At 27.0% G+C, this 57,671-nt stretch carries 62 protein-coding genes (2 of these 62 only partly in view); 19 read left to right on the forward strand and 43 right to left on the reverse strand.

Annotation, left to right across the window (positions count from 1 at the left end; translation table 11 throughout):
- Positions 1 to 455, forward strand: the end of a protein-coding gene (locus NJU99_RS08620) for a C40 family peptidase (RefSeq protein ID WP_254575511.1). Its footprint begins 817 nt before the window's first position; 455 of the gene's 1,272 nt are visible here — the last part of the coding sequence; the start codon falls outside the window, past its left edge; its stop codon occupies positions 453 to 455.
- A gap of 23 nt (positions 456 to 478) precedes the next feature.
- On the opposite strand, the gene NJU99_RS08625 is transcribed toward NJU99_RS08620, so the two are convergent.
- From NJU99_RS08625 to NJU99_RS08640, 4 genes are all read right to left on the reverse strand, one after another.
- Positions 479 to 1,195, reverse strand: a complete 717-nt coding sequence (locus NJU99_RS08625; RefSeq protein WP_254575512.1) for a hypothetical protein — start codon at positions 1,193 to 1,195, stop codon at positions 479 to 481.
- Position 1,196: 1 nt separating this feature from the next.
- Positions 1,197 to 1,796: a hypothetical protein gene (locus tag NJU99_RS08630; RefSeq protein ID WP_254575513.1), complete on the reverse strand. Its 600-nt coding sequence runs from the start codon at positions 1,794 to 1,796 to the stop codon at positions 1,197 to 1,199.
- A 49-nt stretch (positions 1,797 to 1,845) separates the two neighbouring features.
- Positions 1,846 to 2,229 carry a hypothetical protein gene (locus NJU99_RS08635; protein WP_254575514.1) on the reverse strand — a complete coding sequence of 128 codons (384 nt, stop codon included), beginning with the start codon at positions 2,227 to 2,229 and terminating at the stop codon, positions 1,846 to 1,848.
- Between the two features lie 218 nt (positions 2,230 to 2,447).
- Positions 2,448 to 3,044, reverse strand: coding sequence for a hypothetical protein (locus NJU99_RS08640; protein ID WP_254575515.1), 597 nt, complete (start codon positions 3,042 to 3,044; stop codon positions 2,448 to 2,450).
- A 162-nt stretch (positions 3,045 to 3,206) separates the two neighbouring features.
- On the opposite strand from NJU99_RS08640, the gene NJU99_RS08645 reads away from it, so the two are divergent.
- Together NJU99_RS08645 and sigJ are read left to right on the forward strand one after the other, a co-directional pair.
- Positions 3,207 to 3,725 (forward strand): hypothetical protein, encoded by a 519-nt coding sequence (locus NJU99_RS08645; protein WP_254575516.1) that lies wholly within the window; start codon positions 3,207 to 3,209, stop codon positions 3,723 to 3,725.
- Positions 3,726 to 3,732: 7 nt separating this feature from the next.
- Positions 3,733 to 4,620, forward strand: a complete 888-nt coding sequence (sigJ, locus tag NJU99_RS08650; protein WP_254575517.1) for an RNA polymerase sigma factor SigJ — start codon at positions 3,733 to 3,735, stop codon at positions 4,618 to 4,620.
- Here the strand turns inward: sigJ and NJU99_RS08655 are convergent.
- From NJU99_RS08655 to rsmH, 4 genes are read right to left on the reverse strand one after another with little or no spacing between them, the layout of a single operon-like run.
- Positions 4,594 to 5,364 (reverse strand): hypothetical protein, encoded by a 771-nt coding sequence (locus NJU99_RS08655; protein ID WP_254575518.1) that lies wholly within the window; start codon positions 5,362 to 5,364, stop codon positions 4,594 to 4,596. The genes sigJ and NJU99_RS08655 overlap by 27 nt on opposite strands.
- Positions 5,354 to 8,443 (reverse strand): efflux RND transporter permease subunit, encoded by a 3,090-nt coding sequence (locus NJU99_RS08660; RefSeq protein WP_254575519.1) that lies wholly within the window; start codon positions 8,441 to 8,443, stop codon positions 5,354 to 5,356. Before NJU99_RS08660 ends, NJU99_RS08655 begins: the two co-directional genes overlap by 11 nt.
- Positions 8,433 to 8,693 (reverse strand): hypothetical protein, encoded by a 261-nt coding sequence (locus tag NJU99_RS08665; RefSeq protein WP_254575520.1) that lies wholly within the window; start codon positions 8,691 to 8,693, stop codon positions 8,433 to 8,435. The genes NJU99_RS08660 and NJU99_RS08665 overlap by 11 nt, the downstream gene beginning before the upstream one ends.
- Positions 8,686 to 9,588: a 16S rRNA (cytosine(1402)-N(4))-methyltransferase RsmH gene (gene rsmH, locus NJU99_RS08670; protein ID WP_254575521.1), complete on the reverse strand. Its 903-nt coding sequence runs from the start codon at positions 9,586 to 9,588 to the stop codon at positions 8,686 to 8,688. The genes NJU99_RS08665 and rsmH overlap by 8 nt, the downstream gene beginning before the upstream one ends.
- Positions 9,589 to 9,649: 61 nt before the next feature.
- Between rsmH and NJU99_RS08675 the strand changes: the two genes are divergently transcribed.
- The 3 genes from NJU99_RS08675 to NJU99_RS08685 all read left to right on the forward strand — a co-directional run bounded on the left by NJU99_RS08675 (position 9,650) and on the right by NJU99_RS08685 (position 12,739).
- Positions 9,650 to 10,228, forward strand: coding sequence for a class II aldolase and adducin N-terminal domain-containing protein (locus NJU99_RS08675; protein WP_254575522.1), 579 nt, complete (start codon positions 9,650 to 9,652; stop codon positions 10,226 to 10,228).
- Positions 10,229 to 10,351: 123 nt separating this feature from the next.
- On the forward strand, positions 10,352 to 10,627 hold the full coding sequence (locus NJU99_RS08680) for an HU family DNA-binding protein (protein WP_254575523.1): 276 nt from the start codon (positions 10,352 to 10,354) through the stop codon (positions 10,625 to 10,627).
- Positions 10,628 to 10,795: 168 nt separating this feature from the next.
- Positions 10,796 to 12,739 carry a sensor histidine kinase gene (locus NJU99_RS08685; protein ID WP_254575524.1) on the forward strand — a complete coding sequence of 648 codons (1,944 nt, stop codon included), beginning with the start codon at positions 10,796 to 10,798 and terminating at the stop codon, positions 12,737 to 12,739.
- A 13-nt stretch (positions 12,740 to 12,752) separates the two neighbouring features.
- Here NJU99_RS08685 and NJU99_RS08690 read toward each other — a convergent pair whose 3' ends face one another.
- The 10 genes from NJU99_RS08690 to NJU99_RS08735 all read right to left on the reverse strand — a co-directional run bounded on the left by NJU99_RS08690 (position 12,753) and on the right by NJU99_RS08735 (position 24,958).
- Complete coding sequence (locus NJU99_RS08690; RefSeq protein ID WP_254575525.1) at positions 12,753 to 14,375, reverse strand: GGDEF domain-containing response regulator; 1,623 nt, start codon at positions 14,373 to 14,375, stop codon at positions 12,753 to 12,755.
- Positions 14,376 to 14,470: 95 nt separating this feature from the next.
- On the reverse strand, positions 14,471 to 14,929 hold the full coding sequence (locus tag NJU99_RS08695) for an SRPBCC family protein (RefSeq protein WP_254575526.1): 459 nt from the start codon (positions 14,927 to 14,929) through the stop codon (positions 14,471 to 14,473).
- A gap of 67 nt (positions 14,930 to 14,996) precedes the next feature.
- Complete coding sequence (locus NJU99_RS08700) at positions 14,997 to 15,713, reverse strand: LytR/AlgR family response regulator transcription factor (RefSeq protein ID WP_254575527.1); 717 nt, start codon at positions 15,711 to 15,713, stop codon at positions 14,997 to 14,999.
- Positions 15,694 to 16,695 carry a sensor histidine kinase gene (locus NJU99_RS08705; protein WP_254575528.1) on the reverse strand — a complete coding sequence of 334 codons (1,002 nt, stop codon included), beginning with the start codon at positions 16,693 to 16,695 and terminating at the stop codon, positions 15,694 to 15,696. Before NJU99_RS08705 ends, NJU99_RS08700 begins: the two co-directional genes overlap by 20 nt.
- Entirely contained in the window at positions 16,682 to 18,103 is a 1,422-nt protein-coding gene (locus tag NJU99_RS08710) for a phytoene desaturase family protein (RefSeq protein ID WP_254575529.1), read from the reverse strand. Before NJU99_RS08710 ends, NJU99_RS08705 begins: the two co-directional genes overlap by 14 nt.
- A complete protein-coding gene (locus NJU99_RS08715) occupies positions 18,090 to 19,436 on the reverse strand; it encodes a cryptochrome/photolyase family protein (RefSeq protein WP_254575530.1) in 1,347 nt (448 codons plus the stop codon). Before NJU99_RS08715 ends, NJU99_RS08710 begins: the two co-directional genes overlap by 14 nt.
- Positions 19,436 to 20,386, reverse strand: coding sequence for a YbgA family protein (locus NJU99_RS08720; RefSeq protein ID WP_254575531.1), 951 nt, complete (start codon positions 20,384 to 20,386; stop codon positions 19,436 to 19,438). The genes NJU99_RS08715 and NJU99_RS08720 overlap by 1 nt, the downstream gene beginning before the upstream one ends.
- Positions 20,387 to 20,457: 71 nt before the next feature.
- Entirely contained in the window at positions 20,458 to 22,956 is a 2,499-nt protein-coding gene (gene hrpB / locus NJU99_RS08725) for an ATP-dependent helicase HrpB (protein ID WP_254575532.1), read from the reverse strand.
- A gap of 26 nt (positions 22,957 to 22,982) precedes the next feature.
- Complete coding sequence (locus NJU99_RS08730) at positions 22,983 to 23,201, reverse strand: hypothetical protein (RefSeq protein WP_254575533.1); 219 nt, start codon at positions 23,199 to 23,201, stop codon at positions 22,983 to 22,985.
- Positions 23,198 to 24,958, reverse strand: coding sequence for a Na/Pi cotransporter family protein (locus NJU99_RS08735; protein ID WP_254575534.1), 1,761 nt, complete (start codon positions 24,956 to 24,958; stop codon positions 23,198 to 23,200). Before NJU99_RS08735 ends, NJU99_RS08730 begins: the two co-directional genes overlap by 4 nt.
- A gap of 116 nt (positions 24,959 to 25,074) precedes the next feature.
- Between NJU99_RS08735 and NJU99_RS08740 the strand changes: the two genes are divergently transcribed.
- From NJU99_RS08740 to NJU99_RS08750, 3 genes are all read left to right on the forward strand, one after another.
- Complete coding sequence (locus tag NJU99_RS08740; RefSeq protein WP_254575535.1) at positions 25,075 to 25,983, forward strand: substrate-binding domain-containing protein; 909 nt, start codon at positions 25,075 to 25,077, stop codon at positions 25,981 to 25,983.
- A gap of 9 nt (positions 25,984 to 25,992) precedes the next feature.
- Positions 25,993 to 28,677 (forward strand): EAL domain-containing protein, encoded by a 2,685-nt coding sequence (locus NJU99_RS08745; RefSeq protein ID WP_254575536.1) that lies wholly within the window; start codon positions 25,993 to 25,995, stop codon positions 28,675 to 28,677.
- Positions 28,678 to 28,780: 103 nt separating this feature from the next.
- On the forward strand, positions 28,781 to 30,013 hold the full coding sequence (locus NJU99_RS08750; RefSeq protein WP_254575537.1) for a DEAD/DEAH box helicase: 1,233 nt from the start codon (positions 28,781 to 28,783) through the stop codon (positions 30,011 to 30,013).
- On the opposite strand, the gene NJU99_RS08755 is transcribed toward NJU99_RS08750, so the two are convergent.
- Together NJU99_RS08755 and NJU99_RS08760 are read right to left on the reverse strand one after the other, a co-directional pair.
- Positions 30,014 to 30,544 carry a 3'-5' exonuclease gene (locus NJU99_RS08755; RefSeq protein WP_254575538.1) on the reverse strand — a complete coding sequence of 177 codons (531 nt, stop codon included), beginning with the start codon at positions 30,542 to 30,544 and terminating at the stop codon, positions 30,014 to 30,016.
- Positions 30,541 to 30,867 (reverse strand): DUF309 domain-containing protein, encoded by a 327-nt coding sequence (locus NJU99_RS08760; protein ID WP_254575539.1) that lies wholly within the window; start codon positions 30,865 to 30,867, stop codon positions 30,541 to 30,543. The genes NJU99_RS08755 and NJU99_RS08760 overlap by 4 nt, the downstream gene beginning before the upstream one ends.
- 122 nt (positions 30,868 to 30,989) lie before the next feature.
- Here NJU99_RS08760 and NJU99_RS08765 point away from each other — a divergent pair, with 122 nt between their 5' ends.
- Positions 30,990 to 31,817 (forward strand): flagellin, encoded by an 828-nt coding sequence (locus NJU99_RS08765; protein ID WP_254575540.1) that lies wholly within the window; start codon positions 30,990 to 30,992, stop codon positions 31,815 to 31,817.
- On the opposite strand, the gene NJU99_RS08770 is transcribed toward NJU99_RS08765, so the two are convergent.
- The 5 genes from NJU99_RS08770 to NJU99_RS08790 all read right to left on the reverse strand — a co-directional run bounded on the left by NJU99_RS08770 (position 31,814) and on the right by NJU99_RS08790 (position 34,759).
- Entirely contained in the window at positions 31,814 to 32,338 is a 525-nt protein-coding gene (locus tag NJU99_RS08770; protein ID WP_254575541.1) for a glycine zipper 2TM domain-containing protein, read from the reverse strand. The genes NJU99_RS08765 and NJU99_RS08770 overlap by 4 nt on opposite strands.
- A gap of 64 nt (positions 32,339 to 32,402) precedes the next feature.
- On the reverse strand, positions 32,403 to 32,741 hold the full coding sequence (locus NJU99_RS08775) for a hypothetical protein (protein ID WP_254575542.1): 339 nt from the start codon (positions 32,739 to 32,741) through the stop codon (positions 32,403 to 32,405).
- Positions 32,735 to 33,778: a sensor histidine kinase gene (locus NJU99_RS08780; protein ID WP_254575543.1), complete on the reverse strand. Its 1,044-nt coding sequence runs from the start codon at positions 33,776 to 33,778 to the stop codon at positions 32,735 to 32,737. Before NJU99_RS08780 ends, NJU99_RS08775 begins: the two co-directional genes overlap by 7 nt.
- Before the next feature lie 100 nt (positions 33,779 to 33,878).
- Positions 33,879 to 34,547, reverse strand: coding sequence for a response regulator transcription factor (locus tag NJU99_RS08785; protein WP_254575544.1), 669 nt, complete (start codon positions 34,545 to 34,547; stop codon positions 33,879 to 33,881).
- Complete coding sequence (locus NJU99_RS08790) at positions 34,544 to 34,759, reverse strand: DUF1104 domain-containing protein (protein ID WP_254575545.1); 216 nt, start codon at positions 34,757 to 34,759, stop codon at positions 34,544 to 34,546. The genes NJU99_RS08785 and NJU99_RS08790 overlap by 4 nt, the downstream gene beginning before the upstream one ends.
- 247 nt (positions 34,760 to 35,006) lie before the next feature.
- On the opposite strand from NJU99_RS08790, the gene NJU99_RS08795 reads away from it, so the two are divergent.
- The 6 genes from NJU99_RS08795 to NJU99_RS08820 all read left to right on the forward strand — a co-directional run bounded on the left by NJU99_RS08795 (position 35,007) and on the right by NJU99_RS08820 (position 42,048).
- A complete protein-coding gene (locus NJU99_RS08795) occupies positions 35,007 to 35,777 on the forward strand; it encodes a hypothetical protein (RefSeq protein ID WP_254575546.1) in 771 nt (256 codons plus the stop codon).
- Positions 35,778 to 35,827: 50 nt separating this feature from the next.
- A complete protein-coding gene (locus NJU99_RS08800; protein ID WP_254575547.1) occupies positions 35,828 to 36,133 on the forward strand; it encodes a hypothetical protein in 306 nt (101 codons plus the stop codon).
- A gap of 109 nt (positions 36,134 to 36,242) precedes the next feature.
- Entirely contained in the window at positions 36,243 to 36,896 is a 654-nt protein-coding gene (locus tag NJU99_RS08805) for a winged helix-turn-helix domain-containing protein (protein WP_254575548.1), read from the forward strand.
- Between the two features lie 276 nt (positions 36,897 to 37,172).
- Positions 37,173 to 39,101, forward strand: coding sequence for a methyl-accepting chemotaxis protein (locus NJU99_RS08810; protein WP_254575549.1), 1,929 nt, complete (start codon positions 37,173 to 37,175; stop codon positions 39,099 to 39,101).
- 105 nt (positions 39,102 to 39,206) lie between these two features.
- The gene (locus NJU99_RS08815) at positions 39,207 to 40,979 is read left to right on the forward strand and encodes an ABC transporter ATP-binding protein (protein WP_254575550.1); all 1,773 of its coding nucleotides are present in this window, start codon (positions 39,207 to 39,209) and stop codon (positions 40,977 to 40,979) included.
- 31 nt (positions 40,980 to 41,010) lie between these two features.
- The gene (locus NJU99_RS08820; RefSeq protein ID WP_254578090.1) at positions 41,011 to 42,048 is read left to right on the forward strand and encodes an AI-2E family transporter; all 1,038 of its coding nucleotides are present in this window, start codon (positions 41,011 to 41,013) and stop codon (positions 42,046 to 42,048) included.
- Here NJU99_RS08820 and NJU99_RS08825 read toward each other — a convergent pair.
- Together NJU99_RS08825 and NJU99_RS08830 are read right to left on the reverse strand one after the other, a co-directional pair.
- Positions 42,045 to 42,194: a hypothetical protein gene (locus NJU99_RS08825; protein WP_254575551.1), complete on the reverse strand. Its 150-nt coding sequence runs from the start codon at positions 42,192 to 42,194 to the stop codon at positions 42,045 to 42,047. The genes NJU99_RS08820 and NJU99_RS08825 overlap by 4 nt on opposite strands.
- Before the next feature lie 9 nt (positions 42,195 to 42,203).
- Entirely contained in the window at positions 42,204 to 42,446 is a 243-nt protein-coding gene (locus NJU99_RS08830; protein ID WP_254575552.1) for a hypothetical protein, read from the reverse strand.
- A gap of 213 nt (positions 42,447 to 42,659) precedes the next feature.
- On the opposite strand from NJU99_RS08830, the gene NJU99_RS08835 reads away from it, so the two are divergent.
- Entirely contained in the window at positions 42,660 to 43,745 is a 1,086-nt protein-coding gene (locus NJU99_RS08835) for a DUF262 domain-containing protein (protein ID WP_254575553.1), read from the forward strand.
- On the forward strand, positions 43,732 to 44,463 hold the full coding sequence (locus NJU99_RS08840) for an MAE_28990/MAE_18760 family HEPN-like nuclease (protein ID WP_254575554.1): 732 nt from the start codon (positions 43,732 to 43,734) through the stop codon (positions 44,461 to 44,463). Before NJU99_RS08835 ends, NJU99_RS08840 begins: the two co-directional genes overlap by 14 nt.
- A gap of 289 nt (positions 44,464 to 44,752) precedes the next feature.
- Here NJU99_RS08840 and NJU99_RS08845 read toward each other — a convergent pair whose 3' ends face one another.
- The 4 genes from NJU99_RS08845 to NJU99_RS08860 form a co-directional block, all read right to left on the reverse strand.
- A complete protein-coding gene (locus NJU99_RS08845; protein WP_254575555.1) occupies positions 44,753 to 45,520 on the reverse strand; it encodes a hypothetical protein in 768 nt (255 codons plus the stop codon).
- Positions 45,517 to 46,032: a hypothetical protein gene (locus NJU99_RS08850; protein WP_254575556.1), complete on the reverse strand. Its 516-nt coding sequence runs from the start codon at positions 46,030 to 46,032 to the stop codon at positions 45,517 to 45,519. The genes NJU99_RS08845 and NJU99_RS08850 overlap by 4 nt, the downstream gene beginning before the upstream one ends.
- A gap of 66 nt (positions 46,033 to 46,098) precedes the next feature.
- Positions 46,099 to 46,254, reverse strand: coding sequence for a hypothetical protein (locus NJU99_RS08855; protein WP_254575557.1), 156 nt, complete (start codon positions 46,252 to 46,254; stop codon positions 46,099 to 46,101).
- The gene (locus tag NJU99_RS08860; protein ID WP_254575558.1) at positions 46,223 to 46,534 is read right to left on the reverse strand and encodes a hypothetical protein; all 312 of its coding nucleotides are present in this window, start codon (positions 46,532 to 46,534) and stop codon (positions 46,223 to 46,225) included. The genes NJU99_RS08855 and NJU99_RS08860 overlap by 32 nt, the downstream gene beginning before the upstream one ends.
- A gap of 204 nt (positions 46,535 to 46,738) precedes the next feature.
- On the opposite strand from NJU99_RS08860, the gene NJU99_RS08865 reads away from it, so the two are divergent.
- Complete coding sequence (locus NJU99_RS08865) at positions 46,739 to 47,347, forward strand: type II toxin-antitoxin system PemK/MazF family toxin (RefSeq protein WP_254575559.1); 609 nt, start codon at positions 46,739 to 46,741, stop codon at positions 47,345 to 47,347.
- Between the two features lie 284 nt (positions 47,348 to 47,631).
- On the opposite strand, the gene NJU99_RS08870 is transcribed toward NJU99_RS08865, so the two are convergent.
- The 12 genes in view from NJU99_RS08870 to NJU99_RS08925 are tightly spaced (at most 14 nt apart) and all read right to left on the reverse strand, a layout consistent with a single transcriptional unit that may run on beyond the window.
- The gene (locus tag NJU99_RS08870; RefSeq protein WP_254575560.1) at positions 47,632 to 48,126 is read right to left on the reverse strand and encodes a hypothetical protein; all 495 of its coding nucleotides are present in this window, start codon (positions 48,124 to 48,126) and stop codon (positions 47,632 to 47,634) included.
- Entirely contained in the window at positions 48,099 to 48,626 is a 528-nt protein-coding gene (locus NJU99_RS08875) for a transglycosylase SLT domain-containing protein (RefSeq protein WP_254575561.1), read from the reverse strand. The genes NJU99_RS08870 and NJU99_RS08875 overlap by 28 nt, the downstream gene beginning before the upstream one ends.
- Positions 48,592 to 48,816, reverse strand: coding sequence for a hypothetical protein (locus NJU99_RS08880; protein WP_254575562.1), 225 nt, complete (start codon positions 48,814 to 48,816; stop codon positions 48,592 to 48,594). The genes NJU99_RS08875 and NJU99_RS08880 overlap by 35 nt, the downstream gene beginning before the upstream one ends.
- A gap of 2 nt (positions 48,817 to 48,818) precedes the next feature.
- Positions 48,819 to 49,238, reverse strand: a complete 420-nt coding sequence (locus NJU99_RS08885) for a hypothetical protein (RefSeq protein ID WP_254575563.1) — start codon at positions 49,236 to 49,238, stop codon at positions 48,819 to 48,821.
- Positions 49,235 to 49,642 (reverse strand): hypothetical protein, encoded by a 408-nt coding sequence (locus NJU99_RS08890; protein ID WP_254575564.1) that lies wholly within the window; start codon positions 49,640 to 49,642, stop codon positions 49,235 to 49,237. The genes NJU99_RS08885 and NJU99_RS08890 overlap by 4 nt, the downstream gene beginning before the upstream one ends.
- Positions 49,643 to 50,023 (reverse strand): hypothetical protein, encoded by a 381-nt coding sequence (locus NJU99_RS08895; RefSeq protein ID WP_254575565.1) that lies wholly within the window; start codon positions 50,021 to 50,023, stop codon positions 49,643 to 49,645.
- Positions 50,017 to 53,061 carry a hypothetical protein gene (locus NJU99_RS08900; RefSeq protein WP_254575566.1) on the reverse strand — a complete coding sequence of 1,015 codons (3,045 nt, stop codon included), beginning with the start codon at positions 53,059 to 53,061 and terminating at the stop codon, positions 50,017 to 50,019. Before NJU99_RS08900 ends, NJU99_RS08895 begins: the two co-directional genes overlap by 7 nt.
- Positions 53,061 to 53,972, reverse strand: a complete 912-nt coding sequence (locus NJU99_RS08905) for a hypothetical protein (protein WP_254575567.1) — start codon at positions 53,970 to 53,972, stop codon at positions 53,061 to 53,063. Before NJU99_RS08905 ends, NJU99_RS08900 begins: the two co-directional genes overlap by 1 nt.
- Positions 53,972 to 56,956: a tape measure protein gene (locus tag NJU99_RS08910; protein WP_254575568.1), complete on the reverse strand. Its 2,985-nt coding sequence runs from the start codon at positions 56,954 to 56,956 to the stop codon at positions 53,972 to 53,974. The genes NJU99_RS08905 and NJU99_RS08910 overlap by 1 nt, the downstream gene beginning before the upstream one ends.
- Positions 56,957 to 56,959: 3 nt before the next feature.
- Positions 56,960 to 57,235: a phage tail assembly protein T gene (locus NJU99_RS08915; RefSeq protein WP_429726354.1), complete on the reverse strand. Its 276-nt coding sequence runs from the start codon at positions 57,233 to 57,235 to the stop codon at positions 56,960 to 56,962.
- A gap of 14 nt (positions 57,236 to 57,249) precedes the next feature.
- The gene (locus tag NJU99_RS08920; protein WP_254575570.1) at positions 57,250 to 57,588 is read right to left on the reverse strand and encodes a hypothetical protein; all 339 of its coding nucleotides are present in this window, start codon (positions 57,586 to 57,588) and stop codon (positions 57,250 to 57,252) included.
- 9 nt (positions 57,589 to 57,597) lie between these two features.
- Positions 57,598 to 57,671, reverse strand: the 3' end of a protein-coding gene (locus tag NJU99_RS08925; protein ID WP_254575571.1) for a hypothetical protein. 349 nt of this gene lie beyond the right edge of the window; only the last 74 of its 423 coding nucleotides appear in the window; its start codon lies beyond the right edge, outside the window — the gene reads right to left on this strand; the stop codon is at positions 57,598 to 57,600.

Consider the following 57,671-nt stretch of genomic DNA (forward strand, 5'->3'; position numbering starts at 1 on the left):
GAATCAAAATAGCAAAACAGCTTCTAAATGAACCTTATGGATGGGGTGGGTTACTAAACAATAGAGATTGTTCTTCTTTTACAAAAGATTTCTTTGCACCTTTTGGAAAGTATTTAGAAAGAAACTCAAAAGGTCAAGCAAAAAATGGTTTTTACAAAGATATGTCAAAACTTTCGAATGAACAAAAAAAGCTATTTCTTATGAAATACGGAGTGCCTTTTTCAACTTTAGTATACTTAAAAGGACATATAATGCTTTATGTTGGTATCAAAGATAATGAACCACTTGTAATGCACAATGTTTGGAGTGTAAAACTAAAAGATTCAAATGGCGATGAATACAGACATATCATCGGTAAAGCCACAATTACACCCCTTGATATGGGAAGAGAACTAAAAGATTTTGATGAGGATAAAAGTATCTTAAAAAAAATTCAAGGTTTGGTTATCTTATAATTTTTAATAAACTTAATATTAACTTAATCAAAAGTCTTGAGTTCTTCTAGACTTTTAAAGTTATTTTTATTTAATATCACTTTCATATCTTGTTTTTCTTTTTCAGAAATAATATAACATGATAAACTATCTCCAGAAATATCTATTCCTATATCATAACTATAAGCCGAATTTACTCCACTTAAAAAACTACCATTACAACTTGCTTTAATATCTAGTTTGCTATTTGTGACTTGTATATATACACTATTTAAATACTCTTTGTAGTATTCATTAAAAGAAAGAGAAAAGCTATTTTCTTCTCCTTGATTATAAATTATTCCATTTAAAACTATATATGATGCTCCTGTTGGGGTTGATGTAATTGTTTTATCACTAATGACAGATACTTTATATTTTTTACTTTCATCATCTCTTTCAACTAAAGTTGAAGTTTCATCTTTGGTTTTCACTTCATGATTTTCATTAACAAAAATATTTGTAGCTTTTTTTTCAATATCTTTTTGAGTTTCTTCAATATCCTTCTTTTCAATATACTTTATAAAAGTTTTTGTAATTATCTTTTCTTTGATTATCTCTCTAGGTTCTTCTTTTTGTATAATCTGATTTTCTTCTGTCTTAATATTCTTTGTGTTTTCTTTTTTATCCTCAATAGATAAACTATTCATACTAATAATTACTAATAGTATTAAAGGGATAAAAAAGATAATAGATTTAATTCTTCCTTTATCAATTTGCATTTTACCTAGTTCCTAAAGCTTGATATTGGCTTTCTTGCTCTTTTGATTGATAGTTCTTAAAAAAGTTTACCACATCTGTTAAAAGATTTGCCATATATGATGGATCCCCACCAAACTTTCTTGCCCCTTCTATAAGCTCATTGAGTTCACTTTCAAAATAGTTTATTGTACTTCCTATTGAAGTAAACTCTTTTGAAGGGTCTTTTTCATATCTTCCAGATACTATGTTTCCATTTTCATCTTTCATTAATTGTCCTCCGAAAGATGAATTAAGTTCTCCATTTAATATTAAATAGTCTTTTGCTGACAATTCAGATAAAAAATTAATAAACTCATTTTTGGCATTTTGATCTTTTTCAAAAACTGAATTTTCAAACCATTTATTTCCTTCATATTGAAAAGTATTATATCTTTGTAATCCAAGTTCATACTTCTCATCATACTCTTCATTCTTTACATTAGTTTCTGATGTTTCTTCTGATTTATTAGATTTAAAGTTTTCTAAAGCACTTGAAAAATCCTCACTTGATTGAGTTTTAGTAGAATTATTACTTTGTATTTGATAGTTTGTATATCTTTGTTCTCTTATACCTATATTCATAATTATCCTTTGAAAATAAAAGATGGATTATTATCCATCTTTTAGCTATTTATTGTACATGTAATTCATCTACATATTTAGAATGATGTTTAACTATAATATCACCTGAACCTACATTACCAAAATACTCAAAATAATACCTACTCCCATTTATAATAGCAGGACTACTATTATAATTAACTATTTGTTTATATCCAGTTGCATTTAGAGTTTGATATTTATACATAACTGTTGGTTCATCAGCAGGTACTCCAAATACATCTACTTGAATTAGCATATAATCACCTTCAAGATTTTTATATGTTTTAGTTACATTACCATGACTTCCATTATCCCAGCCATTTATATCCGTACCAACATTTCTAATATCAAAACAAGTATTAGCTTGTGGAGATGAAGGGTGTGCCCAACTATGTCCCCAAACATAACACATACTTGTATTTGCACTTACTTACCCCAAAAGTGACGCTGCATTTAAACTTAAGCTACTAAGAGCTAACGTAATTAGTAAAACTAATTTTTTCATAAATATTTCCTTATATAATAAATTTTAAGTATTTTAATATATAAATACTTATTTAAATATTAAAAAATAATATAATTATGTTTAAAATAAATATTATATTGAATACTTTTCCTCAAGTTTGTATTTTATCTAGTTCCTAAAGCTTGATATTGGCTTTCTTGCTCTTTTGATTGATAATTCTTAAAAAAGTTTACCACATCTGTTAAAAGATTTGCCATATATGACGGATCCCCACCAAACTTTCTTGCTCCTTCTATAAGCTCATTAAGTTCACTTTCAAAATAGTTTATTGTACTTCCTATTGAAGCAAACTCTTTTGAAGGGTCTTTACGAGCTGAGCCTTCTACTACTTTCCCATCAGGACCAAGTTCCAAATCTCCAAATGAGTTAAGAAGCTTTATACTTACAGACATATATTCCTCTACTGATAACTCAGAGAGATAATTGATAAACTCATTTTTAGCATTTTGATCTTTTTCAAAAACTGAATTTTCAAACCATTTATTATCACCATCTTGAAAGGCATTATATCTTTGTAATCCAAGTTCATACTTCTCATCATACTCTTCATTCTTTATATTAGTTTTTGTTGTTTCTTCTGATTTATTAGATTTAAAGTTTTCCAAAGCACTTGAAAAATCCTCATTTGATTGAGTTTTAGTAGAATTATTACTTTGTGCTTGATAGTTTGTATATCTTTGTTCTGTTATACCTATATTCATAATTATCCTTTGAATTTAATTTTAATTAATAAATACTTATTTTAGTATTAAAAAATAATATAAATATGTTTTAAAAGGATTTATTCTGCATTTTTCATAATATATGTCACACTTTTAACTCCTATTTCGTCTTATATATACAAACCAACAAAAGGAATAGATATGTTAGACGAAAAAAAATCACTTGAAATGCTTGAAGGTTTTCATGCACACTATGACTACAATACAACTTATATGAAAGATATGTTAAAAGCCAACCCAAATGCTTTTGAAACATTTCAAAACTTTTTGCCTATGGCTAGTTTTTGTGAGAAAACTCCAAAAGATGTTATGTATACAGTAAAGCTTACCACTATGAAAAATGAAGATTGTGGAGAATGCCTACAACTAAATGTAAATATGGCTTTAGAAGCAGGAGTTGATAAACAAATCATTAAAGAAATAGTTTTTAATGAGGGCAAAAACTTACCCCAGTCATTAAAAGATATATATGATTTTACACTTGCTGTTTTAAATGAACAAACTATTGATGAAAACTTATATGATAAAATATATTTTAAATATAGTAAAGATATTATTACAGAAATTGCATTAGCAACTGCATCAGCAAAAGTATTTCCAACTATAAAAAAAGTACTAGACAACTTCCATAGTTGCTCTGTAATAAAACTAGAGGTATAAATATATCATGAATGAATTAGTAGCACAAACACAAGAGTATAGGAACTCTCTTATTTCATATGTATATAAAATAATAGGCTCACAAGAAGAGGCTAAGGATATTGTTCAAGAAACAATTATTCGCTTTATTAGTAAAAAACATGATGAAATAGAAAACACAAAAGCTTGGTTGTTTAAAGTTGCTACTAATTTAGCCTTGGATTTTTTAAGAAGTGCTAAAAGCAAAAGAGAAGTATATATAGGAACTTGGCTTCCAGAACCATATATAGAAGAAAAAGCTCATCAAAACAATGAAATGGAGCTTGATGAAAGTCTATCTATGGCGCTTTTAGTTTTGATGGAAAAGCTATCTATAAAAGAGAGAATTGCTTATATTTTACATGATTTATTTGAATTTAAACACAAAGAAATAGCCGATATTCTACAAACTTCTACTCAAAATAGTAGACAGTTAAACTCCAGAGCAAATAAAAAACTACAAACTAAAAAGAAGAAGTATACTCCTACAAAAGAAGAACATATAAAACTTACAAACTCATTTTTAAAAGCTTTGAAAGAAGGAGATTTTGAAGAGCTGAGAAATATGTTTAAAGAAGAAGTTAGCTTATATTCTGATGGTGGAGGAAAAGCAATAGCAGCAAGAAAAGTTTTATATGGTGATAATGACTATATTAGTAAGTTCTTAGTAAAAGTTACAAAACATCTATTTGAGGCTTCAAATAAAAATGATGTAGAAATTAGCACTATTTGGTTCAATGGTTCTTTAGGCGTAATCCTAAAAGAAAATGGAAAAGTTATTACATCTTACAGTTTTGAAATAAAAGATAATATGATTTTAAATATCTTCGCACTTAGAAATCCTGATAAGTTAAAGTACTTTGATAGTATCAAATAACTTCCAATGAATACTAAAAGAGTTTTCAAACTCTTTTAGTCTCTTTTCAAGAAAACTTGCTACTTCATCGCAACTACATAAAAAGAAAAATACCCTTGGAGAGTATGGCTTATGTTTTATAGCAAACACTTTTTTATACTCTTTTTCAAACTTTGATTTTAAAATCTCTATTTGTTTATCATGGCTCATGGTTCTGTTTAAATGATGATATATTATTAAACACTTGCAGTTTTTGTATAAGTGTTTAATCTCTTCATCAAAGATATATTTTCCAGCTTTGCTTTTTCTTTTAAAGTCTTCAAAGCTTTGAATTTTTATATCTTTTGTTTCATCTTTTTTGATTAGTTTTGTAGCTACTCCATTATCTGGATCAACAGCGATAAAATCACTGTTTTCACTAAACTTTAAAGCTTTTTGAAACCAAATTTTTCTATAAACTAAATCATCTTTTGCATTTTCATTTACATATAAAGAAAAGTATTTTGTATTTTTTACAAGCTTTGCTTCTTCCAAAGCTTTTACACATCTGTTTGTTTGAGTGATTTCTAAAAGTTTTTCTTCAAGTTCTAAATCAAACTCTTTTACTTTTTCAAAATAGTTTATATATAGACCATCATTATTGTGAGATTCATCTGGATACATATACCAAATCTGAGATAGATTATACTCTTGATTGTTTAGTAAAAACCTAAGTAGGTGAAATTTTCCAAAATCACCTACATCACCACTATATCTATTTTGCATTTCTTAGATATATAAGCCTATAAACCATAGGTACATAATAAAGATTAAGAATAGTAGCCCATAAAATACCAAAACCTAAAGCAACTGCCATTGGCTGAAGGATTAAAGCCTGTCCAGAAGCAAAGAAAATAAGACTACTTAATCCTAAGATTGTTGTAACAGAAGTTAATAAAATAGGTCTTAGTCTCATTTTTGCATACATTTCTAACTCAGGTAGTGTTTTTGCTTTTTTAATAAAGTCCATCATAATAATACCATCATTTACAATAACTCCAGCAAGCCCAACCATACCAATCATACTAGGCATCGTAAGGTTTATATCCATCACAATATGTCCTATTAAAACTCCAAGCATTGATAAGGGAATAGTACTTATGATAATAAAAGGTTTAATAATTGAATCAAACATCCAAACTAAAGCTATAAAAATTAAGATTATAGCTATAAGTGCTGCTTGTCCCATCTCTTTTTGAACTTTTTCATTTTCTTGTTGTTCACCTTTTATTTCAAGTTTTACTTCCTTTGTTAAAAGAGCTAATTCATCTTTTAATTTCTCAAAAACTTCTGCTGATGTGATATTATCAAGTGAAGCTGTTACACTTATAATTTGGGCATTATCTTCTTTAAAGATTTGAGAATATGCAGGTATTTTTATGAACTCTACAACTTCTTTTAAAAGTACTTTTTGATTTGTTGAAGTAGTTACTTCAAAACTATCTAAACTACTTAAAATATCTTTAGAGTTACTTTGAAATACAATCTCTACAATTCCCCTATCATCAAACATTTTTGAGTAACTTCCTTTAAAATAAAAAGGTCTTAACTCATTTAAAATACTCTGCTCTGTAACTCCTAGTTCATTTCCATAAGAGTTTACTTTTAGTTTAAGTTCATAGTTTCCTGTAAGTGCATCATCTGCTATATTTGAAACCCCTTGAATATTTCCTAAACTATTTTTTAAAGAATCTACTGCTTTTAAAACCTTTTCATTATCTCCTGATAGTGCAATCTCAACATCATTTTTTACAATACCAGCTTGAGGAACAAACACTTTTAATTCATCAAATCTACTTGAACTAATATCATCTTTTAAGACCTCTTTTAACTGTTTTACAACAGTTTGAGCATCAATAGTTCTTATCATATTTGTATCATCGTATTTTGGAGAAAGATAAGGGTTTATATATGTTTCAAATACATTTACAGGTGCTCTTTCATTTAAGTTTACAAATATATGAAAATAAAACTCTTCATTGTGTGGTTGGTTTTTACCATCTAGTTTCATACCTGTAACTGAAGTAACTGAACTTAAGGTCTTATCCATGTCCATATTTTCAAGTATTTTTTTCTCTATTTTATAAACTTCTTCTTCTGTTTGTTCTATTTTTTTACCAACACCAACAGAACCTGTTATATAAACTTGCGTTGAATCAAAAGCAGGCATAAACTCAAACTTTTGTGTTTTAAAAATAAAAATTGTTGCAAAGATAATAGATCCAAGCATTAAAAATAAAGCTATAAATCTACCTTTTAATAAAAAGTCTAAAATATTCCCATAAAGTCTGTAGTTAAAATCCCAAACCTTATGAGATTTTCTCTCATCCTTACTTACTTTTAAAAGCTCTTTTGCATGAAGTGGTAAAAAAAAGAAAGCTTCCACAAGGGAGCTTATCAATAAAATAGTAATCATAATAGGAAGTATCTGCATAAACTTGCCAACTTCACCTGTCATTAGAAGTATTGGTAAAAAAGCAAATACAGTAGTAGCTGTTGCTGTTAAAACAGCAGGATACATCTCAATAGCTCCATCTTTAGCAGCTGTAAACTTATCTTTTCCCATCTCCAAGTGTCTATAAATATTCTCACCAACTACAATAGCCTCATCTACAAGCATACCAAGAGCAATCAAAGCACCTAAAAGTGAAAGCATATTTAAACTATATCCTAAATAATCAGCTGATATAAGACCTATCATAAATGAAGTGGGAATACCAATAGCAATAACTAAAGCAATTCTTACATTTATAAAAATAAATAGAGCAATAAATAGCAAACATAAACCAAATAAGATATTTGAAACAACTGTATTTAGTCTGTTTTTAATCCAAATAGAAGTATCTATATAAGTATCAAAATCAAGATTTTCATATCTTTGCTCATAAGATTTTGTAATCTCTTTAATTTGTTTTACAAGCTCAATAGAGTCACCTTCAAAACCTTTATTAATACTAATAGCGATGTTTTCATTTGCATTATAGTGAGAGATATTTGCAACATCTGCAAGGGTGAATTTAATAGTTGCTATATCTTTTAAATATAATCTTTTACCTTCTATTTTTAGAATAGTATTTCTTATATCTTGTATATTTTTAGAACCATTAAAAGTAGATAAATAGTAATGTCTAGATTTATCTTTTACAATACCTACTGGAAAAATAGTACTTATATTTTGAACAGCACTTATTACAGATAATTTATTTAATCCATAAGCTTCTATTTTTTCATCATTAAAAGTAATCAAAAGCTCTTTATCGCTTTTTCCTAAAACATTTACCTCAGATAAATCTTTTAGCTTCATGATTTGTGATTTTACATCCTCTGCAACATCTATTAAATACTCTTTTGAAGCTTTTTTATCTTTTGAGTAAACAGCAACTGTAATCAAAGGAAAAGCATGTTCCATAGTCTTTACTGTTGGTTCATCCATATCACTTGGAAGATTTGGTTTTACTTTTGCAACTATATCTTTTACATCATTTACTACATCTTCTGGCTTCTCGCCATCTTTTAAATCAACTTTTATATTAAAAAAACCATTTTTAATAGTTGATGAAATTTTCGTTGCTGCACTTAAACCTAAAAGTTCATCTTCTATATCACTTACAGCAATTTTATCAAGTAACTCAGAACTAGCACCCACATACGAGCCACTAATAGATACAGCTTCTAGGGCTGAGGGTGGGAATATCTCTTTTGGTATTTTAAAATATGCAAAAAAAGCTAATAAAAATACAAAAAGCAATAACAAATGGTTTAATATTGGTTTTCTTAGAGAAAAATCTATAATACTACTTATCATTTTCTAACTTTAATGGGTTAAATAGTAGTGAATCAATAATTTGATTTTTAAATTTCATATCTTCAAGTTGTTGTGATAAAAACCTATTCTCTTCTTGAAGCGAAATATAATGGGCATATAATTTATTTACATCCTTACTTACATAATAGATATTATTTCTAAGATATATTTTTGGAAAATAAATTGTAATCGCAAATATTAATATGGTAAATACAATAATTAAAGAATTAGTAGCATTTAGCTTAATCAAATTTAAAAATCCTTAATTTTGAACTTCTACTTCTTGGGTTTTGCTTTATCTCTTCTTTTGTTGGAATAATAGGTTTTTTTGTAATAACTTTTCCTAAAGCATGGTCATTTCCACATGTACATCTAAATGCTTCAGGAGGACAAATACATGATTTAGTCCATTTTTTAAAATAGTTTTTTACAATTCTATCTTCAAGTGAGTGAAAAGAGATAATAGCCACAATACAATTTTTAGGTTTTGAAGCTTCAATAGAATCAAAAAGTCTTGTTAAAACTCCCAACTCATCATTTACTTCTATTCTAATACCTTGAAAAGGAAGAGTTGCAGGGTGTATTTTACCCTTGTGCATTTTCTTTGACAGAAACTCAGCTAACTCTTTTGATGTTGAGAAAGGTCTGTTATTTACTATTAAAGAAGCTACTTTTTTATACTCTCGTACTTCTCCATACTCTTTAAAAACTCTTTCTAGTTCACTTTGAGAGTATGTGTTTACTACTGTTGATGCATCTAAAGCTTGATCTTGATTCATTCTCATATCTAAAGTTTCACTTTCAAAACCAAAACCTCTATCAAGTTTATCAAGTTGAAGAGATGATACTCCAATATCAGCTAAAATACCTCTAATATCATAATCCTTGAACTTTTCAAATACATGTTCAAAGTTTCCTTTATTGAAAGTAACTCTTGAAGAAAACTCTTCAAGTCTTCTTTCACTAAAATTTAAAGCTTCATCATCTTGATCATTACAAATAAGCTTTACAGTATCATTTTGTGATAATAAACCAAAACTATGTCCACCAAATCCAGTGGTACAATCTATTATAAAACCCTCTTCTATATTATTGAAAGCTTCTAGTGTTTCATTATATAAAACAGGAATATGTGGAATTTGCATTAAAACAGTCCTTATTAAAATTAATATATAATATCCAAAAATATATTTAAGGCTTTTTAAAATGATTGATAAAAACACAGTTAAGCTACTTAAGAATTTATCTTTAACTATGTTTAGAAAAAATTTCTTTGGTATTTACCATGGAGCGATCTCTGCAAAACTTGACCAAGAGAACTTTCTAATCAATACATCAGATGCAATTTTTGATGAAATGAATGATAAATCTTTTTGTGAACTAAATCTAAATAAGCCTGATTACAGATGGAATATAGCTAGTATTGAATCTCATATTCATGCTTCTATTTATTCAAATATCCATGAAGCAAAATATATTGCTTTTGGTATGCCAATTTATACAACTGCTTATACTTTTGAACATGACCATATCTTTTTTGATGATTTTTTTGGAAAAACTGAATTTGGAGAGATTCCTATCTATGACCCAGGTGATTATAATACTTGGTATGATAGAAATTCACTTGAAATAACTAAGTATTTAAAAGAGAGTAGTCATAACCTAATGGTTATAAAAGGAATAGGAACTTACGCCTATGATAGAGACATAAATGACCTTGTAAAGAAAATAGCAATACTAGAAAACTCTTGTCGTCTTTTAAGTATAAAAACCTCTTTTGACTAGAAAATCACAAAATAGCTTTGTTTTTTGATTATTTTTATAGCAAAAGCCCCTAGTTTTAGCTATTCTAAAGCTTAAATACTATAAAGTTTACTTAATTTAAATAAAAAAACAAGGAGTTCTTCTATGAACAAAGCAGAATTTATTGACGCAGTAGCAGCAAAGGCTGGTCTATCTAAAAAAGATGCAAAGGGTGCAGTTGACGCTGTATTAGATACAATTACTGAAACTTTAGTAAAAAGAGAATCTGTAAGTTTCATTGGTTTTGGTACATTTACAACTGCTGATAGAGCAGAAAGAACTGCTAAAGTTCCTGGTACTGACAAAACTGTTAAAGTTCCAGCTACTACTGTTGCAAAATTCAAAGTTGGTAAAGCTTTAAAAGAAGCTGTAGCTAAGTAATCTATCACTTATAAATACCTTGGAAAAGGACTCATTTTTTATGAGTCCTTTTTTAATGTCTAAAATATCCTCCTCTTTATTTAATCTTCATATAAAATTTTCTATAAACATAAATATTAAAGTACTTATTAGTTATAATTATTTTTTAATCATAAAAGGTCTAAGATAATGTCAGAATTCAAAAAAAAAGATAATATATTAAAAATTATTAAATATGGCCCCCTACTTTTTGTACTTTGTCTTTCAATAACTATTACAAGTATTGTAATTACTCAAAAAAATAACTTTTTTAATCAAGAGATTAGAAAAGCTGAAAATAATTACTTAGAAAGAAATAAAAAAAGAGTAAAGGAAGAAGTACAAAGAGTATATGACTATATAAAAGATAAAAAACTTGATTCTGAAAAACTTTTAAAACAAAGAATAAAAAATAGAGTCTATGAAGCTCATCAAATAGCTACTAATATTTATGAAAACGAATTACTTGACAGACTAGATGGACATGAACATTCAAAAAGACATATATTTAATACAATAAAGTATGCCCTATCAGGAATTGTTTACAATAATGGTAGAGGATATATTTTTATTGATGATCTAAATGGAGTAAAACTTCTACAGCCTCTAAATAAAGAACTTGAAGGAAAAAATTTCTATGATTATGAAGATGCTCAAGGTTATAAATTTATTAGAAAAATCATAAATACAATCAAAAATAAAACAGAAGCTTTTGATTCTTATTACTGGTACAAAGATAAAAATGATAAGCAAGCGTATGAAAAGATTAGCTTCTATAAATATTTTGAACCCTTTAATGTAGCAATTGGTACAGGTGAATATATTGATGAGTTTGAAAAAGAGCTTCAACAAGAACTTATAGAATATATTCAAAAGATAAGATATGAAGACAACTCATATATTTTCTTATTTGATAAAAAAGGTGTTAGTCTTACTCATTATAAAAAAGAGTATATTGGTAAAAATAGAATTAATGAAAAAAATGATAAAGGACAATACTTTGTAAAAGATATTTTAAACTTAGCAGAAGAAAAAGGCGAAGGTTTTTATGAGTATCAAGCAACTATAAATCCAAGTACAAATAATATGAAAAACAGTAAGAAAGTCTCATTTATAAAAGAGTTTGAAGATTGGAACTGGGTTATAGGTACAGGCTTTTATCTTGATAAACTTGAGCAGAATGTTAGTCAAATTAAAAAAGACTTAATTTTCTCAAATAAAAAGTCTATAGAGCAAATCATTTTTTTTAGTATAATTTTAACTCTTCTTTTTATTCTACTTTCTTTTTATATAAGTAAAAAGCTATCAATCATGTTTGAAAACTATGAAAAAGATATAAGAGATCAAACTAGCAAATTAATTGAAAAAGAGAACTTATTAATTCAACAATCAAAAATGGCAACAATGGGTGAGATGATAGGAAATATTGCCCATCAATGGAAACAGCCTTTAAGTTTGATAAGTACTTCAAATGGTATGTTAAAACTAAATAAAGAGTATAAGAACTTCTCTGAAAAACAACTTGATGAAGCTATTGAAAATATTGATAACTCTGTGCAGAATTTAAGTGAAACAATTGATGACTTTAGAAATTTCTTTAATCCAAACAAATCCTTAAGTCATTTTAAAATTGAGCATTCGTTTGATAAAACATTTAAACTTATAGATTCACAATTTAAAAATAATAATATTGAGATAATCAAAGATGTTGAAGATATAGATTTATATTCATATGAAAATGAACTATTACAAGTTCTAATAAATATAATCAAAAATGCAAAAGAACAATTAGAGAAACTAAAAAATGACAGAATAAAAATATTACAAATAAGTGCAAAGAAAGAAAATAATACCCTTATCATAAAACTTATTGATAATGGTGGAGGAATAAAAGAAGAAAACCTAGATAAAATCTTTGATAATCATTTCACAACAAAAAAAGAAGAAGGTGGATCAGGTATTGGTTTATACATGAGTAGACAAATTATTCAAAATAGTTTGCAAGGCGAAATCACCGCTTACAATACAACACTTGAATATAAGGACTATAATTTAAAAGGAGCTTGTTTCCAAATAAAGCTACCCCTTGTTTAAAGAATACTAAGAACTAAAGTTCTAAGTATTCTATTTTATTTCTACCATTTTCTTTTGCTTTATATAGTTGCTCATCAGCTTTTTTATAAATATCCTCAACTTTAATATTTTCATTATTGCCTAAAGAGATTATAAGTGTTCCAAATGAAGCAGTAACTACACTTAATGGTGTGTTTTTCTCATGTTTGATATTTAATTTTTCTATATTTAGCCTAGCCTCTTCAACTAAGTCCATAATATTAAGTTTTGTTTTCGAGCTAATTAAAACCCCAAACTCTTCACCACCTAATCTAAACACTTGGTCATCACCTCTTTTAAAAGTAGTTTTTAGACTATTTGCAACTTTTATTAAAACATCATCTCCATCTTGATGACCATAAGTATCATTATATTTTTTGAAGTTATCTATATCAAGTAAAATAAAAGCAAAAGTATTGTTATTTCTTACACTCTCTAAAATAAAATTATGTGCTGTATCATTAAAATATCTTCTATTATATAAGGAAGTTAAACCATCTGTAATTGAAAGTTCGTAAATTCTTTTTTTATCACTTATATCTTCTCTAATAGCAAAATAGCCTGTAATATCTCCATTTCTATTAAATTTAGGTTCAATTACTGCTTTTACCCAATAGTAAGTTCCATCTTTTTTAAGGTTTTTTATCTCACCTTTCCAAGTTTGTCCCTTTGTTATTGTATTCCACAACTCTTCGTATAAACATTTTGGCATATCTGGATGTCTTACAATATTATGACTCTTTCCTATTAATTCTTCTTTTTCATATCCTGATATTTTACAAAAGGCTTTTGATACTGTTTGAATATTCCCTTTTATATCTGTTGAAGAAGTAATAATATTTTCATCAAATATTTTATTAAAGCTTTGAATATCTTCTATTTTTTTTATATTTGAAAAAGTATCTAAAACTTTAGATTTTAATTCTTCTTCTAAAATTGGTTTATTCAAATAGTCATTTGCCCCATTTTTAAAAAGTTTTATTCTTTGCTGTGGATTATTATCTGAACTAATTATCACGATGGGTAAAGAACTTGTAGTTTTATCTTTTCTAATTGCTCTTGTAAGTTCCAAACCATTCATTTTAGGCATATTATAATCACTAATAACCATTGAAATATCTTTATTATTTTTAAGTTCATTCAAGGCTTCATCACCATTTGGAACAGTTTTAACCTTTAAAAATAATGTCTCTAATGTTGCTTTAATTTGTTGGGCTACAACATTTGAATCTTCAACTACTAAAACTTTTGTATCTTTTATATATAAAAGTAATTCAGCTAAGTCATATACATTTTCCAATCCATGAATAGAGTCTTTTGATACATAATCAATGATATTCAAATTATCTATATTACTCATAAAACTATCATCAATTTTTGAACTTAATACAATTGTAGGGATATTCGCATTTTTAAAAGTATCTAATAGTTCACCATTTAAAGCATCAGGTAATACAAGATTTGATATTGCTATAAAAAAGTTATTAGATAAAATAAGTTGTTCTACTTCATTTAGTGTTTTTGCTTTGTAAATTTCAAAGTTATTTTTCTCTAGAAACAACTCTTCTAAAACATTAATAATTAGCTTAGAATTATCTACTAATAATATTTTCTTCACTGTAATTCCCCAAGTTAGTTTTAGTTATTATAACTAATAAAAACTTGGTGAATATAAAATTTATTTTAAATTATTGTATATTACATGTCTTAATTTTACGAGATGTCTTCTTTGTTTTCTAATATCTTTTTTGTAACCTCATGTCTAAACTCAAACATTTTAAGTAAATCACTGTATACAAAAGGTTCTAAAAACTCACCAATTATTCCAAATGGCATTTCATAATTTACTACATCTTTTAACTCTGTAAATTTTTCATGCTGAATAAAAATATGTTGATGTTCCCAATACTTAAATGGTGATTTTAAAGCTGTATCAACAATTTTTAATGGTCTTTGGCTTTTTGATATTTTTACGGTCCAGTTAATTGGAATATAATTTTTAATACTTTTAAGTTTTAAGATTTCACCTTCTTGGGCTTTAAAATCAGGAGTTAAAAGTTTTACTTTTATATCAGGAGGTGTAATTTTAGTTAGGTTGTTGGTATTTGTATGAAAATCAAAAAGTTCTTCGGCAGTACACTTAATAAGAGTACTCTTTTCAAATCTTTTCATAATACCCTCCTTTTTTATTTAAATTTTAACAATAAAAGCAGAGTATTAATATATAAAAAATGTTAGCTTATAATAATCTTCGCTCTAAATACTCTCTAAACTCTTTTGCACCATCTTTTGAAGATGTTACAACTTCATCAATTCCATCAAAAGAGATTTGAAGTTTTGATTGCTCTACACTTTGCATTGATTTGATTTTATCTACATTTACTATATAAGATCTGTGAATTCTAAAAAAGTTTTTATTTGATAAAAGCTTTTCTAAGTCTCCAATTTTTTTTCTTACATAAGCATCTGTTTCTTTTATTTTGATTATAACTTCATCTAAATCTGCTCTAATATAATATATATCATCTAAATCAATTAAATATATTTTATCCCCTCTTTTAGCAATAATCTTTTTTTCTTCAAGCTTTTCAGTTGTTGTTTGAATATAAGTTTCTATTTTTTTTAATACTTCTTTTAAAGAGTCTGTATCAATTGGTTTTAACAAATATCCCATTCCACCATTTTTATATGCTTCTAGTGCATATTCATCATAGGCTGTTTGAAATACTACAAATGTTTTTGGTTCTAACTCTAGTATTCTATTTGCAAGTTCTAATCCTGTAATTTCAGGCATTGAAATATCTAAAAAAACTGCATCATATTTAGTTTTTGTACACTGTTTTAGAGCTTCATGAGGATCTGTAAAAGTAGTAATATCTTCTAAGCCCTCATCATTTAATAATCTTTTTAATCTACTTATTGCTAAGTTTTCGTCATCAACTATCAGTATTTTCATTCTTCAACCTTATTATAAACTTCATTTTATCTTCTATCTCATAGTCTAAACTACCTATTTCTAGTAGTTGTAATCTTTTATCAAGATTCTTAAGACCTGTACCATAATTTACACTTTCACTTACTTTACCATCATTACTTACTTCAATTCTATCTTGTTTTATTTCAATAAATAGATTTAAATCAATACCTCTATAACCATGTTTGATTGCATTTTCAACAAGCAACTGAATTGAAAACTTTGGAACATATTTTTTTAAACAAGCATTATTTGAACTAATAAAAAGTTTTATCTTATCTTCAAACCTAGTATTTTCAATATTAACATAAGTTTTTACCATTTCCAATTCATTTTCACAACTAATTAAACTCTCCGTATAAATTGCATTTCTTAAAAACTTAGATACATTTATCACTGATTGTTCAGCTTTTTTCTTGTCTATGTAAATCAGTTCACTAATAGAGTTTAAAGCATTAAATAAAAAATGAGGATTAAGTTCACTCTCTAAAGCTTTTAATTTTGTCTCTAAAATCTCACTTTTAATTGACTCATTTTTATATTTCATAGAGATAAACTGATGCAAAATCAATCCAATAAGAAAAGTTAAAAACCCAATAGTGATACCAATATATGTTGCATATGGTTGTATAAAATCAATTATTTTTATATCAAAGTTAGAAAAAAATGAGTAAGAAAAAAGAAAACCTATAGCTCCTGATAAAAAAGAAAAAGCAAAACTAATTATGTACCAAAATTGTTTATTTACCTTTGGTAAAATAAAGTTATTTGATATTGTGATTAAAATAGAAGCAAAAACAGATATTATTATTGCACTTGCTGTACTAAAAGTAATAGTAGAAAATCTTTGTAAATCTTCATTTAAAAAGTAAAAAACCAAAGAGATTAAAAAACCGAAAAATGCAGCAATGATTATTATATAAATCCAATCTTGAAAAGAAACTTTAAGTTCAAAACTCTTCATTTAACTCCTTATTTAATACCTTAACACCTAAAGCAACACCTGGCCATCCCTGACCTGCAAAAACTGTATCACCTACATTATATAGTCCTTTAAAAGGAGTTTTACATGATGGTAAACTTAAAGCATTTTTTATACTAATAGCACTGCCGCCACAATTAAATCTATTTATATAACTGTTAAATGTAGTAGATGTTGCACTAAAAGCTGTTTTAATATTATCTTTACCTATATTATCAAAATTATTTAAAAATTCTTCTATAATATAGTTCATTGTTTCTATTTTTTTATTTTCATACTCACTTGTAGTTAAAGCTTTCCAAAAATTTGCTTTTGTATGAGTTGAGATAGTTATGCTTAAACCTTTAGAGCTTAATACTTCGTCATTTACATCAGAAAATGATACAAAAAATGAGTTTGAAATACAATTGGGTATATTTTTATTTAAAACAATTTGATAGTGATGAATAAGCTCTGGCTTTATATCAAGTTTTAGATAAACAACAAATGCACTTTGGTCATTGAATTTAAATGAACTATAATATTTTTTTATTTTCTCATCTTCAAATAAAGAACTGCTATCAAAAACTGTAGAGTTTAAAATGACATTTTTACTTAAATATTCATCTTTATTTGTTTTGATTAAATACTCATTTTCTTTTTTGATTATTTTTAAAACTTCTTCTTTGTTGTGAGTATCTACATTTTTTAATATTCCATCAAAAATATGTCCCATTCCATTATTTACATAATAAACATCATGAAAAGGATACGAAAGACCCAGTGCCATTGATAATAAAGGAATGTTTTTAGAAGTTGTTTGAACGGTAATAAAAAGTTGAGCATCTATAAAGTTTTGGTATTCATGACTTATATCTCCTAAAGTTGAAGCTATAAACCCTTTTGCACTTTTAAATATATCAAATTTAAACTCTTTTAAAAGCTCAGCTACAAAAACAGCACTTTTAATATAAGCTTTTAGACTATATTTTGCAAAGTATAGTTTTTTTAAGTTCCAAAACTTCTCATCTATTTGTTTTAGTGTTTTCCAAAAAATCTCATTATTTTTATTTGGATACACTTCATTTATATCTTCTAAAAACTTATCGAAGTCTTTTGTTCTATCTAAAACTTTTTTATTTTGAATAGTTCTAATTGCAACTTGGCTTTTTAGTAAATCAGGCTTAAAATCTATCTCATCAAAAATCTCTTTTATAGGATGGTTTTGTTCATATCCAACAAAAGTTGTAGCACCTGCATTGAAATAACTTCCAAACCTTTTAAAAGTACTTGCACAACCTCCAAGATTTTTATCTCTTTCAAAAAGTACTAGATTTTTCTTACTATTAAGAGAAGCTATTAAACTCCCCCCTATTCCTGAACCAACAACAGCTATATCAAGCTTTTTCATTTTTAGCTCCTTTAAAAGCCTCTAATGCTCTTTTTCTTGAAAGCTCAATTGATACTATAGGCTTTATATAATCTACAAACAAACTATTTGCGAGTGCACCTTCTTTATGAAATAGTTTTGGGTCTACATCTTTAAGTTCTGGAATTACACTTTTGATAAATAAACCTTCTTTATCAAACTTAGCACTTTGTGTATATGGATTGAAAATCCTAAAATAAGGGACACTATCAGCACCAGTACTAGCTGCCCATTGCCATGAACCTATGTTTGAACTTGCATCATAATCTAAAAGTTTAGAAGCAAAATATCTCTCACCCTTTTTCCAATCAATTAGTAGATTTTTTGTTAAAAATGAAGATACTATCATTCTTAATCTATTATGCATTGTTCCTGTTTTATTAAAGTGAATCATTGCTGCGTCTATTAAGGGAACTCCTGTTTTACCTTCACACCATCTCTCAAAATCCTCTTCATTTTGGTTCCATGAAACTTCTAGACCATTGAAATTCTCAAATTCACTTTTTGGAAAATGAAAAAGTATATAGTTATAAAACTCTCTCCAAAAAAGCTCTCTTATAAAAAACTCAATATTTGCACCTTTTAATTTTTTAATTTTATTAAAAACCTCTACAGAAGAGATAAGTCCAAACCTTAAATGAACAGCTAAAGATGAAGTAGCACTTTTATAAAAAATATCCCTTTGCTCTTCATAATCTTCAATTTTAGAAGAGAACTCCTCTATTAATTCATGGGCAGTTTTATTTAAAAAAGAAGGAAGTTCCACCTCATCAAAGCCCATACTCTCTAAACTTGCTACTTGTTCATAATCATAAGTTATTAATTTTAAATCTTTATTTACTTCAAACTCTTCTAGGGCATCACTTTCCCAAATAAATGAAAGGTTTTTATAAAAAGGTGTAAATACCTTATAGGGTGTTCCATCTTTTTTTAAAGCATTCCAAGGTTTAATAATATATGAATCACTATATCTTCTAAGTGTAATGATTTTATCAACTTGTTCATCTCTTTTTTTTGCATAATCATCAAAATCACATGAACATAAAATCTCATCAAAACCTAAGGGTTTAAGCTTTGAGAAAATCTCTATTGGTTTTCCATAAAAAATAGCTAAATCCAATCCCAAAGCTTTTAACTGTTTTTTTAAGCTAAGCACTGATTTATAAATAAAACTCACTCTTTTATCTTCTTTATCAAGTGAGTTTAAAATATCAGTATCAAAGATAAAAATAGGCATTACTTCATCTTTTGCTTTACTAAGCAATGCACTATTTGTAACTCTAAGGTCTCTTCTAAACCATAAAATCTGTTTCATTATTTATAAGCCTTAACATCAGATCTTAAAGCTAACTCTTTTGGATATGGGTTTAAGAATTTTTGTGTTTTTAAGTACTGCACATCAAATCTTCTTGTATATACATTTATGATTTTAATTACAGCAATTAAAGGAATAAGTTTAGATTTATAATCTTCAATAGATTCTAAAATCTCTTCTTTTTCTTCTTTAGAAATAAGTTTTTTGAAATATCCAAAAATATGTAAAAGTACATTATATGTTTTTTTAATATTCCCTTTTTCATTTATAGCTTTTAAAAAAGCTAATTTATAATCTTCTAAAATATCCTCAACATCTTTTTTATCATGATTTGCAACTATATTTCCAAGTTCTTTATAGGCTTCTGTTGATTTTGAATAAATAAGATATTTATAATCAGTGTGAAACTGTACTAAATCTTTAAAAGTAGGTTTACTATCTATAAACTCATGCAAGTTTCTATATGCAAATATTTGCATTAAAAAGTTTTCTCTAAGCCAAGCATCTTTAAGTCTTCCCTCTTCTTCTACTGGAAGGTATGGGTACTTTTCTTTTATTAAAGCAGCAAATCTTCCAACACCTTTTTTCTCACTTGGGGCATTTATTTCTTTATAAACCTTTACTCTTTCCATTCCACATGTAGGTGAACTTGCTTTTAAAATAAATCCACATAAATAATCATTTTCAATTCTGTTTGCATTTTTTTCACATGATTCATCCAAGGTATCTGTTAAATCAACTTTATCATAAGTCGTTACAACTCTTATATCATTGTCTCTTTCAACTAACCTTATTGTTGGTCTTGGTGTTCCAAATACTTCTGCTTCAGGACAGTATGGCTCAAAATCAAAATAATTACCTAAGGTATTTACTATAAAACCATCTTTAGAATTTGTCCCATCATATCTACACATGCTCCCCATTAAACAAGCTGACACTCCTAGTTTCATAATAAATCCTTTTTTTTCTTTATTTTATAATAAAAAAGAATCAATTAATAGTCTTTATATATCAGTTTATGCTACATATTCTTCTTTACTCTATTTGTAGGCACAGCATCATAGGGATTTTCGGGCCAATAATGTTTTTTGTATTTTCCTCTTAGCTCTTTTCTTACCTCTTCATAAGAGTTATCCCAAAAACTTCTTAAGTCTTGTGTTATTTGTATTGGTCTTTGTGCTGGAGTTAAAAGATGTATTGTTAAAGGTATTTGATTATTTAAAACCTTAGGCGTTTGATGTAGTGAAAAAACTTCTTGTATTTTTACTGCTAAAACAGCACATGAAGAATCTGAATAATCTATTTTTATTTTTGATCCACTTGGTACATTTATGTGTGTAGGCACTTCTTTATCAAAACTTTGAAAAACTTCATAATTTATATTTGATAAAAGTATTGTATAAATATCAAGTTTTTGCAAGTCTTCAAACTTCTTAATATTGTTTAAAAATGGTTTCAGCCATATTTCAACACTACTACTTAAATACTCATCAGAAAAATCCATTAAGTCTAAATCACATTTATAGTTTTGTTTTTTTGCTTTGTTATAAAAGTTTATTCTGTTTTGAAGACTTAATGCTTTTTTATCAAAATTCAAAGTTTGTTTTACACCTTTTGTTTTAATAAAATCTAAAATGGCATTTATATACTCTTCTTTTGAAATAGAACTTGCCTTTTTGTAAGAAATAACAAGCTGTTCAAACTTCAAAACTTCATACAACTCAAAATTATCTTTATTTATAGATTCAATAGAAGTGGTAAAATGATTTTTTAAATACTTATCTAAGAGCTTAAAATCAATAGCTAAAGCTTGATTAATATAAGAGTTCGTTTGTTTTGCACTTATATTTACAGCTACTAAATACTCATTTCTTTGAAGGTTTTCATCACTTATAATTGCAGCTTTTTTGTTACTTAAAGCATAAGTATTATCTGAACTTACTCTTTTTTTAGCCAACCTATCAGGATATGCAAAAAGTAATATTACACCTAAAAGGTTTTTGTCAAAGCTCTTTTCTCTTTTTATTTCTTTTATTTTATTAAGCCTTGTAAAAAACATATCTGCTTGTTTTTTTACAATATTTAGTCTATTTAGATTTATATTATTTAAGTTTGTTTGTTCATATACAGCTTCAAATCTTCTCATAAAATCTTTAGAATCAGTTTTTAGAATATCATTTTCTATTAATAAGGAAGCTGTTATACAAGATTGCTTTGCAAAACCAACTTCATTTGCTTTTAATATCATAAAACCTAGCCTTGGATGAATACCTAAATTTAAAACATCTTCACCTAAAGAAGTGATATTTCCTTTTTCATCAAGAAGTTCCAAACTTTTAAGTAGTTCTTTTGAACTATTTTCAAACTCTTTTTTAGGTCTGTCAAGTAAGGTTAACTCTTCTAAGTCTTGTACACCCCAAAGTGATGTATCTAATAAAAATGAACTTAAATCAACTCTTAAAATTTCAGGTGTTGAACTTGGATTTAATATTCTTTTTTGATGCCAAAGTTTATAACAAAGCCCTTTACTTAATCTACCAGCTCTTCCAGCTCTTTGAATTGCACTATCTTCACAAATAAAAGAGTATTCTAAATGATCCATTCCAGTTGTAAAGTCATATCTTGAAATCTTCTCTAAACCTGAGTCAATTACAACTTTAACACCCTCAATTGTTAGAGAAGTTTGAGCAATATTTGTAGATAATATAACTTTTCTTTTTTCATTTTTATTTATTGCTATGTTTTGTTCTTCTTTTGATAGGTTTGAGTGAAGGGGTGATATTAAAATATCTTCTTTTAAACTAAGTTCTAATAGTTTTTTTAGATTATTTATTTCTTTAAAACCTGCAAGAAAAACTAAAACATCTCCTTCATTTTCCTTCAATGCTTTTAATACAATGCTTTCTAAAAGTTTGTCTAAATCTTTTATTGAGGGATGTTTTATATCTAAAGGTAAATATATATCTTTAACCTCAAACATTCGTCCATCACTTTTTATAAGTTCAAAATTACATAAAGTTTCTTGAAGTTCTTTTGCTTGTAGTGTTGCTGACATTAAAACTATTTTTAAATCTTCCCTTAATAGCTCTTGAGCTTGTAAGCATAAAGCAAGGCCTAAATCAGTATTAATACTTCTTTCATGAAACTCATCAAAAATCACACAAGCACACTTTTCTAAAGCTTGATCAGACTGTATCATTCTTGTTAGAATTCCCTCAGTTACAACTAAAACTTTTGTCTTACTACTTTTTTTACTATCTAGTTTTATTTGATAACCTACTGTTTGCCCTACTTGTTCACCTAAAAGTCTTGCCATTTGAGATGCAACAGCAATAGCTGCTACTCTTCTTGGTTCTAAAACAATAATTATTTTATCTTCAAGCCATGATTCTTTTAGTAAGCTAATAGGAACTATAGTACTTTTACCAGCTCCAGCAGGAGCTTCAATTATTAGATTTGATTTATTTTGTAATACCTCTTTTATTTGAGGTATTACTTCGTTTATTGAAAAGTTTGTCATAAAGCAATTATATTGAAAAGTTTATACTACTTTACTTTCTTTTTTAGCTTTTTTAATATTTCTAACTTTTTTTGTAGTTTTTCTTTTTGTTTTTTTGACTCTTCATTTTTTATAGATTTTTTAGTCTTTTTTATTTTAAGCTCTATTTCACTTTTTAAATCTCTTTTTTTTTGCTTTAAAATACTTTTACTAAGTGATAAATTATATAACTCTTTTATTTCATCAAAGATTTTTTCTATTTTCATAGTTCTTCTCCTAACTCTTGAATATCTTTATTCTCAATTAATAAAATTGACATTGCATTAATTATATTTTTTGAAATATCATGGGCAAATGTTGTGTCATTGATTAAAGATGTTGCCATTTTTTTATCTATTTTATCTTCTCTAATTAACTCATCAATTCTTTCATTTCTCAAAATATCTAACTGTTTTAGATTATCTTTTAAAACTTCTAAAGAAGATAAAACTTCAATATCATCTTTTTCATTTCTAATATCATCAATAGTTTTTAAAATTGTAACTAAATTTAATCTTATTTTATTGTACTCTTCTTTTATAAAACTATTTTTCGACTTTAAATAAATAGTCAAATTCTTATGTAAGTCTCTAATGTCTTTAGTAGATTCTACTATATTTCTTGCTGCAAGTTTTAAATCATAGATTCTTTGTTTGTCATTATCATCCATGCTTTCTTGAGCATAAGCTGAAAACTTAACTATCTCACCATATAAACTTTTAATTTTATTTGTATAAAAAAGATTTACATCTGTATTTATATCTAGATTTGATTTTTCTACAACTTCACTCAGTGTTTTTATATCTACACTTCTATAGTTATGTCTGTGTAAATATATTCCATGAGACAATACTTCTTGTGCATTATCATAAAGATGGAAAATCTCTTTTTTAACCCCAATTAAAGCAGCATCAGGAATTTTCAATAATCCATTATCAAGATATCTTGGTTTTGATTTTGAACTTTTTTCATTTCTAAATAAACCTTTTAAATACTTTTCTAATTTATAAGTAAAAGGAGAGACGACTATCACTCCAATTATATTAAACACAGTATGAAATAGTGCTAATTTCATAGTGTAATCATCAGCTGCAATTGAAATCTTACTTGCCAAGAAATCAACGAAATCAGCTAATTGATATAAGAAAAGTATTGCAATTATTCCGGTGGTTATATTAAAAATAAAGTGAGCAACTGCTAGTCTTTTTCCATTTGAATTTGAAGCAAGTGCTGCAATAACAGCTGTAACAGTTGTACCAATATTCGCACCAATTGCTAATTCTAAGGCATTTAAATATACAATTTGTCCAGTTGCAAGTGCTGTTATAATAAGTGCCATTGTTGCACTACTTGATTGTATTACAATAGTTGCAATTGCTCCTAATGCAATATAAACTATAACTCCTAAATAACCCTCCATTGCAAACTGAGATAAATCAAGTCCAGCTTTTAGTGTTTCAAAACCATCTTTCATATATGAGATTCCTAAGAAAACAAAACCTAAACCTAAAAGTACATTCCCAAAACCTTTTAAACTATTAGAAGCAGAAAATCTAAATAAAACACCAAAAATAATCATAGGCATCGCATAAGCTGAAATCTTTATCTTTACACCAAAACTTGATACTATCCAAGCTGTTGTAGTTGTACCTATGTTTGAACCAAATACAATTCCTATAGCACCACTTAAACTAATAAGTCCTGCACTTAAAAAAGAAATTACAATAATAGAAACTAAAGAAGAACTTTGAACTATGGAAGTTGATAAAAAACCTGTTCCTATTGCTTTAGGAATACTATTTGTACTTTTTTGTATCACTTTTTCTAGGATACCTCCACTAAATAGCTTAAAGCCATCTTCCATAAAAACCATACCAATTAAAAATATTGCAATACCTGCAATAATCACTTTTGCATCATCATTTGAAAAAAGCACATAAGCTAAAAGTGCCAAAATCAAAGGATATAAAATTCGCTTTGCCATAAAAACTCCTAAATTATAGGTAATACCTATATTTATACCAAAATAATATTAATATGTTATTTAAGTTTTTCTACTATATAATGTTTGTATATAAGAATATATTATAAAGGTATAAAGTGATTCTAAAAAAATTAATGATATTTATTATTCTGTGTTTACTTCCCTTAAGTATTTCTGCAAAAGAGTATACAATAGGATTTGCACAAGACACCCTAAAAAATGACTGGAGACTAGCTCAAATTGAAGAGCTAAAAGATGAAGCAAAAAAACATCCAAATCTAAAGCTTATTATAAAAAGTGCAAATGCAAAAGTTTCTAAACAAATAAGAGATATTGAAATTTTTATAGAACAAGAAGTAGATTTTATTATTACAAGTCCTATTGAAGCAAATATCACAAGTTTAGCTTTAAAAAAAGCAATTGATAAAGGTATAAAGGTTATTTTACTAAGCAGAACTGTAAATAGTGATAATTACACTACTTTCATATCTCCTGATAATGAAAAAATAGGAGAAGAAGCAGCAAAACATCTAGTAGATACTTTAGATAAAAAAGGGGTAATTCTAGAACTTCAAGGAATAAAAACAGCCACATCAACTATCAAAAGAAGTGCTGGATTTAATAAAATAATAAAACAATACCCTAATATAAAAGTAATTAGAAAAAATGCAAACTTTTTAAGAGCAAATGCTATAACTGTTATGCAAGAGCTATATAAAAAAGACATAAAATTTGATGCCATTTTTTCCCATAGTGATAGTATGTTAGAGGGTGTTAGAAAAGTAATGAGAAAATATAAAAAAGATTTGACTATTCCAATGATAGGAATTGACTATATAAAAGCTTCACAAAGTGCCATATTAAGTGGTGAGCAAAGTGCAACTTTTGTTTATCAAACATCAGCTAAAGAAGGTGTTCAAGCAATTGTAGATATAATAAATAACAAAGCTGTCAAAAAAAACATTACACTAGATACTTTAAAAGTTACGAAAGATAATGTAAGTAAAATTCAACCCATTTTTTAAAGGACCTAATTGTTAAGAAATAAACTATTTATTCTAATTATTTCAATTTCATCTCTTAGTTTAATACTAAGTGGTATTGTTTACTATAAAAATATGAACTCTATATTTGAAGATCAAGCAATACTTAGCATAAAACATGATAAAAAAATATTTAATTCCTACCTAAAAGAAAAAAAAGAACAAATAAAAAACTTGTCATTTGGTGTAGCAAATAATGAAAACACAAAACTATCTCTAAATTTAATATCAAATTATCAAGACCCAAAAAACTACTCTAAAGAAACTTTTGATTATGAAAAACAAAGACTACTTGAACTCTCATCTCAATGGGTAAGTTTAAAAGAAGGTATATCACTAAGTCTTTATGATAAAAATAGAAGTTTAGTTATTACAAATTCAGAACTTGAAGGAAAAAGAAATAAAGGTTATTTGTCTTATGAAAATCAAAAAGCAATATTTGTTGACTTGATAGATAAAAAAAACCAAAGCTTTCCCAAGTTAAAAGATATAAATAACTTTAAGAAAAACTCTTTTACTTTTGTGCAAAAAGAAAATAGCATTGTAAGTGTATATTTAAAAGAGGTTTACTTAGGAGAAAAACTTGTTGGATACCTAAAGGTATGTTTTAATATTGACTCGTCATTTTTAAATACTTTAAAAGAAAACTTTATGAATAATGTGATTTTTCAACTTGACAATCAAAAATATATTTTTGTTGACAACTTAAATAAAAAGGCTTTTAATTCAATAAAAGACTCAAAAGACTATTTAATAAAAAAATCTAAAATAACTGATGGAAAAACCTCTATTTACTTAGTAAATATTTTAAATAAAGAGACTATAAATAAAAAAATTCGAAAGACTATTGAAACAATTATTTTAATTTGGTTTATGATTTTAAGTATAACTATTTTTCTATCTTATATTTTTACAAAAAAATATATACTAAATCCAATAGAGAACCTACAAAAAATTATTGAAAACATAAAAAAGAATACTAAACTTTCCAGTTTAAAAACAAATAAAAAAACTAAAGATGAAATAAAAAATATTAGTAATGACTTCAAACAATTATCAACAGCCTTAGATAAAAATATTGCTTTTTTAAATAGTTATCAATCAATTATGGATGAAGCAGCAATAGTAAGTAAATCTGACTTAAAAGGTAAAATAACATATGTAAATGATAACTTTGTCACAATATCAGGATATACAAGAGAAGAATCAATAGGCTCTCCTCATAGCCTAATAAGACATCCAGATACTCCAAAAGAAGTATTTGAAGATTTATGGAATACTATACAAAATAAAAAAATTTGGAAAGGTACACTAAAAAATAAAAGAAAAGATGGCTCATACTATTGGGTAAATCTTATTATTCGTCCTCTTTTAGATGAAAATGACAATATCACTAAATATATTGCTTTTAGATATGATATTACTGAACTAATTGAGCAAAGAGAAACAATTAAAAAAGCAGCGAATACTGATAAATTAACAGGTCTTTGTAATAGATCAAAACTAATAAATGATATAAAAAAGTTTGACATGCCTGCTTTATCTTTTTTTAATGTTGATAGTTTTAGACAAGTAAATGATTTTTACGGACATCTATTTGGTGATAGACTAATTATAGAACTTGCTTCATTTTTACAAGAAGAGTTTATAAACAATAAAAATATTAGAATTTATAGAACTCAAGCAGATGAATTTGCTCTACTTTCAAATTTAAGTAGTAGTTTTGAAAAAGAATCATTTTTTGGAGAAGTATACAAACTAAATAGAAAAATCAATAATAACCTATTTAAAATTGAAAATGAAGACTTAAATTTAAATATAACATCATCAATTTCATATGAAAATAAAGACAAACTTTTACCAACAGCTAATATGGCTTTAAAACATGCAAAGAAAAATGCTGTTGATTTACTTGTATATAAAGATGATTATAGCTTAGATAAAATGTATGAAAACAATATCAAATGGACAAAAAAACTAAAAATAGCTATAAGTGAAGATAAAATAGTTCCATTTTTTCAGCCAATAATAAATAACAAAACAAAAAAGATTGAGAAATATGAATCTTTAGTTAGATTAATTGATGAAGATGACAAGGTAATATCTCCATTTTTCTTTTTAGAAATATCAAAGAAGACTAAGCATTATGGGACTATTACAAAAACTGTAATCAAAAAAAGTTTTGAAAAGTTTAAAGATAGTGATTATGAATTTTCTATAAATCTAACAATTGAAGATATTTTAAATGAAGATATTCAATCATATATTTTCTTCATGCTTGAAAAGTATCAAATTGGGCAAAAAGTAGTGTTTGAGATTGTTGAATCTGAATCAATTGAAAATTTTGCAGAGGTATCTAAGTTTATTTCAGAAGTTAAGAAGTATGGAGTAAAGATAGCTATTGATGATTTTGGAACAGGTTATTCTAACTTTGAATACCTACTAAAATTAAAAGCAGACTTCGTCAAAATCGATGGATCTATGATAAAAGATATTCATAAAAACGAAGACTCTCGGGCAGTTGTTTCTGTAATTGTTGATTTTGCAAAAAAGATGAATATGAAAACAATTGCAGAGTTTGTTGAGAATAAAGAGATACTAGATGTACTATATGAATTAGATATTGACTATTCTCAAGGCTATCATTTTAGTGCACCTAAAAAAGATATTGACTAATATTATCTATTTTTAGATATAATCGCGAATATAAAAAGATTTAAAAGGAATTATCATCAAAGCATTTAATTCATTAAATTTAGAGCCAAGTATTATTAAAGCCTTGGAAGATTTAAATTATGAAACACCAACACCAATTCAAAAGAAAAGTATACCTGTTGCTTTAAAGAAAAAAGACATTATAGCAACTGCACAAAGTGGTTCAGGTAAAACTGCTGCTTTTGTATTACCAATTATTGACGAAATATATAATACAAATAATCAAGCCCATCCTTTAAGAGCCTTAATTATAGCTCCAACAAGAGAACTTGTAAATCAAATCAATAAAGCTATTGAAGATTTTAGTAAATATATAGATATTAGAAAAACTGTAGTTTTTGGTGGAGTATCATCAAAAGACCAAGAAAGAAAAATAGCAAAAGGTGTTGATATTATTGTAGCAACACCAGGAAGACTTTTAGAGCATATTAAAAATAAAACTGTAAACCTTTCAACTGTAACAACTTTAGTTGTTGATGAAGTTGATACTATGCTTGACATGGGATTTTTAGAAGATATTGAAAAGATTTTTGCAAATGCTAGTATGAACAGACAAATTATGATGTTCTCTGCAACACTAAACCAAAATGTAAAAAAACTTGCAAAAGAGTTTTTAGAAACTCCATCAGTAATAGAGGTTTCAAACCAAAGATCAAGTGTTGATGAAATTGATCAACAAGTTGTAACAGTTGATGCTGCTAAGAAAAATGAACTTTTATCATATCTTATTGGTTCAAGAAACTACTCTCAGGTTTTAGTATTTGTAAATACTAAAAAAGAAGCTGATGGGCTTGTTGAGCACTTAGAATTAGATGGATTAAAAGCTTCATGTATTCATGGAGACATTAGACAAACTGCAAGAGCAAAAGCTTTAAGAAAATTCAAAAGTGGAGATATTAGAGTTCTTGTTGCAACTGACATTGCTGCAAGAGGTATAGATATTCAGCTTTTACCAGTGGTTGTAAACTACTCTTTACCTGAAACAGTTGCTGATTATACACATAGAATTGGAAGAACAGGAAGAGCTGGAAATACAGGTATTGCTATTACTCTTTTAAGTATTAAAGATTATAAAATGATGATGAAAATCGAAAAAGACTTAATCTTAGATCTTAAAAAAGATATTATTGAGGACTTTGAACCAACAGAGAAAAAACCAAGAGGTATGAAACCAAGACCTAAACAAAAACTTAGTCAGAAAAAAGCAGTAAACAAACAAGCACCAGCTAAACAGCCTACTAAAAAGAAAAAAAGAAAAACTACAAAAAGAGATTCAAATAGAAATTTTAGAAAGTAATTAATTACTTTCTAAAACACCCATCTTTTTTAAAACTTCAAAAGTTTTACTTACATCATAGGTTGCACTATGGTGTGAATTTTCATCAAAATCTATTTTATAAAACTCACAAACCTCATCTAAACTTGGATTTTTAATACTACCTCTACTATTTAAAGATTTTACTAAGTGTTTATTCTCTTTCATAGTACAAATATGATTTTGAAACTTTGCAAGCTTATCTATATGTCTAAGCTCAAAACTAATATTATGTGCAACTAAAGTTTGAGCACTATAACAAAACTCTTTAAAATCTTCATCTTCATTAAAATATGAAGGATAGTTTTTATCTTTTCTGTAATCCATTATTAACTCAGGAGTTAATCTATGAACACTATAAGAGTAAAAATTCACTGGATATCTAGACAAATAGTATCTATGAAACTTATCTACTATCTCAAAACTGTTATTTGATATATCAAGTTTCACAGCAGCAACTTCTATTACATCACCTATATTATGTGTGTTTGTTTCAAAATCTAATATTATCACTTTATAAACTCTTCTCTTTTTTTATATATTAATTTTTGTATTTGCTTATATTTTGAACTATTTATAGTTTCTATTTCATCTATTAAATGCTCATATTTTTTAAAAGTATTCCATACATTTGTACTATGTTCTACCCTATTCATTTTATGTAACTCTACACAAACACTTGCATTTACAAAAGCCTTTAAGATAAAGGACTCTTCTCTTGTATCTTTGTCGTTCTTATACTCTCTCCACAACTCTTCAAATAAATCATGGGCTTTTACAAATTTATTTTTTTCTATAATCTTTATTATTTCATCTAGCTTTTTTATCAAATTCATTTTCTACCTTATTAAAAAAAGATTATATCAAATTGATGCCTTTTTCTAACTAATAGAATCACTTAATCTTAAATTAATATTAATAGCTATAAAATTATTGTATATGAGAAAAGGAGTTTATCATGGAAATAAATAATAACTCTCAAATAAACAACAATATCTATAATAATGCCAATCAAGCCTTAAATAGAATAGCATCTGGTGTTGAAATAAATAAAGCAAGTGATGATCCATCTGGATTATCAATACTAAATAACTTAAATGTACAAGCAAGTGGATATACACAAGCAGTTGAAAACAGTAACTCAGCCATTGCTTTAACACAAATAGCTGATGGGGCATTAACAGGTCAATCAACTATACTTGATAATGTAAAAGAAAAACTATTAGAAGCTTCAAATGGTACAACAAGCCAAGAAGGTAGAGAAGCTATTCTAAATGATATTCAAGGTCTTCTAACACAGTTTGATGATATAGCAAGTCAAACAAACTACAATGGAGATACTCTACTGCAAAATAGTGCTAATAATCAAAGTGCTAGCCAAACGCTGCAGTTTCAAACTTCAAATGAAGATGGAACACCAATAGAGACAAGTGCTGTACAATCAAACACTCAAGGTTTAGGTTTAGACAATCTTTTAAATGAAGATCCAAATACATTTAGTGCTGATGATGCAAGATCATATCTTGATACTTTAGATACAGCAATAACTGATTTAAACAGTATCAGAGGTGAGTTTGGTTCTGTCCAAAACCAACTTGAAAGTAATACAAGAAATTTATTAAGTCAAACAAACTCAACTCTAGGTGCAGCTGATGTTTTTAATACGGATTTTGCAGCAGAAGTTGCAAATTTTTCTAAACAAAATATATTAGCACAAATTGGTGCATTTGGAGCAGCTCAATCAAATAATATAAACCAACAAACAGTTACAAGACTATTAAGTTAAAAACTAATAGTCTTAGTAACTCTAATTTTATTTTTTGGTCTTTTTGTAACTTTCGTATACTCTCTATTTTCAAAAGTAAAGTAGTTTCTATAACCAGATAAAACTCTTCTTTCTCTTTGAGTATAGTAGTTCTCGTTACAAGAATTGTATTGTTTTTTATATCTATGATTTTTATGAACCTGTCTTTGATCTCTACTGTTGTTTGCAATAGCAGCACCCATAAGTCCGCCAACTACTCTTGCCACATCTCGTCCATTTCCTTTACCAATTTGATTACCTATTGCTACACCAAGAGTTGCACCTACTAAAGTATCTACTCCTATTGAGTTATTATCATAAGACCTATAATTTTCTTCATAATCACTTCTATAATAAGGCTCTTCACACTGTTCATAAACCCTTTCATATCTATTTTCATAAATAGGTTCACTTTTATAAACATGAGCATACGAGTAAACTCTATCTTGATTTGCTTGAATAAAGCCGACTAAAATTAAAATTGGAATTAGTAGTTTTTTCATAACATACTCCTTTTATATTTTCTAAAAGAAGTATATTTCTAAATTGTAGACATATTGTGGAAAGTTATTTTAGCTTTCCAAATACCTTGTATTTTTCCCAGTAAATATCAAGAGCCTCTTCTAACTCTTTAATTGTAAGTTTTGTAGGCTTTTTTATACCAAATCTTTTGATAAAAGCTTCTGGCATGATAGTATCATTTAAATTTGGTTTTTTAAGAAATGAAGTCATTGCGCTTTTTACTGACTTTTCAGAACTATACTTTAAAAGATATCTATAAAAATATTTATCAATTGATACAGGTAGTTTCTTGTGACACTTTACACAGTTTTGTTCATATATGTTTATATCTTTTGCATTTAATGATAATCCTAAAAAAATAAAGATTAAAAAAACTCTTACCATGATACCTCTATTCTTGTTCCAACTTTTAGTTTTGAAGTTACATTTATTTTTAAATCATACTCTTTTGCTATTAAATAAACAATATTTAAACCTATTCCAAAACCACCTACACTTTTATCAAATCTGCTATATCTCTCAAAAAGATTCTCTAAATTTTCTTGACTCATACCTTTACCTGTATCTTCAACTATAAGTTTTTGCTCAATTAAAATAAGTTTTATTGTTCCATTTACTTTATTGTATTTTATAGCATTTGATAAAAGATTATCTAAAAGTTTTGAAAACTTTTTTACATCACAAAGTAGAAAAACATCTTCATCTATATGCAAATCAAAATCTATTTTTTTAATTCTTGCTAAACTTCTAAAATATTCAACTCTCTGTCTTGCTATTTTTGATAAATCTAGCTTTTCATTTTGAGATATGATTTTATTATTTAGTGTTAAAAATGTTAAATCTTCATAAATATTTGAAATAGTTTTAGCACCAATATCTATACGATTTATCTTTTTTAAGGTTTTCTCATCAAGACAATTTTTATCAATCATCTCTATGTTTGTAACAATAGCAGAAATTGGAGTATTTAACTCATGGGTAGTATCTTTAATAAACCTGTCAAGTAAATGAAGAGAGTCTCTCATTGGTCTTAAAAATAGTTTTGCTATAAAATACCCTACAATTGACATAAAAATAAAAGCAAGTAATCCAAAAGAAATCATCTCATTTTTTACTTTTTTAAACCATGCTCTATCATCATCTATTTCAACAATAATATACTTAGCACCCAAGTAATAAGACTCAGGTTTATCAATATAGTGGATTTTTTTATTGCTTATATAAGCAACTTCTTCAAAGTTTATACTATTTGATTGTAAAGTTGAAAAAATTTCAGTTTTATCACTATCAAAAATTGCAGAGTTAAACTTCTCATCCCTTGGATAAAATTTATATTTATCAAAGTTTACATGCAAGTCTTTTAATCTAAAAACTAAATCATTAGAGTACTCTTGAAGGATTTGCCTTTTTTCTTGAATCATTAGATCTTTTTGAAAATTATAATAAAGAAAAGAAACTACTGAAATTATTATTAGAATTAAAAAAGAGTATAAAAAACCAAAACCTAAAAGGGTTCTAGTTTCACTCTTGGTTAAATCTATATCCGAGCTTTTTAAGACTGACAATTTTATCTTTTCCTAATATTTTTCGTAAATTTTTTATATATGTTCTTAATGAGTTATCACTATACTCTTCATCATATTCCCATACATTATCATAAATTCTATCATGAACTAAAAGTTCATTTGGATGTTGTAAAAATAGTTTTAAAAGTTTTAACTCTTTTAGATTTAACTTTACATTCTCACCATCTTTTTTTAACTCATTTGAAATTAAATCAAATTCTATGTTTTCACATATTTTTTTAATATCACTTTTATTTGAGTACTCTCTTTTAATGATTGTTTGAACTCTTAATAACAACTCTTTTAACTCAAAAGGTTTTCTAATATAATCATCACAACCACTACGAAAGCCCTCTTCAAGAGATTCCATTGAGTTTAAAGAAGTTATAAATATTGCAGGAGTGTTATTTTCTTCTTGTCTAATTTTTTGCAAAACCTCAAAACCATTAAGTTCAGGTACATTTACATCAAGAAGTAATAAGTCAAAAGAATTTTCATAAACCAACTCAATTGCTTCTTGTCCATCATAAGCAGCTACAACATCAAAACCTTGTTCTTCAAAATAATCAATTACTGTTTCACTTAAAGTTAAGTCATCTTCTAATAATAATAATTTTATTTTCATTTTAATTTACTTTTGTTTTTTTCATACTGTTTTCTTTCTTTTTCGTTCATTGTAGGTATTCTTTGCCTTAGCTCTTTTTTAAACTCATTTATATTTTTCTTTTCAACATAACCTATAATTGCAATTAATTCTTGAGTACTCATCTCTGAATAATCTACTTTTGCAAAAGAAATTGTCATAATAAATGAAATTAATAATAAAACTTTTTTCATATATATCTCTTTGATTTTTTATTTATTGTATCATAACAAATGTATAATAATTGTAAAATATTTATCGTAGCAAAAGTAGCATAAGTTTTTATATTTTATAGCATTTTCATAGCAATCAATGATATTTTACAAAAAATATTGACTTTTTCAAGAAATCATACCCAATAATCACCTTATTAATGTATTAATTTTCAAATTGCTATGTATAATAAAATAAAAATTATAAGATTATATTACAGGAACTGAAATGAAAAAAGTAGGTAAGCTATTTAAAAAGACACCTTATTTTGTAAGGGATGAAAATAGAATTCATAAAGATATTCGATATGTTGAAGAGTTATTAAAAACTTTAGTAAATGAAAAAAAAATAAATGAAGATAATATAGTGTATGTTTTTTCTAATAATAGAGATAATACTCTTCATTTTCATTTAGTATTAAAAGATGATATACATATCAAACATACACAATTAAAGTTTAAAACTGACAATATTGAATTTACTTTTGAACATTTTAATGATAATAAAAATAAAACTAATAGTGTTAATACATTTTTATTTATGGAAACTTTTAGGCAATTAAAAGAGTATGAATTAGTTGATGCTTTTGATTATATGATTTCATGTGATGGAAATAAATTGAGTTTATGTATAGAAAAAGAGAATCTAAAACTATTTAAACCTAATGATATTCAATTTATTCACCGAAATACAATACTTAAAAAAGAAGATTTTATAAAAGATATATGTATATCTTTTAATATTTCTTATGAGAGTTTATTTGATGAATTAAATCCTAACTTGATTAAGCAAGTTTGTAAAGACTTAAACTTAACATATAAAAAACTATCTTATGAACTAGGTTATAAACCTGACACAATAAACAAAGCAGCATCAACAGGAAAGGTAAGTGAGCAATTAAAAAAAGCAATAAGCCTTTATTTAGAAAATTTGAGATTAAAAAATGACCTTAAAAACTTAGAAACTCTAAAACAAAAAATAAATAGTGTTTTAGTTTAACTCTTTATAACTATTTTTTGACTAAAATCAAATCAAAAAAAAGAGAGTTCATGGTTAAAAGTATATTACTTGCGTTAAGTTTAGGTTTAGTTTTTAATGGGTGTTTAGGAAGTTCAGATAAGGAAGAAGAGAAATGGCACTCTTTTATTTATCCTGATAAACAAAATACAAAAAGAAATCTAAAAAGCCCAATGACTTTTTCATCACTTAATGAGTGTAAAGAAGAATCAATAAAACAATTAGAAACAATGGGCATTTCTAAAACAGGTACTTTCAAATGTGGATTAAACTGTGGTTTTCATGATGGAATGAAACTAGAAATCTGTGAAAAGATGTTAGCACCAACAGAAAAGTAGCATTTATTGCTACTTTTATAAAATTTAAGGCAATTTAAATAACTTTTTAAAAGACTTTTTAAAATTTTTATGTTATAAATAGCATTACAAATAATTTTAAAGGTAATTTATGAAAGTATTAAAACATTTAAACATACTTTATATCCTAAAATCAGAAATCTCTGAAACTCTTCAAACATTCCAAGAAAAATCAAATAGTCTTATTATAAAAGAGAATCACAATGAGATTCTAGATGTATTAAAAGATAAAAAAATTGATATTATTTATAGTGAAGAAAAAATCCCTATGAATATACTAAATTCAATCAGACAAGAACACAGAAATACTCATATTATTATTTGTACAAGTTTTATTTCAACTCAAGAATATTTTGATGCGATTACTTTAGAAAATATTCTATATCTAAGAGAAGCTATCTCTAAAGATGAACTTAAAGATATTTTATTAAATATAGTAAAAAACATTGATTCAAGCAGCACTAATATAGTTCAGTTAAAAGATAACTTTATTTATGATAACTACAATAACACTTTATTAAAAAATAAACAGATTATCTCTTTATCAAAAAAAGAGAATAGCTTTTTAAACTATGTTATAGATAACAAAGATAGAGCTGTATCATATGATGAAATCAATAACAATCTTTGGAATGGTGATATGACTCATAATGCCCTTAGATCTGTTGTAAAAGAAGTTAGAAGAAAAACATATAAAGAGTTAATAAGAAACATTTCTGGTGTAGGATATAGAGTTTCAATCTAAACATACATTTAAGGTTAAACCTTAAATGTATACTTTTTTTAATATCAATACTAACTATTATAATAATTAATCAATTGTATAAAAAGTACCTTTTGTAAAAGAAAGCCTTTAAAATAGCATTTTCATAGCTTTATTATGTTATCAAGAATTATTTATAACACTTCCAAAATACTAATTTTTTCTAAACAAACCATTTTATAGTATTTATTCACTTTTAATTGTATAATTATTTATATATAACTAAATAGCTTTTATTGCTATAAACAAGGAATAGATGTGTTTAAAGAACTATCAATTAAAGTGAAATTGCTTATTCTTGTAATAAGTTCAATTTTTATTGTTTCAACTGTAATTATTGTAGAGTCAATATATAATGTAAATAAATTAACTCAAAACAATATAGCAGACTTTAGAGAAAAAGCCTACAATGCAAAAGAACTAGAGCTTAAAAACTATGTAGAACTTGCATATAAGGTAATAGAGTCTTTTCATAAACAAGTAGATGGTTCAAACGAAGAACAAATGAAAAAAGCTGCATTAAATGCTGTAATGAATATGACTTATGGTAATGATGGCTATTATTGGGTAAATGACTCAAATCATGTTGTTATTGGTCATGCTGTAAAACCTTCACTAAATGGGAAGAGTTTATATAATCTTAAAGATAAAAATGGTGTATTTATTTATCAAGAGATTGTAAAAGCTGCAAATAAAAGTACCCAAGGTGGTCTTGTTGAATATGTTTGGTCAAAACCAGGTAAAGAAGAACCTCAGCCAAAGTTTTCTTATGTTAAAAACTTTAAACAATGGGACTTTATAGTAGGAACAGGAGCTTATGTTGATAATGTAGAAAGTGAAGTTTTAAAAATGCAAGAAAAAGCAAATGATGAGATTTCTACAATTATAATTGAAAGTGTTATTATTAGTATAATTGTTTCTATTTTAGTTGCACTTGCTTTTATTTTTATTTCAAATAGAGTTATTATTCAGCCCTTAAATAAATTTCAAGAGGGGCTACTTGATTTCTTTAGCTTTTTAAACAAAGAAAAGACAGATACAAATGAGCTAGAAATTCAAGCCAATGATGAAATAGGAAGAATGTCAAAAATAGTAAATGAAAATATACTAAAATCAAAAAAACTAATTGATGATGATCATCTTTTAATTGATGATGTAAAACAAATTGTAAAAGCAGTAAGTGAGGGTTATCTTGATAAAAGTGTACAAGCTTCAACATCAAATGAAGCTTTAAATGAACTAAAAGATCTTTTAAATGATATGTTAGCAAATTTACAGCAATTAGTAGGTGTTAATATAAACAACCTAAGTTCTGTACTTGATTCATATGCAAATAGAGATTTTACTAAGACTTTAGATGAAAGAACATCTGGGAAAATAGGAAAAGAGATAATAAATCTAAATAGTATGATTACACAGATATTAAATGATAATTACCAAGATGGAACTATTTTAAATTCAAATGCACAAGAACTATCATCAAGTGTATCAACTCTTTCTTCAAATGCTACAAGTCAAGCAGCATCATTGGAAGAAACAGCAGCATCAATTGAAGAAATAACTGGAAATATTAAACAAACAAGTCAAAAAGCACAAACAATGCTTGATATTTCATCACAAACAAAAGAGGCTTCATCAAAAGGTAAAGACTTAGCATCTAATACAGCAAATGCAATGGATGATATAAATGAAAATGTTACAGCAATTACAGATGCCATTACTATGATTGACCAAATTGCTTTCCAAACAAATATCTTATCATTAAATGCAGCAGTAGAAGCAGCAACAGCTGGTGAGGCTGGAAAAGGTTTTGCAGTAGTAGCACAAGAAGTTAGAAACCTAGCAAGTAGAAGTGCAGAAGCAGCAAAAGAGATAAAAGACTTAGTAGAAAGTGCTTTAGAAAATGCCACAAAAGGTAAAAATATAAGTACTAATATGATTGATGGCTTTGTTGATTTAGAGCAAAAAGTACTTGAAACAAATCAATTAATTGATGATGTAACAAATGCAGCAAGAGAGCAAACAATAGGTATGTCTCAAATATCAGATGCAATTAATCAACTAGATCAATTTACTCAACAAAATGCACAAATAGCAGAAAAAGCAAATCAAGTTGCTTTAAAAACAGATGAAATTGCTCAACATGTAGTAGAAAATGTAGAGAAAAACAACTTTAATAAGAGCTAAATAACACCCAACTTTGGGTGTTATATCAAATTAAACACCCATTTAAACCTTAATTTATCCTATTTATTGTAAAACAATCTTCTAATAAAAATTTGAAAGAGAGTTATGAGAGAAGAAATATCAATAAAATATATATTTAAACTTCTACTTGAAAATAAAAAACATTTAATACTTGGACAAATTATCACAATAATTGCTATTGCAATTAGTGTACCTATTCCTTTGATGCTTCCTGTACTTGTAGATGAAGTACTTTTAGATAAACCTGATGTATTTATAGATAGCATCAACTGGCTTTTAGGGGAAGGAACTGCGTTTTATTATATTGCAGTTGTGACATTTGCAGTAATCTTTTTAAGATTGATTCATTTTATTTTTATAGTAGTTATTACAAAAATCTTTACAAAAATATCAAAATATGTAACTTTTAAAATAAGAGAAAAACTTTTAAATCATCTAAAAAATGTAAATATGAATGAGTATGAAAGTTTAGGTTCTGGTGCAATTACTTCAAATCTTATCACGGATATAAATACCTTAGATAATTTTATTATTTCAATTGCTAGTAAATTTGTAGCTTCTATTCTTACTTTAATAGCAGTTGCTATAGTAATAATAGCAATTGACCCTATTTTGGGACTAATGATACTTTTTATTCAACCTATAGTTATGATTTTATCAAAAAAAATATCTAAAAAAACAGGTATTCTAAAAAAAGAAGAAAACCAATCAATTGAGTCTTTTCAAGATAGTGTTGGCGAAACTTTGGAGTTATTTGGTCAAATCAAAGCCAGTAATAAAGAAGCCTACTTTTTTGAAAATGCTATAAATAAAGCAAAAGATATACAAAAAACATCAAATGAATTCAACTACAAAAGTGTAGCCTTTGAGAGATTTTCTTTTACTATCTTTTTAGTAGCCTTTGAGATTTTTAGAGCAACTGGGCTAATTTTGGTTGAGTATGACTCATTATCGATTGGTATGATGTTTGCTATGTTTGGTTATATTTGGTTTATTATGTCACCTGTTCAGGATATTTTAACTATTCAGTATTCTTACGCAAGTGCAAGTACAGCGCTTACAAGATTAAATAAAATTTTGGATTTACAAAAAGAAGATACAGGTGAAGAAAAACTTTGTGTCAAAGATAAAAAAGTTGATATATCTTTACATGATTTATGTTTTTCTTACAATGAAGATAAAAATGTACTTGAAGATATAAACCTAGAGATAAAATCAGGGGAGAAAGTAGCCTTGATTGGTGCTAGTGGAAGTGGAAAAACTACTTTAGCTCAAATAATATCAGGTTTTTATTCTAAAAAAAGTGGAGATTTAAAGTATAATAACAATAGCATTGATACTTTAAATAGGCAAAGTATTAGAGATAATATTTTTTTAGTTTTACAAATGCCCATTTTATTTAACAATACCCTTAGATTTAATATAACTATGGGAAATGAAAATATAAGTGACAAAGAGATTTTTGAGGCTTTAAAAACTGCTCAACTATATGAAGCAGTAGAAAAAATGCCACAAGGCTTAGATACAATTGTAGGAAGACATGGAGTTAGACTAAGTGGTGGGCAAAGACAAAGACTATCAATTGCAAGGATGATTATAGCAAATCCTGCTGTTGTTATCTTTGATGAGTCAACATCAGCACTTGATGTATCAACAGAAGCAAAACTGTTTAGTGCCCTAGTTCCTATTTTAAAAGATAAAACAGTTATCACAATAGCACATAGACTAAGTACAGTTAAAAATGCAAATATAATATATGTTTTAGACGATGGAAAGATAGTTCAAAGAGGAAATCATGACCAACTTGAAGAGGTTGAGGGTCATTATTTAGAATTTGTTAAAAATCAATTGATATAATTACAATAAAAAAGGAGAGAATTTGGACGCAGTGAATTTAAGGAATTACTTTTTTTATCTTGCAACATCAGTAGTAATAATAGCAGGATTGAAAGTTGCTAGTGAAATAGTGGTGTTACTATTCCTGTCCATATTTATCTCATCAATCATCTCATCGCTTTTAAAGTTTTTACAAAAGGGAAAAGTTCCTAAGATTATTTCATACTTGATTGTATTGTCGATTATTACCATATTTTCACTACTTGTTTACTATATCATAAACATATCCCTAAAAGACTTTTTAGGCAATCTAAACTCTTATGAAAAAGGCTTTAATGACCTAATCGTAAACACAATAGGACTAGTTGAGCAGTACGGATATACTGTAGATAAAGACCAGATTTTACAAACTTTAAATCTTAGTTCATTTTTTGGTTTTACTACAAATATCATAGGAAATATAGGAAGTTTCTTATCTAAGTTTTTACTTATTATCATAGGTATTGCATTTATTTTAGCAGAAAGTAAATCTTTTGAGACAAAACTTAAAATGATTTTTAAGTCAAATGCTCAAAAGTTAAAACATTTTAATCTATTTTCTCAAAATATCCAAAAATACTTTTTAGTAAAATCAACTACAAGTTTTTTAACAGGATTTATAATAGCTGTTGTACTTATGTATTTTGATGTTGACTACCCTATTTTATGGGGTGTAATTGCTATGCTATTTAACTTTGTGCCAGTTGTAGGTTCAATCATAGCAGCAATCCCAGCAGTTCTTTTATCACTTTTAAATGCAGATATAAATACGACTATAATCTTGATAATACTTTATATGACTATTAATATCTCTATTAGTAATATAATAGAGCCAAAACTTATGGGTAAAGAGCTTGGTCTTTCACCTTTAGTAATCTTCTTTTCACTTATCTTATGGGGATGGGTTTTAGGAATAGTTGGGATGTTCTTAGCAGTACCAATTACGATGACTTTAAAAATAGCATTTAACTCAAACAGTAGCACTCACTGGATTGCTATACTTATGTCAGACTTGTCAAAAAATAGAAAAGATAAAGAGAATAACTTTTAGTTCTCTTTATCTTTATCCTTTTTATCTAAACTATTTTCATACTTCTTTTCAGCAATAACTTTTATCAAAATAAGTGCTACAAGTACAGGTATTGCATACCACTCATTTAGATAGCCATTTTTTGTAATCTCTTCAAAATCAAACAATGCTAAAGCCTATACTTTACGTTTCATAGTTAAATCTAAATTACTACTATAAGATAATACATCAGAGTTAAAAATAGCAACTTCTTCATCTTTGAACTGGCTCATAATATCTTGTGCCCAATTGCTAATACTAACACTATAAGCACTTCCCATTTTACTAGAAGTAGAACTATTTACCTGCTCTGTTCTTTGAACCTGTCTATTAAAATCAGGTTGGCTTGGTGTTGATATAGTATTGTTGTTTATTCTCATGTATTATCTCTTTTTTAGACTTTTGATAGTTTTGATTATATAAGATTTTTTATTAGAGCTTACTTTTGGGGGTGGGGAGTTAAGAAGGTAATAAATTTTAGTATTATAACCTTCGTACATTTAATAACATATTTTACAAATATCTAATTTAATTTAAATTTTATATTTGTTATAATATATTAATAACAAATAAATTCACAGGGTAATTAAAATATGGAAAATTTAGTAGAAATAGTCGATAATAAAATAAATCAAGTAAGAACAACTAGCTTAGACATATCATTTAATGAGCTTTTAGATATGTACTTAAATGAAGAATTAGTTATAGCACCTGACTATCAAAGGTTATTTAGATGGAGTCAAGAAAAAAGTTCAAGATTTATAGAAACTTTGATTTTAGAGCTTCCATTACCTCCGATATTTGTTATTGAAGTTGAAGAAGGAAAATATGAATTAATTGATGGCTTACAAAGAATATCATCTTATATTCAGTTTAGAGGTGAATTATCAGACAAAGATAACTTAATATTAAAAGATTGTGATATTGTTCCAGACTTAAATGGATTAAGCTATGATGATTTTCCTAAAACACTTCAAATAAAATTAAAAAGAAACTTTATCAGAGTTGAAGTTTTAAGAAAAGAAAGTGATACAAGTTTAAGATATCATATGTTTAAAAGACTTAATAGTGGAGGTGAAATCTTATCTGAACAAGAAATAAGAAATTGTACAATTAGAATATTAAACCCTAAAATCAACGAATTTATAATAGAAATGAGTGGATATCAACCATTTAAAAATGTTACATCGAAAATTAAATCTGAAGATATTGAAAAAAAGAAGAATGAAGAATTAGTCTTAAGATTTTTTACATTAAAAAACTATTTAGAACATTATGATAAATATGATTCAATTGATGATTACTTAACTCACTATATGGAATTAATTGCATCTGAAGATGTTATATTTGATTATAATGATGAAAGAATCCATTTCAAAAAAACATTTGATATTTTAGACAATATTCTTGGTGAAAATATATTCTCAACAAAATTAAATGGTAATAGATTTGGTAGAAACTTTGTCTTATATTATTTTGATGGATTAGTTTTAGGCATTCAAAAATATTTAGAAAAAATTATTCAACACAATAAATATGCCGACTTAGTAAGTATAATCCAAGATATTAAAGATAATGATGAATTTTACAGGGCAAGAACTGGTAGTAAAAGTAATACTAAAAAAAGAATACAAATAGTTGAATCCAAATTAGAAGAGTTTTTTAATGGACTTCACTAATTATCGAAATGACATAGAGTATGATCTTGATTGGAGACTTCAAGAATTAAGGCTTCTTAAAAATCAAATAGCTTTACTAAAAGATGAAGAAAAAAAAATTCAGCTTAGAAAAGCTCTTTTAGTTATGCTATATTCTCATTTTGAAGGTTTTTTTAAAATATCCTTATTAACATATATTAAATATATTAATGATTTAAAATTACATTGTAATGAAATTCAACACAAACCTGAACTAATTACATCAACAATGGATGAAATTTTTATTAAGTATGAAGATTTAAATATAAGAAATAAAATGATTAATAAAAAATCAAGAGAAGAAAGTGTCGAATCTGAAGAAGGTGATGTTAAAAGTGTAGATACTTTATTTAGAAGAACAGATTTCATTACAAACTTTGATAAATATATGCAATTAGTAATCAATCTAAAAGATAATGTGATAAATACTGAGTCTAACTTAAAATCACATGTTTTAGAAAAAAATTTCTATAAACTATCTATACCTCATAATATTCTTAAAGATTCTAATAAAGTTATAAATAAATTAGTTAACCTTAGAAATTCAATAGCTCATGGTAGTCGTAAAACAGGTTTTAAAGAAGATGATTATCAAAAAATAGAAACTGAAATTATAGAAAAAGTAATGAAGCCTCTAATAAATATTTTAAATACTGAAGCAAGAATACTAGTATCTCATAGTCATATCTATACAATTTAATAAAATTATTTCCTAACAATAATAACGTTGTTAGAAATATTCATTAATATTCTATCTTGTAAGTCATTGTAAACTCATAAGGTAAACCAATAAGATATGTTCTATTTTTTTTACAAACCCTATACTATAGTGCTTTGAGAGATTTTTAAAATAATTTAACACGGTTTTTAACACGGTTATTTGTTTTTCAATAAAAAGAGGCCGAAGCCTCTCAACACCTTGGATGTTTATTTTAACTATTTATAACTATTATCTTTCTTTAACGATGAATAAGTTTTATTTTATTATACTAAAGTCCTTTAGTATCATTTCTATACTCAGATATTCTTAGAATTTTTATAAAATCTTTTCCTTTTTCAGTAATTTTTATTTCTTCATCTTCTATAATAATTAAACCACAATTTAATAAATATGCTATATAAGATTCCGTGTTCCAATCTTTAAATGCATCTATATTTTCTTCTTTTACATTATTGAAATAATTATGAATAGAATTTAAATCATACTTTAATTGAACTTCTAATTTTTCTAAAAGTTTTATTTGGGAACCAAAAATACTTACATATACACGATAAAACCAATTATGAATTTGTTCTGTAGCTAAATGATGTATAAGTACATTTACTTTCTCATGATCATTGTTAATACCTTTTCTTTGTAAGTCATCTATAATCATTTTCTCTTGTTCTTTTACACTATTAAGATCTTTCCCATAATTTAATAAATCATCTATATTTTCTTTAATACTTTCTTGTTTAGAAGTTTGACTTATAGTACTAAGAAATGATTCATCATTTTTATAATCTGATGGTGCATATAATTTATTATGATGCTTTGATACCAACCATACAAATGCTCCTAATACTAAAATAGGAAATCCAATTGTAAAATATATAATAGGCATTCGCTCATTACATTTAAGTTCCTCTACTGTAACACCAAATAGAAGACAAGCAAAACCGTAAACAAGTAGTATGAAAAGGGCAATTATTCCTAATGGATTTTTAGCTAGTTCTTTTGTTGAATTACTAAAATTATTAAATATTTCCATTTTCATATCTCATCTTCTAAAATTTCTTTTATTACTTTAGAAGATCCTTTTAAAGTAAAAGAAGTATCTTTATATCCACCTGTTGAAATAAAGTATCTAACTTTTAATACACTACCATTCATTAAGTTTTTCAAGTTTATTGTTTTTAACATTTGCTCATCTTTAGACTTTCCTAATATAAAATTTATCCATTTTGGTTTCCATACATAGAATTCTCTATTATAAACCATTTCACCAAGACCTTTTAGTTGCTTAATTCTTGTAGCTTTATTTTTATCAATTCTCATAATTAAAGATTTTTCATAATCTAAAGTATCAAAAATATTATCTGAAAGTGCAAAATTTGCCCATACTTCTTCACCTATTTTATATATCATAAAAGAGTGACCTTTATTATTTTTAACAATTGCCATCTTTTCTACTTTATCCGTCATTGCATCAACATCCTTTTGAACATACCATCCTGCACTAAAAGAAAATGTAGTCATTAAAACTAATATACAAATTACTTTTTTCATTCTTACTCCTAAACTTAAATTTTGAACATTTTATATAAAATAAACTTAAAATTATTCTTTTATAATTTACTTTAGCTTTTCTCTAACTTTTCCCAACTTATTCTTACAATCCATAGCCACTTCAAAAACCTCTGTTTGGAAAGTAGCTATATCTGATTGCATTGTTCCTGGTGCAGTTGTTGAAAAGTCTTTACAAGTTAGTAACTCTTTTGGAACTTTCACTTTTACAATCTTCACTTTCTCTACAATCTTTGGAACTTCTACTGTTTTGAATGAGCTGCCACAAGCTGTTAGTATTATTGATAAGAACATCAGCTGCAGGAGCATCACTATTTTTTTTATCATTTTCTATATCCTTTTTTATTATCAATAGTTCTTTAGGTACTTTTGTAGAACCTTTTAAAGTAAAAGAAGTATCTTTATATCCACATGTTGAAATAAAGTATCTAACTTTTAATACACTACCATTCATTAAGTTTTTCAAGTTTATTGTTTTTAACATTTCCTAATAAAAATTTATCCACTCAAATTTCCATACATAGAGTTCTCTATTATAAACCATCTCAGCAAGACCTTTTAGTTGCTTAATTCTTGTAGCTTTATTTTTCCAACTTAAGATAGACTTGATAAATCAATTAATAATTAATTTTTTACTATAATACTATACAAATTAGAGTGATATGCTTTTGAAGGGAATATAATAAATATGGAAATGAGACCTGCTCAAAAAAATAGTGACAAAAAAAAAGGAGTTAAACCTACTCAATTAAAAACTACTAAACAGATATTTGAAGAAGAAAAAAAAGCTATAAATAATAGACTTGATTGTTGGCATAAAGAGAAGAAAACAGTTATTCACAAAAAAGAAACAGTTAATAAAACTTCTGTTGGTAAAGTTAAATTTGATATTATGCCGTGGACTATATGGTGGTTTATTGCAGGTGAAAACATAGGTAGAGAATTAGGTTCTCATGTAAATCAAGATGAATCATTTAATTTTTATAGACCTTGTATAGTGATATCTAAATTAAAATCTTTACATGATACAGACCACAATTTAATTACTATATTACCTTTAAGTACGAAATCAGATGGATTAGGAATTCACAAGAAATTTATACATAAACTTGAATCATCAAAATACCCAAAAACCAGTAAATTTAATAAAGGTTTAAAATGTGATTCTTATGTAGTATGTCATCAAATGAAGACAATTGATACTAAGAGATTGACAGCACAAGTGACTACTAGAATTTTAGATGAAGATGTTACTGAAATAAAAGAAAAAATGAAAAAATATATTGATTTAATATAAATTTATTTTAATTTAATAAAAATTAAGATTTTTTAGATATTATAGTTCCAATGAAAAGTTAAATGTTCTAATCATTTAAAACTCCTTTCAGATACCGAACCCGTTAATTCGGGATAATATTACAGCCAAGGTTTTTAACTTGGCTTTTTTTATGTTTTATTTACTCTAATTTTTTTCTAATCTTTCCCAACTTACTCTTACAATCCATAGCCACTTCAAAAACCTCTGTTTGAAATATTGCTATATCTGATTGCATTGTTCCTGGTGCACTTGATGGAAAGTCTTTACAAGTTAGTAACTCTTTTGGAACTTTCACTTTTACAATCTTCACTTTCTCTACAATCTTTGGAACTTCTACTGTTTTGGATGAGCTGCCACAAGCTGTTAGTATTATTGATAAGAACATCAGCTGCAGGAGCATCACTATTTTTTTTATCATTTTCTATATCCTTTTTGATTATCAATAGTTCTTTTTGTTGTTTTAACTTCTCTTTGTAATATGTGGTTAACAGTTCTATATTTTTTCTATTCTCTTTTTCTAGTTTCTTTATCTCATTTTCATTTGATCTATTTATCAAAAGAGTTTTATTTAGTGCATCAGCTGTTTTATCTAATGCACTTTGTATCTGTACATTTAAAAGCTCCTTTTGACTTACCACTTTTTCAAGTTTTAGAACATTGTAATACTGATAACCCATAAAAGAAAATACACTTATAACTAAAGCTAAATATATGTAAACATTAAAAGGTATTATCTTCTTAACAATCGCTGATACCATCTTTCTATCCTCTTTACATATGTTATTGTTTCTTTTGAGTGATGCCCAGTAATCTTTGGTAAACACCTAATAATATCTTCATACAATCTTGCGTTATTACAAGCTTTTTGAGCTTTGAGGATATTCCCCAAACCTGCGTTATAACTAGCAGCACCTAGATAGTGCCTATCAAGTATTGGCCTTTTCCATTTCCATTGATTTCTAAGCTTTCGCATATAATATGCGCCTGCAAAGATAGAGTGATAAGTACTAAAAGCACTTATACTCTTTTCATATCCTAGCTCACGCCATATTTGCTTTTTTGTAGCTGGCATGAACTGAGCTAGACCCATAGCACCTACAGGAGATATAGCATTTTTCTTAAGTCTGCTCTCCTGATATAACTGAGCTTTCCAATATCTGTACTTTGGAAAGTCAGACCAATATCTTTTGACAGATTTTTTTATATCTCTATCATACCTTGTATCATATAATGCTGCTGATAAGGATTGACACCCCAATGAACCTAAGACCAATATACAAAGCAAAAGCTTTTGGATCATTTCTAACTCCTTCAAAACTGTTTTTAAAATCAACCTTAGTATATTTATCAAATGCTCTAAGAGCTACGATTAAAACACCAAGTGCAACAAGTACGGCTAATAACTTCAACATGAAGTCAATTAAAATAAAATCATTTAAAATTTCCATTTTTACTCCTTTGAAACTTTAATTCTTGAAATCAATTCTCTTAATGTATCTTGTGTAAAAGAATTAACTTTCAACTTCTTTCTTCTTTCTTCTAACTTATAAATGTATGCGATTGAATGCTCTTTATCAATCACTTTTACACCTGCTAACTCTTTTGCAAGTTGCTTAACATTTGCACGTAGATTATCCCTTGCAGCTTCAAGTATTGAATCATTTAAACAATCTTTCAATTCATCTATCTTCTTTTTGTTTCTTTTTTCTGATACATAAACAATAATCAATAAACCAACTAGTATATGAACACTATAATCTTGTGCTAGGGCAACAACACTTTGGATATTATTAACAGCAATAGTTCCTGAAACCCCAAGCAAGACAAGTAATCCTTGAAAGTCTTTTAATACTGCAGCAACTGTTTTCATTTTTTTACACTCTCCTTTTTCCAAATCTCATAAACTCTATCTTTTAAATACTCTTTACTCATATCAAGATTGTACTTTTCATGAAGTGCTTTTATGATCCATTTGCATTTATCAAACTTCTTATATTTATACTCTTTGATTTGCTCTTTATATGCTTCAAGTTCACACTCTAATCTGTACTTTTTAGAAAACCTATATCTGAAAATATGAAACCAGTTTTGCTTAAACTGTTTTTCATGACAAAGCTCATGATTTAAAATGCCTTTATCTTTAATATATTTTTTTCTAATCTTAATAGTTCCATTACCTATACCAAATAAATTTAGTACAGGTGGAAATAATGGAGGAGTAAAACTTCCCCCTATTCCCTCTTTTAGATTGTCTGTATAGATAATCTTTGCCATTTACACCACCTTTGGATATTTAGATTTAATACTTGTAATTAAGTCAGCCCATTTTGTTGTTCCATTTATTGAGTCTTTAAACTGCATATCAAGTTGTTCTTCAATAGGTGGGTATTCTGATTTTCTAAGCTCTACATATTTTGAAGCTAAGTACTCATTTGTTTTTAATTCTACTTCTTTATCTGCAGGATAAATAGTCTTATTACCCTCAACATATCCTGTACCATTACACTCAGGGCATGTTTCATCATCAATTATTGTGTCACATGTATTACAAGGAATTTTATTTGTAGTTAGTTCCTTGTAGAAGTACTCTTTTAAAAGTACTTTTGCACCTTCTATTTTTCCTTTAGATAAAGCTAGTTCTATATCATCTAACATAATTTAACTCCTACAATTCTTGTTTTAATTTTCTTTCCATTTAGATCTGTTTGTGTTCCATTTGTAAGCTGATCAAACTTATTATTATCTCCATCAAAACTAGATGTAGTTGTGTTATAAGCTAATTCTTTTATAAAGATTTGATAATAGTCTTTTGAAATAGCTGAGAACCATTTAGCAGCTTTTGAATTAGTTGTATTAGCTGTTATTGGTTCATGCATTGGAGTAGTCCCAATAAAAGGCTTCTTGCCAAGTTTTATAAAATTACTTGAATCATAATAAAAAGCACTAAGATTATATGTTCCCTCAAAACCTATATTCATATAATATATTCCATCTTCTCCACTATTATATAAACCATCTAGTGCTAATATTACATCACCATATTTTATATTTTTACTTCCATCCTTTGATGTATATTTTGCACCGATAGAAATAGTTTTAAAAGGTTTTATTTCTAAACTATTTAATTCATTTGCTGTAGATATAAAACCTAAGCTATTTACAATATTTGAGCCTTTATATAGAAAATTACAATTTTGAAATAGCACTTCATTAGATAAGTAGTCAATACTTTTAGGTTGAACTTGAGAAAGGGTATTTTTCCCTTTATATTCCATTACAGCTATTCTTCCTGCTGTGTTGTTTAGTCCTCCCCACAATATATTTAATTCTTTATTTCCATTAAAAGGAGCAGTTAACCATGTATTACCATCATCTGTATAAATTCTTTGAGGTTCATTCTCTAATTTTAATGTTCCTATTGGGTTATAGGTACCATTAATATAAATTGTTTCATCTTGTCCAATTAATAAACTATTAGCAGAAACAATTGAATTACCACACTGAAGCCATTGTTTCCATTCCGTAAGGTAATCATCTTTAGAACCTAAAATATCTGCATGGTTTACACTTCCATATGTTGATATATGTGAAGCTTTTTCGATTGATTCTATTTCAATATATCCACTTGGGTCTGTCCCAAGAATAAGTTCTATATCATTTACATTATCAGTTGATATTAAATCATTTGGTGCGTCTGGACTTTCAATTATTCTCTTTATTGTGAATTCTGCAACAAACAAAGGATTTGTTCCAATAATTCTAACTCTTTCACCAACTTTAAAATTTTTAGATGCTGTTTTATAAGGTAAATAAACATCAACTTTAAGATTAGCTGCAAAATAACAAGTGTTACCAAATCTATTTCCTACTGTATATGTTTCATTTGCTAACTTACAAACTTGACCATTATTAATATAGTATTTTTTTAAGTGTTCTAATTCTAATAAATTACTATGTCTATTAGCTAAAGGTAAGAAATTAAATCCTACACCATTTTCACTATAAATATAAACTTTATCATATGCAAGTTTTAAAGGATGAGATATTGCAACATTTCCAAAGCCTTCACCTGAATGGAATCCATCATTAACACTAACAATACCTTTTACAAATGCAGTATATGAAGTAAGTTCATTTGTTTCATGCCAATACCTAGCACTCATTCCATCATTTACTAAATATCTTGATGTCCCAAATTTATTATAAATAAAATGATAAGCTCCTGCATTTAAACAATTTCCCATTACACCAATAAAAACAAACTCATCTATTCCATCTGTAATAACATTTTGTTTTACTAAAGAATACTCATCATAAACCTCTACAAAGTCATTTACATCAGGAGCTGCTACATTGAATTCTTTATATCCTTTAAAAGTTTGGAAAGTTTTAGTTGTTTTATTAAACAGGATAAAATCTCTTCTTGTTACTTTTGTTCTTTTTTCAAAGTATGGATTTTTTAGAGACATGTTTTCTGTTGTTCCTAAATATAGCCATGCCCCAACTGTATAATTCTCTGTATTTGGGTTCCAATTACTTCCATAATCAAATTCTGACAAATAAAAACCTTCCATTCCTTTTTCATCAGAAGTTAGTTTTTTTACAACTAAACCACTAAATATATTTGAATAACTTGTCAATGAACTTTCAATATCAAACATTTCATTAGTATTTTTAATAGCTTGATAAATTGTATCTTTCTGTCTGATTGAAATATCACAAATCCAAAGATTGTTATTTGCTCCATCCATTCTAATTTTAAAAACGAAATTAGTATCGCTAGAAACAGTATATATATGAGTATGAACACCAATAGAAGTATCTAAATCAAATAGTTTTCCACCTGTTAGTGAGTTAAAAATAGCTCCTCCATTTGAAACATCAGTTATTCTATATGTAAAAACATATGTAATGCCCCCCTTAATCAAAATGCTTTCAGTACTTTGAAAAGCTTCATTAGATGTAGATGTTGTACTAATATGTAAAATACTATCAACTATTTCAAAAGTACCTCCATTTGTGTTATCTTGCCAATTAAGACTACCACTTTTAAAATTTCCATTACTTATTAATTCATTCCCAGTCACAATAAAATCACCTTTGTTGTGAGCTTGTTGACAAATTAATCTATGAACCTTATCATCTAACAGTTCATCTGTACTTGTTGGTGCAAAAGGTTTTTCAGGAAATACAATATCAATATAATCTACTCCAAAATCTATAATCTTATCACCATCAAAAAAACCATTAATCATGTGTGTTTTTAGTCTTAATGTATTTGGAATATTTGTTTTTTCAAATACATCTTCAGGATGAATAAGAGGTTTATGATGATATATAAATCCTGCCTTTTCAAATGTTGCAGCTAACATCTTATTAAACTCTTCATAAGTATATGTAGCCTGTGTTGGTAACTGTAAGTTTTTTACTTCATCTGCTTTCGCAACTGCTGTGTCTCTTGCACTTATTACTTCACTATGTTTACTTGTTACATCTGTATGCTTATTGTTTACATTTGTGTTTTTTGCATTAATATCTGTTGTGACATCATTAATAGCCTCAGCAGTATTATTCATTTCATCAATTCTTAAATTATCTTCTTCAAGTCTTATATCTCTATCTGAACTAAAAGTCTCAGGTCTTTTTCTACTTGGAGTAGTTGTATATTTATTTATTATTGGTATTTGTGTCATTATAAAATTCCTTTCAATGAAAAACTTATTATTGATTCATTATCTTTTTTTGATTCAACTAGAACTGAGAAGTTTTCCCAATATCCAAAATTCAAAAGGTGTTCTAAATTAGAATCCTTACTTTCATCCATCACATACAATATTGGAATAGCATCTAGCTCTTTTGCTTTTCTTCTTAACATTGGTATTTTTGCAGTTTTTGTAATAATCTCATAGCTATCTACATTTATTGCACCTCTATGTTTTAACTTTGCGTAACCAAACTCATTTACATCTTTTTTGCTATAACTTTCTAATCCTAGGTTTACTCCTTTTCCAGTTGCTCCCATATAAAAACTTCGCCCCGACACTAATCTTCCACATGCAGCTTTTGATCCAGGATTATTCAAAGTTACTTTTATCTTTGCATTTGAATAGATTGGAAGTCTTCTATAAATTGCATTGCTTGCAACAAAGTCATTAAACATATATGTGTAATCATCTATTATTTCACTATCATCTATTAAATCAATTGTCTCAGCATAAACAATTTCGTCACTGCTTAAATCAATCATTTCTATTACAGCTTCAATTGCATCAATTGTTAGAAGAGCCAATGAATCATAATTTTTAATTGATATTTCAAAAATTAATGTTTCATCATTTTTTGTTTGAGTACTTGTCTCACCATCAATTGCTGCAAAATAATTAGTTGGTCCTATATTTACCCATACAGGTTTTTGCTTTAGCGAATTTTCACTTGGACTTTCTTCTGTATTTGAATTATCTTCTCCTGCATATTTATATATAAAATGGCCATCTCTTCTCTCATCTCCATATTTATATGAATCGCTAGAACTCCATAATTGTTCATCCTCTGATACATTTATAGAAAGATAATCCGATATTTCATTTTTTATTAAAGTTGCCATTAAACTGCCTCCGTAAGCATTGCTTCACCATTATTTGTAACATTTGATAATATTCGATTCATTTTTTTTAATTCATCAGCTACTACAAAAAGATATTTATCTGACAATCCATTATCTGAATTATTTGATTCAATTGATATTGACTTAACTTCATTGCTTGCTTTTTTTAAATTACCAGATATTAATCCTCTATTTTTTCTTGATTTTTCTAAAAATGAAAACAATGAAGGATAAGCTGTGACCATCCATTTTGGAGCTATCCATTCATTATCATGTGTAATAATTTTTGCTTGTTTATGCCCTGTATGGTCAGGAAGTCCGTGCCCAACTCCTGTATAACCACCTTTAGCATAATATTGGTAAGCAATGTTTGTTGAAGTTGTACCATCTCCATAGCTCTGTGTCCATTCTGTTACTCTTTTAACCTGTAAGTTACGTAAGCTTTTTCCGCCTGCCATTGAAGTAACCGCATTCTTTGTATTATTCGCATTTACTGCTGTAGTTGCAGTATTTGCAGAAATATTAGAAAGACTACTAACATCAAGACCTGTATCAACTGATAGTTCAGGAAATGAAGATGAAATAGAACTTAATGAAATTCCAGTTGAGTTTCCACCCATAAGTTTTTGAATAAAATCAGTAACACTATTTGAATTAGTACCGTTTAAAGCAAGTGTTATTGGTTCTGTATCAAGTTCTACATCAGGTATGTTTATATTACCAACACTTGAATTTACTGTAGAAAGTGCAGCTGTAACACTATTTGTATTTTGTGTTAGATCAACACTCTTAGCTAAATTTGAATTATTGTAATACTCCTGGTCATTAACTGCAGATGTAATATAATTTGTACTTTTAATTAATGAGCTATTAGAGCCAAGTAACTTTTCATTATTAACATTTACACTATCAGCAACATTACTAATGGTAGTCTTTTCATCATCAGTTAATATTCCATCTTCAAACGATTTATTAATACTTGTAAGTAAATCATTCATGCTAGTAAATACATTGTATGCATCTAATGCATTATTTTGAAAAGATGATATTTGATTTCCGACTGTTGCTTGTGCAAATATATAGTCTTGATTAGTTGAATAATTTTCACTATTAAGTACTTGCTCAGTGCTTTCAACGAAAGCTTGAAAACTCTCTTGATACTGTTGTCCAATCTGTACATCTAATGGATTGTTCAATAAGTTTTGTTGTGCTTCTTGCATTTGTTCTAAAGCATCAATATAAGAAAGTGTTTTATTTAGATTTGTATCTTGTGAAAAAACATTTTGCATATAGTCTGCATTTGTTTTAAGACTATTTATAAAAGTATCTTCAAATTGGAAGATAAACTCTTTTATTTCTTCTGTTGCTTCATTGAAAACTGAAACTACTGCTTTTGATTCGTTAACTAGTTTTTCTGTAGTATATGTTTGTTCTTTTATTGTGTAGTTTAGTCCATCTTCTTCGGACATTACATCAATATATTTTTTTGTTGCATCTGTTGCATTTTCTAAGTTGAAAGATAGTAAATCACTAGTATCTTTAATTTTATCAATAATTGAAGAATCAACTTGATAGTCAGTTAATTGGTCATTTATATTATCTATTACATCTGATGCATTACTTGCACTGTCTCCAAAGTCTGGTTTCTCAGAACTAATATCTTGGTTATTATTTCTTATTTCTTTAAATCTTGAATTTACATCTGTAATAAATTTTTGTGCTAAATCAAAACCATCATTTGAAGTAGTAAATAAGTCTTCATAAGCTAATTTTAGATTTTCTGAAGCTAATTCGAAATTCTCTTTTACATAAGCTTCTCTTTCAAGAAGCCCTTCTATTCCAAAATCTACTTTCTCATAATCAACACTAGAAACATAAGAAAAATTAACAAGGCCTGTTGAATTAGCCTGCCCAATAATTGTGTTAATTCCATTAACAACATTGTTGATCATATCTTCAAAACCTTCAACAACATAATTAATAGAAGATTCCATAGATTCTTGAATAAATCTTGATAATGAAGCAGTTACTACTTGAATTCCCCAAAATGATGTTTCTGCTGAATATCTAACTACATTATAACTATCTCCAACTGTTTCCAATACATCATATAATTTACCAAAACCTAAAATAGTTGAATTAATACTTTCAATTATAATATTAGAGTATTCAATACCAATATTTGCATTATTTTCAAATGCTTTTGACATTTCATCATTTACTACAAATACTACAGCTTTAAAGTAGTCATATAATCCTCCATCCATCACTTTCTTTTGATAGATTGTCCAGTTGTCTGACATATTAGAAAGCATACCATTTAGAGTTTTACTTTGTTCTTCCATTGCTCCTGCATACTTACTATTAAAAATAGATTCAAGTGTGCTTTCTATTATGTCGCTATTATTACTAATAATTGTTTGTCTTGCTTCTCCACTTGAGTTGATCCATGAGTATTTAATTTCTTCACCCATTTTTTCAGCTCTAATACCAAACTCTTTAAGTCTTTCATTTTCACCAACTATTGCATCAGCTATTGCTTCTACTGATTGTTGAAGAGGTTTATTCATGGCACTAGATGTATCACCTAATGTTTTAAGTAAACCATTTGTTGGCTCTAATCCATAAGTTCTTAAACTTACAAAACTTTCTGTTACTTGTTTTATTTTATATGGTGTATATTTTGAGAAGTTTTCTATCCACTGCATTGATTGCTCTGTTTTGATAGTACTACCTTCAACAGTTTTTAAAACTGTTTCAAGCTTTTCAAATTCAGAAGATAAATTAATACTTCTTTGAACTTGTTCAAGCCCTTTCATTGCAGTTTGTACAGATATATATGCAGTAGCTAATGATAATACTGTAGTTTTAATATTACCTACTTGCTTTTTCATATAAGAATGAGCCTTATCCGTAGACTTTACAAGATGGCTAGTATCTGCTTTTATGTCAAATATAACTTCTGCTACTGAATATTTACTCATTTCTTATCCTAATCTTTCAAATATAAAATTTTCTAGCTCTTGCCCTTCAAGCATTTTTATGTCTTTTTGTCCTGTAATCATAAAATCTTGAAGTTCTAAGCTCTTTTTTGAATATGGTGCTATAGTTGCTTGTGTCAACATTGCAAGTTGCATTTCAACTCTATCTACTAAGGGTGGATACTTTTCAAAATATTCCATCCATTCATACAGTTCACTTTCACTTATAGTGTTTTCAAGTTCTGAAACTGTTTTTCCTAATTCATGCGCAAGTTTAAAAATAAACTCACGCTGTTCTAGTTTTTTGGCTTATCTAGCTCTTGTATTTGTTCAAAAACTTCAATTGCAAATGGAAGAGCATTATTATCTAGACTTTCAATCTCTTCTAATGTCATCTTTGGTTCAACCATGCCATAAGCAGTAGCTATATATGCAGCTTTGTTATAATCTGATGGAGGAATTTTTGTAACTTTTGAACCTTCAAATTTTGCATTTTTAAGCATCACACCATCAACAACTACTCTTTCAGAAATTGACAACTTTTTAACTTTTATTTGTTCTCCCTCAAAAACTTTTGATTCATAAGTTTTTGTTGAACTTGTAAATTTACTTAAAATATCTTCTTTTTTTAACATCTAAAATCCTTAATTTGCTTTTGTTAATGTTGGTTGTCCTTCCCATTCAGCTGAGAAGTTTGAAATAAGTGCTTTATCATCAT

Origin of the sequence: Arcobacter roscoffensis (genome assembly GCF_024267655.1) — a bacterium.
Taxonomy (GTDB): Bacteria; Campylobacterota; Campylobacteria; order Campylobacterales; family Arcobacteraceae; genus Arcobacter_B; species Arcobacter_B roscoffensis.

What these genes read in the sequence shown, in the direction of transcription:
- NJU99_RS08710 (WP_254575529.1), bottom strand. Translation starts at nt 18,103, where the DNA reads ATGAAAAAGCTTGATATAGCTGTTGTTGGTTCAGGAATAGGGGGGAGT.
- NJU99_RS08790 (WP_254575545.1), bottom strand. Translation starts at nt 34,759, where the DNA reads ATGAAAAAAGTTTTATTATTAATTTCATTTATTATGACAATTTCTTTT.
- NJU99_RS08685 (WP_254575524.1), top strand. Translation starts at nt 10,796, where the DNA reads ATGTCAGAATTCAAAAAAAAAGATAATATATTAAAAATTATTAAATAT.
- NJU99_RS08785 (WP_254575544.1), bottom strand. Translation starts at nt 34,547, where the DNA reads ATGAAAATAAAATTATTATTATTAGAAGATGACTTAACTTTAAGTGAA.
- NJU99_RS08895 (WP_254575565.1), bottom strand. Translation starts at nt 50,023, where the DNA reads ATGTTAGATGATATAGAACTAGCTTTATCTAAAGGAAAAATAGAAGGT.
- NJU99_RS08885 (WP_254575563.1), bottom strand. Translation starts at nt 49,238, where the DNA reads ATGAAAACAGTTGCTGCAGTATTAAAAGACTTTCAAGGATTACTTGTC.
- NJU99_RS08845 (WP_254575555.1), bottom strand. Translation starts at nt 45,520, where the DNA reads ATGAAAATGGAAATATTTAATAATTTTAGTAATTCAACAAAAGAACTA.
- NJU99_RS08705 (WP_254575528.1), bottom strand. Translation starts at nt 16,695, where the DNA reads ATGAAGAGTTTTGAACTTAAAGTTTCTTTTCAAGATTGGATTTATATA.
- NJU99_RS08720 (WP_254575531.1), bottom strand. Translation starts at nt 20,386, where the DNA reads ATGAAACTAGGAGTGTCAGCTTGTTTAATGGGGAGCATGTGTAGATAT.
- NJU99_RS08675 (WP_254575522.1), top strand. Translation starts at nt 9,650, where the DNA reads ATGATTGATAAAAACACAGTTAAGCTACTTAAGAATTTATCTTTAACT.
- rsmH (WP_254575521.1), bottom strand. Translation starts at nt 9,588, where the DNA reads ATGCAAATTCCACATATTCCTGTTTTATATAATGAAACACTAGAAGCT.
- NJU99_RS08840 (WP_254575554.1), top strand. Translation starts at nt 43,732, where the DNA reads ATGGACTTCACTAATTATCGAAATGACATAGAGTATGATCTTGATTGG.
- NJU99_RS08870 (WP_254575560.1), bottom strand. Translation starts at nt 48,126, where the DNA reads ATGGTATCAGCGATTGTTAAGAAGATAATACCTTTTAATGTTTACATA.
- NJU99_RS08640 (WP_254575515.1), bottom strand. Translation starts at nt 3,044, where the DNA reads ATGAATATAGGTATAACAGAACAAAGATATACAAACTATCAAGCACAA.
- NJU99_RS08660 (WP_254575519.1), bottom strand. Translation starts at nt 8,443, where the DNA reads ATGATAAGTAGTATTATAGATTTTTCTCTAAGAAAACCAATATTAAAC.
- NJU99_RS08865 (WP_254575559.1), top strand. Translation starts at nt 46,739, where the DNA reads ATGGAAATGAGACCTGCTCAAAAAAATAGTGACAAAAAAAAAGGAGTT.
- NJU99_RS08730 (WP_254575533.1), bottom strand. Translation starts at nt 23,201, where the DNA reads ATGAAAATAGAAAAAATCTTTGATGAAATAAAAGAGTTATATAATTTA.
- NJU99_RS08900 (WP_254575566.1), bottom strand. Translation starts at nt 53,061, where the DNA reads ATGACACAAATACCAATAATAAATAAATATACAACTACTCCAAGTAGA.
- NJU99_RS08680 (WP_254575523.1), top strand. Translation starts at nt 10,352, where the DNA reads ATGAACAAAGCAGAATTTATTGACGCAGTAGCAGCAAAGGCTGGTCTA.
- NJU99_RS08765 (WP_254575540.1), top strand. Translation starts at nt 30,990, where the DNA reads ATGGAAATAAATAATAACTCTCAAATAAACAACAATATCTATAATAAT.
- NJU99_RS08805 (WP_254575548.1), top strand. Translation starts at nt 36,243, where the DNA reads ATGAAAGTATTAAAACATTTAAACATACTTTATATCCTAAAATCAGAA.
- NJU99_RS08860 (WP_254575558.1), bottom strand. Translation starts at nt 46,534, where the DNA reads ATGTTAAAAACAATAAACTTGAAAAACTTAATGAATGGTAGTGTATTA.
- NJU99_RS08760 (WP_254575539.1), bottom strand. Translation starts at nt 30,867, where the DNA reads ATGAATTTGATAAAAAAGCTAGATGAAATAATAAAGATTATAGAAAAA.
- NJU99_RS08700 (WP_254575527.1), bottom strand. Translation starts at nt 15,713, where the DNA reads ATGAAAATACTGATAGTTGATGACGAAAACTTAGCAATAAGTAGATTA.
- NJU99_RS08770 (WP_254575541.1), bottom strand. Translation starts at nt 32,338, where the DNA reads ATGAAAAAACTACTAATTCCAATTTTAATTTTAGTCGGCTTTATTCAA.
- NJU99_RS08635 (WP_254575514.1), bottom strand. Translation starts at nt 2,229, where the DNA reads ATGTGTTATGTTTGGGGACATAGTTGGGCACACCCTTCATCTCCACAA.
- NJU99_RS08835 (WP_254575553.1), top strand. Translation starts at nt 42,660, where the DNA reads ATGGAAAATTTAGTAGAAATAGTCGATAATAAAATAAATCAAGTAAGA.
- NJU99_RS08735 (WP_254575534.1), bottom strand. Translation starts at nt 24,958, where the DNA reads ATGGCAAAGCGAATTTTATATCCTTTGATTTTGGCACTTTTAGCTTAT.
- hrpB (WP_254575532.1), bottom strand. Translation starts at nt 22,956, where the DNA reads ATGACAAACTTTTCAATAAACGAAGTAATACCTCAAATAAAAGAGGTA.
- NJU99_RS08795 (WP_254575546.1), top strand. Translation starts at nt 35,007, where the DNA reads ATGAAAAAAGTAGGTAAGCTATTTAAAAAGACACCTTATTTTGTAAGG.
- NJU99_RS08890 (WP_254575564.1), bottom strand. Translation starts at nt 49,642, where the DNA reads ATGGCAAAGATTATCTATACAGACAATCTAAAAGAGGGAATAGGGGGA.
- sigJ (WP_254575517.1), top strand. Translation starts at nt 3,733, where the DNA reads ATGAATGAATTAGTAGCACAAACACAAGAGTATAGGAACTCTCTTATT.
- NJU99_RS08830 (WP_254575552.1), bottom strand. Translation starts at nt 42,446, where the DNA reads ATGAGAATAAACAACAATACTATATCAACACCAAGCCAACCTGATTTT.
- NJU99_RS08625 (WP_254575512.1), bottom strand. Translation starts at nt 1,195, where the DNA reads ATGCAAATTGATAAAGGAAGAATTAAATCTATTATCTTTTTTATCCCT.
- NJU99_RS08695 (WP_254575526.1), bottom strand. Translation starts at nt 14,929, where the DNA reads ATGAAAAGATTTGAAAAGAGTACTCTTATTAAGTGTACTGCCGAAGAA.
- NJU99_RS08800 (WP_254575547.1), top strand. Translation starts at nt 35,828, where the DNA reads ATGGTTAAAAGTATATTACTTGCGTTAAGTTTAGGTTTAGTTTTTAAT.
- NJU99_RS08850 (WP_254575556.1), bottom strand. Translation starts at nt 46,032, where the DNA reads ATGAAAAAAGTAATTTGTATATTAGTTTTAATGACTACATTTTCTTTT.
- NJU99_RS08715 (WP_254575530.1), bottom strand. Translation starts at nt 19,436, where the DNA reads ATGAAACAGATTTTATGGTTTAGAAGAGACCTTAGAGTTACAAATAGT.
- NJU99_RS08905 (WP_254575567.1), bottom strand. Translation starts at nt 53,972, where the DNA reads ATGGCAACTTTAATAAAAAATGAAATATCGGATTATCTTTCTATAAAT.
- NJU99_RS08780 (WP_254575543.1), bottom strand. Translation starts at nt 33,778, where the DNA reads ATGATTCAAGAAAAAAGGCAAATCCTTCAAGAGTACTCTAATGATTTA.
- NJU99_RS08655 (WP_254575518.1), bottom strand. Translation starts at nt 5,364, where the DNA reads ATGCAAAATAGATATAGTGGTGATGTAGGTGATTTTGGAAAATTTCAC.
- NJU99_RS08815 (WP_254575550.1), top strand. Translation starts at nt 39,207, where the DNA reads ATGAGAGAAGAAATATCAATAAAATATATATTTAAACTTCTACTTGAA.
- NJU99_RS08910 (WP_254575568.1), bottom strand. Translation starts at nt 56,956, where the DNA reads ATGAGTAAATATTCAGTAGCAGAAGTTATATTTGACATAAAAGCAGAT.
- NJU99_RS08630 (WP_254575513.1), bottom strand. Translation starts at nt 1,796, where the DNA reads ATGAATATAGGTATAAGAGAACAAAGATATACAAACTATCAAATACAA.
- NJU99_RS08645 (WP_254575516.1), top strand. Translation starts at nt 3,207, where the DNA reads ATGTTAGACGAAAAAAAATCACTTGAAATGCTTGAAGGTTTTCATGCA.
- NJU99_RS08880 (WP_254575562.1), bottom strand. Translation starts at nt 48,816, where the DNA reads ATGGAAATTTTAAATGATTTTATTTTAATTGACTTCATGTTGAAGTTA.
- NJU99_RS08920 (WP_254575570.1), bottom strand. Translation starts at nt 57,588, where the DNA reads ATGTTAAAAAAAGAAGATATTTTAAGTAAATTTACAAGTTCAACAAAA.
- NJU99_RS08775 (WP_254575542.1), bottom strand. Translation starts at nt 32,741, where the DNA reads ATGGTAAGAGTTTTTTTAATCTTTATTTTTTTAGGATTATCATTAAAT.